Here is a 57,501-nt window from a genome sequence, read left to right as displayed (position 1 = left end):
TGCCTGAAGCTTCAGCGTCTTGGCCAGGTCGGCCTGCCGGAAGCGTCGATCCCATGACGTGCGGACGGCTTCCTCGATCTCACGCAGGACCTGGTGCAGGACAAGGCGTTGCTCGCTGGCGCGGCGGACTTGTTCCTGCTCGTTGGCCTTGTCGATGCCGCCGCGATAAAGGTTCCAGCGCAGCACGACCCTTGCCTGAAGGTCGTTCGTGTCGCCATCACTGCCATCGATGTCGGATCCTGCCCGGGCGACACCTTCGGCGGTGATCGAGGGCCCGAATTTTGCCCGTGCGGCATCCACGAGGGAAGCCGCGGCGTCGATATCGCTGTTGGCCATATGCACGCGCGGATTGTTCTGTCGTGCCAGCCCGATTGCTTCGTCAAGCGATCTCGGCAGCGCGGCGGACACATCGCCCGGCCTCGAGGCGCTGGTCAGCGGCTTTCCGACAGTCTTGAAGAACCGGATCTTTGCTGCCTCGAGTTCCTCGGTGGCTTCCTGCATACGGGCCTTGGCGGCGAACAGCCGTTCCTCAGCCTGCTGCCGATCGGCCTCGTTCAGCGCGCCGCCGGCAATGCCTTGCCGGATGTCGCCGAGAATTCCCTGATGGAATCCGAGGTTCTTCTTTGCTTCGACAACGATCGAGGCCTGCAACATGGCTTCGAGGTAATCCTGGACAACCGAGAGCCCGATGAATTCAGACCGTTCCAGAACCCGGAACGAGGCGCCGTCGACGCGCGAGGCCTGGCGGTTCAGTTCGGCGCGCCTTGCACCGCTGTCGTAGAGCGTCTGCGTAACCGTGAGGTCGGTTTCAGCTGGATAGAGCGTGTCGTTCTCGATGGAAAGCGAGCGCCTGTCCGGATTGTCGAGGCGGCGAGCCCCCGCTGACGCTTCCAGGTCGACGCTGGGAAGATAAAGCCCCTTTGCCTGGCGCAGCTCGAATTCGATTGCTTCGCGGTTTTCGATAGCCTGGCCAATCTCGGGATTGGACTCCACGGCGACCGCCATCGCCTCTTTGAGAGTGAGCGCGTGAGCATTCCCACAGCTCAATATGGCAACCGTCGTCAGCAGGCCAAGCCGCTTGCATATGGCCGACATAGTTGTCGAATTCATTTTACCCCGCCCCAACGTTTCCCCCTGCACCTTATCTCAAGCGCTACAACCCAAGCATGATTATCTACAACTTTACAATTTAGTGACCTCTAAAACGCTGGATTCAAGCCATTAAGTTACGCAATGTAACAAAAATAGCACAAAAAATGCCCAGCCGGGTTTTTACGCGCGACCTGCTCACGCTCGCACATGGCAAACGGGAAGGTCCACGAAAAGGGGTTGTGACGCTCTCTTACAAGCAATCTTACAAGCAATTTTCCCCAAACAGACCGACTATTTCTGGGTGCATGTTTCTCCGCGGGTACCGGCAACGCCTGGTTGGCAGCTGCTGTTGGCACACGAGCTTAAGCCTGGTTCCGATGACCTTCAAGCAGGACCGACACTCCGGTTAAGCGCCGCCTACCACGTACGGGTGTTTCATCGGTCTGCGGCCCTTGGAACTGACGGCGCCCGGGCGGAATGCCGCGCTGTGACCGGCAGGTGTCACCGCTTTCCTATTCCGTTGTGCCGGCTTTTTTCCTGCGCCGATTGGTGTGCGACTGCGCGACGGCCATTTGCAGCTCGGGTGTGACCTCTAGAGGCGCATTCTCTGCCTCATGTGGGTTCTGCAGCCCCTGGACGTGGACGGTCGGGAATGGCAGTTCGATGCCCTGCTCCTTGAAGACTTGGCGCAGCCGCACATAGAATTTGCGTTTCATACCGAAGGCGCCTCCCGGTCTGGTCATGGCCTTGACCCTCAATACGATGCCGTACTCGCCGAATTCCTGTACGCCCTGCATCTTGATCGGGTCGAGCACCCAGTTCTTGAACTCGGGATCTTCCGCCAGTTCGAGGCCGATTCGCTTGATCAGCTTGCGGGCGAAGTCGATATCGGTGTCATAGCCGACGGTGATGTTGAATTTGTCGATAACCCAGTCACGGCTCTGGTTCTGGACTGCCCCGAGTTCACCGAATGGTATCGTGAACAACGGACCACGATGGTGGCGCAGCTTCACCGAGCGCAGCGAAAAGCTTTCCACGGTACCCTTGTAATTGCCCGAGGAAATATATTCGCCGACACGAAACGCATCATCGAGCAGAAAAAATACGCCCGAAATGATGTCCTTGACGATCGTTTGTGCGCCAAAACCTACGGCGACGCCGACGACGCCAGCACCGGCGATCAGCGGGCCGATCTGGATACCCAGCGACGCCAGCATCATCAGCACCGCCATCACGATGATCGATGCGAGCAGAATGTTCTGGAGGATCGGCAAGAGCGTGTGCAGCCGAGCCTGCTGCGGATCGAGGATCGGGACCTCCTCTTCGCTGATCACAGGGTGCGGCATCTCAATGCCCAGTTTTCGTTCGATCAAAGCCTTGATGATCGACCAGCCGAAATCGGCTGCGAGGGCAATGACCACGACATTGATCAGGCCGCGCAATATGAACATCGTCGTCGTATCGCTGTCGTGCATGGATTGCATGTTCAGACCCCAGACACGCGCGAGAAAGTAAGCCGCCGCCAGGATGAAAATCATCCGGATTGCGCGATCGACGACGGCGATCGTCACCGCCGGGATCGTAGGCCGGCCGGCATCTTCCGAACCCGGCCGCAGGACGAAATTAACCCCGCGCTGCGTCAGCACGATCGCCAAAGGCAGGAAGAATGCGGCGAAGGTAAACCAGAAATAGGTATAAAGGCCTGCGATGCGCTGCAGGAACAGAACGACGAAGTAAGCAGTCAACAGCCATGTCGTTTCCGCGTGACCGCTGTGGCGTGCACCGTCTCGCAGCGTTCTTGGCCGGCGCCAGATGGCAAGCAGCAAGAGCACCAGCAGCACGAAATCGGCGCCCAGTGACAAGACCATCATTCCGTCCTGATCGATGCCGAGACCCGGCAAGAGGATGAACGCGGCGCCGAAGAAGGCGAAGACGCCGACGATCCGGGGTAGCCAATAGGCCCAATGGTCAGCCGTCTCGTTGGTGATCGGCAAAGCGCGAACCTCCACGGCGTTCTCGACGTTCATGAAGGAAGGGACGAGCGTGGCCATCACGTACAGGCGCACACCCCATGTAAGGACTGCCGCCATCAGAAATGTCAGCACAATCTCGCGGATAAGCATTGGCCAGTCGAACAACATGAACGCGCCGGCGCTGCCCAGTGCGAACGAGACGATCAGCATGCTGGAATAAAGCGCGCGACCACCGATCTTCTTGGTTCGCCCGATGGGCGTATCCTTCGGTTGCGCAATGACCCAAAGACGAAATGGGCGAGTGACTTTGTACGTTGCCCAAGTGAGCGCCAGGCCGGCAGCGATGAACATCGCAATCAGAATAAGGACGCTGACGGGCCCCTTGCTGGACATATCCTGCATGGTCTCTGCGCGAACGCGCGCGAACTGGCCTGGCAGCAGCGGCAAAGTCCGCACGATCCTTTCGATATGATGCCTGATCCGATCGAGCGTCGAGGATGCCATCGTATTCATCTGGCCGGGTGGGGTCACGGCGTCGGACGATGCGTCGGTCGGCGAAGCTCCCGTCTCGGCAGGTGTTGATCCGGCGTCCTGATTTCGTTGTTCGGCCACCCAGGCCTTCACCGACGGATCGTCGAGAAGCTCGAACAGCTGTTTGACCCTTTCCGGCGGGACGGTCGCCGGCGCCTGCGCCTGCGCCTGACCAGCCAACAGGGCGATCCCAAAGACGAGCGGCCTGGCAATCAGGACAAACATCGCCGTCAGATCTCCGAGGCGTCGTGCCGGGCGCGCCAGAGTTCTGGCTCCCAATCGTTGATTCATGAGTGGCATAGTGCTGTAACCTTCCGGTCAAATCGGCGAGCAAAGACAGCTAGGTCCGTCGTTGCTCCTACCTTGGACAAGCCGATGTTGTGGTGCAAGTCTCATCGTTCCTGGCTAGTCGTTGGGCAGGGCGCCTGGCGACCGGCAAGGCTGTCGTCATGGCCATTGTTTTCATGCATTGGCGACAGGGGACGCGCTGCCGCGTCTTGCGGGGCCACAATAGTAATTGATTTTATTGATAAAAGTGGCCTCAGCCACTTTGGGATGTCCATCGCCATCCCTGTCATTTTCGACATAAGCCTTATGTCTGTCCCTTATGTCGGAAGGGCTTTACAGCTCGTTAATTAACGATAGTTTATATCCATAAGGATATGCAATATCCTTAATAACGGACCGGCTATGGCATCATCATCATCGGTCGAGCCGACCTAATTGGTCCAAAGCCGCAGGCAGCAGAGATAAACATGAGCCCAAACAACCCCGCACATGTCGAAAGAGCGAGGCCCGACGAATTGGTTCCATCGCGCTACGCGCTGCGGATCGGCGACATTGACGTGATGATCATCAGCGATGGTGTGCTGCCTCTGCCGACCGAGACAATGTCCACCAACGTCGACCCGGTCGTTCGGGCAGCATGGTTCAAGGACATATTCCTGGGGCCGGATGCGTTCGACTGGGCGCTGAACGTCGTCGTGGTGCGTAGCGGCGGCCGGACCATCCTCGTCGACGCCGGGCTAGGGACGGAATTTCCGGGCTTTCCGCGGGCCGGGCAGTTGGTCCATCGACTGGAAGCCGCCGGTATCGATCTTGGGTCCGTGACTGACGTGGTGCTTACCCACATGCACATGGACCACGTTGGCGGGCTACTCGTCGACGGGGTAAAAGACCGGCTGCGTCCGGACCTGCAAATCCACGTGGCCGCCGCCGAGGTCAAGTTCTGGGCAGCGCCTGATTTCTCCCACACCGCCATGCCGTCGCCGGTGCCGGATGTGCTTCGATCGGCCGCCAAGCAGTTCTTGAACGACTACCGCAGCCATTTGCGTCCGTTCGAGGAAGAGCATGAGGTGACGCCGGGCGTGATCGTCCGTCGCACTGGAGGCCACACCCCCGGGCACAGCGTGGTTCGCGTATCATCCGGCGATGAGCGGCTGACGTTCGCTGGCGACATAGTGTTCCCGGTCGGGTTCGACCATCCCGACTGGCACAATGGCTTCGAACACGACCCCGAGGAGGCGGTCCGCGTCCGGATCCGACTTTTGCGGGAAATGGCGGCGACTGGTGAACTGCTGGTAGCCACTCATATGCCATTCCCGTCCATTGGCCGGGTGGCGATCGCCGGCGAAGCCTTTCGCTGGGTGCCGGCCTTCTGGGACTATTAATGGCTAAGCCTTCGTCCTGACGACCTATCGACGGGCCGGCTTCTCATCGAGAGGGCCGGCTTTCTTCGCAGATTCTGCGGAAGCGCGGCCGATCGCGCCAAGTCGCAAATCACAGAGGTCGCTGCCAGCCATGCGGTCTACATATCGCAGCCCAAGGCTGTGGCAAAGACTATCGAGAAGGCGGCCGAAGCCCTATCGGCTCAATAAGCCAACGCGGCGGGGGAGTGCTCTCCCGCCGTCGCTCTCATCAGCCAGTGAACCGCTGGCGCCGCTCCGTGATCAATCCGTCCAGTTCGCAAGCAGCGTGGCGGTGCTGGCAAGGGCGATCTGCTGCGGCATGCGCGGCAACAGAACGTCTATGGTCGCCTTGTGGGATTCCAGCGACCCACTGGTCACGGCATCCTTCACCACGATTATCCTGTATCCTCTGTCGATGGCGTCGAAGACCGTCGCGAGCACGCAGACATCTGTCTCCACGCCGGTGATTACCAGCGTATCGACGTTGCGGGCGGCAAGCCGGTCCGCCAGCCCACTGACGCCGAACATTGAATAGGTCGGCTTGTCCAGGGTTTCTGCCTGGCGCGCCAACGCGGTAAGTGGCTCGATCACGTCGACCAGGCCGGGGTCGCTCGACGATGCTTGCACTATTCCCGACCAGTGTTGGTAGTAGCTCCGCCAGTTGCCTTCGGCCGCGTCGGGCGTTTCAGGCACGGTAAAGCGCGCGAAGATCGTGCGGCCGGGCTTGGCCTCGATGATCCTGGCGATGTTGGGCACGATGTCGGCCAGCGTCGGTGTATGCCATTCCGTTTTTTCAGCGAACAGGCGCTGCATGTCGATGCACAGATGAACGGCATTGGGGCCGATGCGTACGGCTGTTTCGGTCATGCCGCGGCCTCCAGCGGAACAGTGTGCAGGGGCGACCATGTCAGTTCCACAACGTCACCAACCGAGTGCGGCCTTGCATCGCTGTTCTGGGCGAAGATCTTGAAGCTGAGCCCGTCGAAGGCCGCCTCGTAGGTCAGTGCCGTTCCCGCATAGACCGATGACGATATCGTTGCACTGACGCGGTTGCTGCGGTCGGTGTCTTTTCCACCACGCGCAACGTCTCTGATGACAATCTTTTCCGGCCGCACCGCGACGGTCGCCTCGCTTCCCGTGGCGGGCAGCGGTGCGTCGACGGCCACCGTCGATCCGTTGGCAAGCCTGATGCCGCCTGCAACGACCGTGCCGGTGAGGAAATTCGTGTCGCCCAGAAATTCCGCCGCGAAACGGGTCTTGGGGCGCTCGTAGACCTCTGTCGGAGCGCCGATCTGCACGATGCGGCCCCGGTCGAGGATCGCCACCTTGTCCGACAGTGTCAGCGCCTCTTCCTGATCGTGGGTGACGAAGATGGTTGTCAGGCCGCTTTCCTTCTGGATGCGGATCAGTTCCACCTGCATCTCCTGGCGCAACCGGCGGTCGAGCGCGGAAAGCGGCTCATCCAGCAGAAGCACGCTCGGCTTGGTGACGATCGCCCTGGCCAGCGCGACACGCTGCTGCTGGCCGCCGGACAATTGCTTGGGTTTGCGGTCGCCGAAACCGGGCAGGCGCACAAGCTCGAGCGCGCGCTCGACCTGCTTGCGCGACTCCTCGCCCTTGATGCCGCGGCGGGCCAGTCCGAACGCGACGTTTTCGTTCACCGTCATATGCGGGAACAGCGCGTAGGACTGGAACACCATGCCGATGTTGCGCGCCCAGACCGGCATCCGCGTGACATCGTTTCCGCCGATCGCGACATTGCCCTGGTCCGGGATGATGAAGCCGGCGATGATGCGCAGCAGTGTGGTTTTCCCCGACCCGGACGGTCCGAGCAGGCTGGTGAAGGACCCTTGCGTGAAATCCGTGGAAATGTCCGTTAGGACGGGAACCGAGCCATAGTTCTTGGCGATCGAACGGACTTCAACGTTTGTCACTGACGCCTCCCGGCTTTGCGAACAGGGCGAAGATCACGATGACCGCCATCGAGCCGACCAAAAGGATGGTCGAGATGGCGTTGATCTCCGGGGTGAAACCCTTGCGAATTGCCGAATAGATCTGCACCGGCAGGGTCGAGAATCCGGGCGTGGCAAGGAAGTACGAGATGACGAACTGGTCGAGCGAGACGGCGAAAGCAAACAGTGCCGCGCCCAGAATGCTTGGATAGAGCAGCGGCAAGGTGATCGAAAAAAAGGCGTGTACCGGCGTCGAGCCGAGGCTCATCGCCGCCTCCTCGAGATCGGCGCGCACGGTCTGGAAACCCGTGCCGACGACCAGCACCACATAAGGGATGGCAAGCGCCACATGGCCGATCAGCAGCGCGTGCAGGCCGCGGCCGATGCCGCTGTAGAAGAAGAACACCAGCATCGCCGTGCCGGTGATCAGCCAGGGAATGGCGATCGGCGGCAAGAGCATGAGCTGAAGCAGCGTCTTGCCGCGAAAGGTTCTCCGCGACAGCGCGACGGAAGCCATGGTGCCGAGCACCGTGGCGATGATCGAAGTGGCAACCGCGATCCAGATGCTGTTGATGCCGGAATTGACGAGCGGAGCGTTGCCGGCAAGCGCCTGATACCAGCGGGTCGAGAAGCTGAACGGCAGTTCGTAGAGCGGGGATTCGTTGAACCCCATCGCCATCATCACCAGGATCGGCAGATAGAGGAAGGCGAGGATGGCGGCGATGTAAAAGCGGGCGGCGATCTTCATCTTGGCATCCTCACAAGGCCGTGCCGCGGCGCAGCACGCCGGAGAAGGTGGCGAAGATGCCGAGGACGACGGCGAGCATGGTGAAGGACAGGGCGGCGCCGAGCGGCCAGTTGAAGGCCTGCGTGAACTGATCCTCGATCACCGTGCCCATGGTTACGCCGACACGGCCACCGAGGATCCTCGGTTCCATGAACGAGCCGATTACCGGCACGAAGATCAGGACCGATCCGGAGATCAGGCCGGGCGCGGCCATCGGCAACAGAATCTTCCAGAGGATCGTCCACCAGCGCGCGCCAAGGCTGCTGGCGGCTTCGACGATGGTGTTGTCGATCGTGACCAGCGCGATGTAACAGGTCAGGATCATGTAGGGCAGGTAGCCATGCACCAGGCCGACCACCACAGCTTGCCGCGTGTAGAGGAACCCGACCGACCCGGCGCCGGGCCAGACCGAATGGATCGCATAGTCGAGAAAGCCGCCTTCGCGCAGCACCATGGTCCAGGAGAACACGCGCACGAGACCGTTCGTCCAGAACGGCAGCAGCACCAGGATCAGCAGCGTCTCGCGCACCTTGCCCTCGGTGGCGCGGACCAGCGCCAGGGCAGCAAAGAAGCCAAGCACCGCGCAGAAAAACGTCGTCCAGAAGCCCATCAGCAGGGATTGCCAGGCAACGCCGAGCAGATAGGGTTGATCGATAAAGGCCCGGTATTGCTTGAATGTGAAGACGATCGGGGCTTTGCCCATCGGCGTTGCGGTCAGGAAACTGAACGCAAACATGGTGCAGAGCGGCAGGAACACCGCCAGCGTCAGCCAGCCATAGGTCGGCACCAGCAGCGCAGCCGTCGACGCCCATGGCGGCAACGGCTTGCGCGAGCCGCCAGGCTCGCGCAACTGGGTGGAATTGGCCGGATCAAGCGGCATAGAATGCCTTGACCTCTTGCCAGAGATTGTTGAACGCCTCGCGCTGCTCATCGGTCAGGGCTGCCTGGATTGTCGACGTCTTCAGGTACTTGGGATCGTGGATCAGGCGGGTCAGGTCGTCAGCCGGCAGCTTGTCCATGGCGGTGGAGTTCGCCGAAGCCGGAGCACCCACCTTGGTCGCCCATTCCACATAGAACTCAGGATCAATCATGTAGTTGATGAAGGCCAGGGCCGCATCCGGATTTGCGCTGCCGGACACGACGTTCAGCGTGTCCATCCAGACAAGCGCCCCCTCCTTCGGAACGACGAACTGGACAGGAAGCTTGGAAATGTGCTTCGACCGCGCCGAGGAACCCGACCAGTAGACGGATAGGTCGAACTCTTTGGCGGCAAACGATTTGTTCCACTGATCTTCGCTCGACCACATCAATTTGATGTTGGGTTTGAAGCTCTTGAGCTTGTCGGTAATGGCGGCCAGATCGGTAGGCTTGTTCATGTCCTGGCCGGTCAGCAGCGCGACAAGCGCCACCATGGTAACGGCATCGTCAGACAACGCCACGCGCCCGACATTGGCCGGGTCGCCCAATGCCGCGTAGCTGTCCGGGATCGTTCCACCTTCGCGAGCAGCCAAGGCCGTCATGCCCCAGACCCACGGAACGCCGTAGCCTGTGCCGTCGATGTTGCGGTTGGCGCTGTTGACCAGATCCGGCGACAGCCCGGCGGCGTTCGGCACTTTGCTGAAGTCGGCCGCAACGACCAGACTGTCGGCGACGGCTTGCGACACGCGGGCGCTGTTGATCAGCACAACGTCGTAGACGCCAGGGTTGGTCCGCAGCTTGGTCAGCATTTCCGGTTCCGAGCTGAAATAGTCGTGCACCACCTGGATTCCGGTCTTTTCGGTGAAGGCCTTCACCGCCCAGGCCTCGTCGGTGCCGTAGCCCTGCCAGTTCAGAACCGTTATGCTGGTCGCGGCCCGTGCCAGCCTCGGCCTAGCCAAACCGGCCGCTGCGGCAGCACCCATGATTGTCAGAAAACTGCGTCGTGTCTGTTGCATGTTCTTCTCCCATTTTTGTTAGTGTACAAACAAACTTCGAGATGGCTTAATTGTCAAGTGATCTCTAATTCGACCGCCGCCGCCCGCTCCGCCCATCATCGATCCAACGGAAATATCCCATGCTCAAAAACGCGAATTTGCCCGCCGAAAGCGCTTGGAACACATGGTCGGAACGGCCGGGCGAGATGGTGTTTCTGCCGCTCGGCGCACGCGTCACGCCAGTGCTGTTCTCGTCCGGCGCGCGCAAGGCGACAACCATCCGCCCGCCCGCCGAAATTCGCTTCGGGCGGCACGGCCTGCATGGCGAGGTCATCGATTTCGAGACTAATCATGGCGGCACGCGGCTCGAGTTCTCCTACGCAAAACGCGATCCCTTCTGCATCGAAGGCCGCTGGTCGGTGCGTAAAAAGCATGAGTGGGGTCTGCGCTACTGGGTTGTGCTTTGCCTGTCGGCGGAGGGTGGGGAAGAGGTCACCTACAGCCATGACGATGGCGCCGCGACCCTGGCCGTCGGACAGCGATACGTGTCGCTGGTTTCGCGCGACGCACCGGTACAGGTGACCGGTCACGACAGCATCGAAGCCCTGGTCGCCGACATGGACGCCAACGGTTATTTCGATCTCTCGAGCCGTTCGAATTCCGCAAAGGTCATAGCGCTGCGCTTCAATCTCGAAATGATGCCGGAGGCCCGGTTTGCCGCGGCGGTGGCTGACAGCCGCGCCCTTGCGGTGAAGACAGCGAAGCGAGCGCTGGTGGCAGACACGGCACCCGCCACGCCGCTTCACACCGGGCGCAACGAGGGCGCGCTCGACGCGGTGCGCGACGTGATCGGCTGGAACACGCTTTACGACCGCATCAACGCCCGCCCCTATACCGCGATCAGCCGTATCTGGAATCTCGGCGGCTTCGCCGTCTGGTTCAACGACCAGACGTTCGCGGCGCTGATGGCCGGTCTTTTCGATCCATCGCTTGCGCGCGAAAATTTCGATGTCGCTATGGCCAGCGCGACCCCGCAAGGCAATTTCGCTTGTCTGCTGACCTCGCGCGATTCCTGGGTCGACCGTAGCCAGGCGCCGCATGGCGCCTTTATCGCGTGGACGATGTATCTGCGCAGCCGCGACCGGTCGTTGCTCGAAAACGCCTATGGCCCATTGCTGCGGAACAACCGGTGGTGGCGAACCAGCCGCGATCCGGACGGGCGCGGGCTGGTTTCCTGCGGCACCTCGGACGTTGGCGACGCCCTCTACAAGGGCACAGCTTTCGGCGCGCGCAACGAAACCGGCATGGACAATTCCGCAACGCATGATGAGGCGGTCTACGATCCAGCCACACGCTCGCTGTCGACGTTTGACGTCGGGCTCAACTGCGCGCTGGCGCTCGACACCGAAATGCTGGGAAAGATCGCCCGTGAACTCGGCCACATCGACGATGCCGCGGGCTTCGAGGCTCTCGCGCAGGATACGCGCGACAAAATCCGGACCGAGCTGTGGGACGAGGCGCGCGGGCAGTTCGCCAACCGGCAGCGCCATGGCGGCTTCGTTTCCAGCGTCGGCCCGACAAGCTTCTATCCGCTGTTGTGCGGCGCAGCCAGCGAGGCGCAGGCAGCCCGGCTTCTTGAGCATCTCGCCGATCCCGCGACATTCGGCGGGCAGTTCGTGCTGCCCAATGCGTCGCGCAACGATCCCGCCTACAAGGAAAACGTTTATTGGCGCGGGCGCATCTGGGCGAACGTCAACTATTTCGTCTGGCAAGGTCTGCGCCGTTATGGATTCGAGCTGGAGGCGGCCGAACTTGCTCGCAAAAGCCTTGCCATGTTTGAGCAGTCCTGGACGGCCGCGCGGCTTTGCGGTGAGAACTACAATGCCGAGACCGGCGAGATCGTCGACCAAGGCGATGCCGATCCCTTCTACACCTGGGGCGCCATGCTGCCGCTGCTCGGCGTCTGCCAGGTCATGGACATCGGCCCGTGGCACGGATGGGAATTGGCAAACACCGGCGAAGCCGTGCGGCTAGGTCCGCTGTCGAGCCCCGCCGGTGATGTCGTGGTCACTGTCGAAGCGGGGACACTCACTCTCTCGGCCAGAGGCGCCGTGCTGTTTTCCACCGATCATAGGGGTCGCATCAGCCACATCGTCGTGGAAAGAGGGCTGCTGTCGGTCCGTTTCCGGGAGGGCTGTTCGGGCATTGCGAGCTTCCGGCTTGGGCCGGACATGGCCGCGCGCCTCGTGTCGGCGCGTCTCGGTGAGCAGGAGGTCGCGACGGTGCTCGAAGACGGATGCCGCATCGTGGATCTGTCCGGGGCAGGGACCGGCGCGCGGCTCGACTGCTACCTGACGCCGTGAGCGGCAAATTGCTTGACGGGCTCGACTGGTTCCGCAAGCCGGGGCCGGATTTTCGGCCGGCGGTCTTCTGGTTCTGGCACCGCATTCCGAGCGCATCAGAAATTCGGCTGCAACTGGCGGATATCAGCGAAAAGGGCGTCGGCACGGTGATGATCCAGGCGCGTCGCGCGCTTGCGCTCGAATCCTATCTGTCGCCTGCATATCTGGACGCATATCGGCGCGCGGCCGCCGAGGCGCAGCGGCTGGGCCTCAGGGTCACCATCTACGACGAGTATGGCTGGATGTCGGGTCATGGCGGAGGGCGTACCGTCAACGGCGCGGATCATCTGCGCGAGCGCCACCTGTTCTGGACGAGTGGGGTGGTAAAGGGGGCGCGTACCGAACTTACGATTTCCAACATCCACTCGCCGTTCCTCGATTTCCTCGGCGAGGCAGGCCGCACCTGGTGCTACGAAGACGGCGTGCCGCGCTGGGGTGACTGGCAGGTGGTGCTCGCCGTCTCGCACCCGGACGACCAGACGGCTATTGCGGCCGAAAGCGCCGTCCGGCCGGTGACAGGCACTATCAACATCGAGCAAACCGGTGATGCCGCGTGCCGCATTGTGATCGAGAATGGTAGCGCCGTTCCGACGGGCAGCGCGGTCACCCTCTTTGCATCGGCGCGGTGCCTGACCTCCCGGCTCATCAACTATCTCCTGCCGGAAGCGGCGCAACGGTTCGCCGACACCGTCTATGCCCCGCTGCTGGACGCCGCCGGTGGCGCAGCGGACGGCTTTTTCTTCGACCACCCCTATGCCGGTTTCCACGTCTGGGACGAGCATCGCAGCAATCTCGGCAACAGCCTGCTCTGGGACGCCGCCGACCCGGCCGACGCCATGCAAATGCTGTCGCTGCTGCGCGACGTCGGTCCGCGCACGGCCGAGCTGCGGGCCGGCTTTTTCGAAGCCTATGGCCGACGCATGCATGAGGCCTTCTTCGGAACGCTGTCTCGCTGGACCGCCGAGCGCGGCGTCGGTTTTACCGGACACGAACTTCTGACCCATGTCGGCGCCTGGCGGTTGCACGCCGGCCTCACCGGCTTCGATCCGCGCAGCATGCCGGGTGTCGACTATTTCGGCGTCGACGCCTATCGCAGCGTGACGGCGGTCGACGCCGCCGACTATGCGCCGCAGCTTTCCGCCAAGCTCGGCGACAGCGTGGCGCGGGCGCATTGCCGCCGGCGCTGCATGATCGAGCAATATTCGACCGGGCGGGAGACCGGCGCGCCAGGCCTTGCCGGCCAATGGGGGCTGACGGCCGAGCGCTTCCGCGCGCAAGCGATCCGCCATCTCCTGTTCGGCGCGCGGCAGATCCTGCTGCACGCCTACAACGTCACCAATGGCGCCAAGGGCGACGGGCTGCTCAGCGCCAGGTTCGATTTTCCGCCGGCCTTCAACTTCGAGCCGTGGTGGGAGGATTGCCCGGCGATCTTCTCGGAACTGGCGCGGCTCTCGGCCTTTCTGGAGGATGGCGAACCGCTGCGGCCGGTGGCGCTTCTTTATCCGCTCGAGACGATCCGTGCAGAGGCAATGGCGCCTGCCTGCGGGGACCATTTCGGCTGGTGGGCGGAAGCACTGGCACGCGCGGGCCTCGGCTATGACGTTGTGGACGAGCGCATGCTTGACACGGTGCTGGGTGCAGAGCCGCGCTACGAGACGCTGGTGCTGCCCGCGGTGACGACGCTTGCTTCGGTTGATACGGCTGAGATCATCGCTGCTTTCGTGCGAAACGGCGGCAGGCTGCTGGCGACCGGCCCGTTGCCGCACAAGACCAGAATGAAAGGCGAGGAGCAGTCCTGCGTTGCGTTATTGAGCAGCCTTGCTGCGGTGTGCGGGCGTGTGGTGCATCTGCCGGATGCGGTACAGCAAGACATCGCGCGCCTTGTCGCGGCCGAACCGCGTCCGCTGCCCGACATTCAGTTCGAAGATGGCCCTTCCTGGAGTTCGGTTTCGCGGTGCGGCGACAGCTGGCGGCTGGCAGCGTTCAACGATCAGGCGACGACGCGGCGTCTGAAAATCCAGCTCGCCGAGCCGGCGCCGGAAATCTCGTTCTGGAGTCCCGAGAGCGGCGAAGTGGCTGTCTTGCCACATAGGGTGGTCGACGGAACGCTGACCCTTGATGTTGGTGCCCAGCGTCTGGTGTGCCTGTCGATCCGCAATGGCGAGAAGGCACTATACAGCTCGGTCGATACCGGCCGAGGTCACGCCACCACGCTTGCCGGTGCGCCGGCATCGATCGTCCTTGCCGACGGCTGGACGCTGGAGATCGACGGCGGCGAACCGATTTCGATTGCCGTCGATCGCGGATGGGAGGCGCAAGGCCATGCCACTTTCGCCGGCACCGGAGTCTACCGCCGGCGCGCAAACCTGCCTGACCTGACCGACGGTCTCGTCTGGCATCTGCTGCTGCCAGGCCTGCATGAAACGGCGGAGCTTTGGCTCGATGGCGCGTTCATAGGCCGGCATATCGCAGGAGAAGCGCGCTTCGCTCTGCCTGTCTCGCAGGGCGAGGTTGCAATCGAGCTTCGCGTCAGGAACACGGCGGCAAATCGTTATTATGCAGGCACGCCTTTTTGGGGTGGCACGCCGCTGCCCTCGGGACTGACTGCGGCACCATGTCTCTGTGCTGGTCGCCAGAGCTTGGTTGCCAATCCAAGGGCCGCCACTGAAACTGCATCGTGTTGAGGAACTCGTACCGAATGAGAATTCGCGCATGAACATAGATGGTATCTGCGATCCACGCTTTGCCGGCGTGCGCGAGGCGTTTGGCAGGTCTTTCGACCAAGGGCTCGAGCATGGCGGCGGCGTGTCGGTCGTGGTGCATGGCAGGACCGTCGTTGATCTGTGGGGCGGCCACGCCGATGCCGCGCGCAGCCGCCCGTGGCGGCAAGACACGCTGATCAATGTCTGGTCCTGCACCAAGGGCGTTGTGGCCTTGGCCATCGCCATGTTGGTGGAGCGCGGCAAGCTCGATTACGCCGCACCCGTTGCGCGCTACTGGCCGGAATTCGCGGCTGGCGGCAAGGAGCGCATCACGCTCGATCAGGTGATGTCGCATCAGGCCGGGCTGAACGGTCTCGCAGTGCCGATGGACGAGGCAGGGCTTCTGGCGTGGACGCCCTTTGTCGACGCGCTTGCCGCCATGTCACCCCTATGGGAGCCGGGCAGCCGCTGCATCTATCATGCTCTTACCTACGGCCACCTTGCTGGCGAAGTGCTGCGCCGCGTCGACGGACGCAGCATGGGCCGCTTCATTGCGGAAGAGATCGCAGGCCCGCTTGGCGCCGACTTTCATGTCGGTCTGCCGGCCAGCGAGGATCTCAGGGTCGCCGAGATGATTGAAGGTCCAAAAACTTCAGACTGGGTCGAGTTTGTCCGCGCCTCGCCATTTCCCCACGCTGGCGACAATCCCACACCCCGGGCATCGGCGCCCAACGACCGCGCATGGCGCGCCGCCGAGGTGCCGGGCGGCAATGGCCAGTCGACGGCGCACGCACTGGCACGCATCTACGGCATGATGGCGGCCGGCGGCGTTTGGGAGGGCAAGCCTCTGATCGGTCGGACGGCAATCGAAGAAGCAGCAAGACCTCGCATTCGCGGCATGGACGACAGCTTCGCGTTGCCGACAGCCTTCGCCGCCGGCTATCAGATGGAGGATCCCACCTATGCCGGGCGCGCGTCGCCGCAAACGTTCGGTCACAGCGGCTGGGGCGGCGCCATTGGCTTTGCCGATCCCGCCGCCGGTGTCGGGTTTGGCTATGTCACCAACCGTATGCTCGGTTTCGACGACCTCGATCCACGCCGCAAGGTTTTAATCGACGCCGTTTATGACGCGCTTTGAAGCATGCACACACGCTGGCCATTGATTTCGGTGACTCCGAACATCACGACACCAGAGCGCCAACCACCGCGGCACAGTCACCGGCTTTGACCAGACCTGGAAAATGTCGCGCCGCCAGCATGCCGGACATTTTTGCCCTGATCTCCTGCGGAGCGATGCCGGTGCGGCCGGTGGAATGGATGCGCGCCAGTACCGCCCCTTCTTTCACGGGCTCGCCGAGATCGACCATGGTTTCGATCATGCCGTCCTCCTCGGCGAAGGAGAAGCAATCGCCGGACGGCATGTCGAGCCATTGCGTCGGGCTCTTCTCGAGTGCACCCTCAACGATGCCGGCATGACGCAGCACATTGCTGATGCCGCGCCGCGCAATCCGCACGGTCTGGGCACGCGAGGTGCCGCCACCGCCAAGCTCGGTGCTGACGAAGACCTTGCCCATTTCCTCCGCAGCCGTGTCGTACATGCCGACGGAGTCGATCTCGATCATGCGCATCGAGAACGGTGCGGAGAACGCCGCGACCGCATCAAAGGCTTTCTGCTCCTGTGCCTTGTCGGGCACAGTGTGCGCGGCGCAGAACGGCACGAAATCGAGCGTCTTCCCGCCGGAGTGGAAGTCGAAAACGAGGTCGGCGCGCGGCAGCAATTCGCGCTGGAAATAGTCGGCGATCTTTTCCGTCACCGTGCCGTCGGGGCGACCGGGAAAACTGCGGTTCATGTTCCCCTTGTCGATTGGCGACGTCCGGGTGCCGGCGCGAAATGCCGGATAGTTCATCGCCGGCACCATGATCACCGTGCCGCTGACTTGCTTCGGATCGAGGGTGCGGGCGAGTTCGTAGAGCGCCAACGGCCCCTCATACTCATCGCCATGATTGCCGCCCGAGAGCAGCGCCGTCGGCCCCGCGCCATTGCGGATGACGCAGATCGGGATCATCACCGAGCCCCAGGCCGAGTCGTCGCGGCTGTAGGGCAGGCGAAGGAAACCATGTTGCACGCCATCCTTGTCGAAATCGACGGTCGGGGCGATCGGCGATGGGCGGAGCATGGACGTCATTTTCAATTCTTCACCACAAGTTTGCGCGGCACATTTGCCAGGCACTCTACACCGGTTTCGGTGATCAGGATGGATTCGGTGATCTCCAGCCCCATCGTCTCCAGCCACAGACCGGTCATGAAATGGAAGGTCATGCCGGGCTTGAGTTCGGTGCGGTCGCCGGGGCGCAGGCTCATCGTGCGCTCGCCCCAGTCCGGCGGATAGGACAGACCGATCGGATAGCCGGTGCGGTTGTCCTTGACGATGCCGTATTTTTTCAACACGGCGAAGAAGGCGTTGGCGATGTCCTCGCAGGTGTTGCCGGGTTTCGCCGCTGCAAGCCCCGCCTCCATGCCTTCCAGCGTCGCCTTCTCCGCATCGAGAAATTCCTGCGTCGGCTTGCCCAGAAAGACGGTTCGCGACAGCGGGCAGTGGTAGCGGTTGTAGCAGCCGGCGATCTCGAAGAAGGTCCCTTCGCCCGACCTCATCGGCTGGTCGTCCCAGGTCAAATGCGGTGCAGAAGCGTCGGCGCCCGACGGCAGCAGCGGCACGATCGCCGGATAGTCGCCGCCGATCCCGTCGACGCCGCGCGTGCCGGCATCGTAGATTTCGGCGACAAGATCGCATTTGCGCATGCCGACTTCCATCTTGTCGACGATGCGCTGGTGCATGGCTTCAACGATACGCGCGGCCTTGCGCATGTAATCGATCTCGGTCGCGCTCTTCACCGCGCGCTGCCAGTTGACCAGCGCGGTGGCATCGACAAAGCGGGCATTGGGCAAATGCTTTTGCAGTGACGCGAAGGCGGCCGCCGAGAACCAGTAATTGTCCATCTCGACGCCGATGCTGAGCTTCCCCCAGCCACGATCGGCCAGCACGCTGGCCAAAAAATCCATGGGGTGGCGCTCGGTCGACTGCACATAGTGGTCGGCATAGCCGACGATGTTGTCATGGGCGAGATAGGCCGTGCGCTTGGCGCCGTTGGCATCCTGGCCGCGGCCATACCAGACCGGCTCACCCGATGGCGGCACGATGACTGCCTGGTGGACATAGAACGACCAGCCGTCATAGCCGGTCAGCCAGGCCATGTTGGAAGGATCGCTGACAACCAGGAGATCGACCCCTTTCACCTCCATGGCTTTCCGCGTCTTGGCGAGGCGTTCCGCAAATTCGCCACGCGAGAATTTCAGGTTTGGTTGCATTGTTCTTGGATCCTCGTTTGTTGGGCCTAGAGCCTGTTTTCAACTGTGTTGAAACCGGCTCGTCGTTCTTGTTTGAGCGTGATCTTTTCGGAAAACCGGTTCCCACTTTTCCGGATCACGCTTTGGCCAGCATCAGCTTTCGAGAATGGTTCCCGACTTGGCTGCCCGCGCGCGGTCTCGAGCGAGCGTCGCGATCGCGGTGTCCTGCACGCCGGTGCCGGTGAGGTCGGCGATGGTGATGTCGCTTGCTGAACGCCTTCCGTGCTTTTCACCGGCGATGATCTGGCCGAGCTCGGTGACCGCCATATCGGCGCCCATCACTCCCGAAGCGATGGCGTGGTGAAGTTCGCCGAGACGCCGCGTTTGCTTCGCGCTGTCGGCGACATAGAGATCGGCCATGCGCAGGATCGCCGGCGCGATCTCGTTCTTATGCTCGGCGTCGGATCCCATGGCGGTGATGTGCTGGCCGGCAACGACAAAGCCAGCCTTGATCAGCGGCTCGGTCGACGGCGTGGTGGTGACGATGATGTCGGCGCCACCAATCGCCGTTGCCGCGTCCGGTTCGGCGCGCACGAGGATGCCAAGTTTTTCGCGCAGGGCGCTTGCTGTCGCCTCCGCCTTGACGGCATCGCGCGCCCAGATGCGTGCCTCGGCAATTGGCCGCACCAGCATGAGCGCTTCGAGCTGCAGCCCGGCTTGCACGCCGGCGCCGAAGATTGCGGCAACGGAGGAATCCGGCCGCGACAGATGCTTCGCCGCGACGGCGCCCGCGGCGGCCGTGCGGACATCGGTGAGGTAGCCATTGTCGAGCAGCAGCGCCTCGACCACACCGGTTCTTGCCGATAGCAGCACCATCATGCCGCCTCCGCTGGGCAGACCGAGTTTCGGATTATCGAAGAAGCCGGAACTTATCTTGACGGCGAAACCATCTATGCCAGGCACATAGGCCGACTTCACATCCACTTCGCCGCGATGCTCGTGAATGTCCAACCGCAGGATCGGCGGCATCGCCACCGGCAATGTGGCGAGCGCACGGAAAGCGTTTTCGACACAGGCGACAGCGTCGAGATCGAGGGTCACGATTGTGCGCAGTTCTTTCTCGGTAAGGACCATCATCCGGCTCATGCGTCGCGCTCCGCGATTGCCTTACCGCAGACGATCCTGCGGTGCGTGTTCATATCGATGTTGCGACCGGACAGCAGTACCACCACCGGTCCGTTCGCCTTGACCTTGCCGGCGAGCAGCGCAGCGACGCCGACCGCGCCGGCGCCTTCGACGATCTCGCGCTCCTGTTCATAGGCGTGGCGGATGCCGGTGGCGATCTCGTCCTCGCTGAGCAGGATGACATCGTCGAGCAGATCGCGGCACATGGCAAAGGTCAGCCGGTTGTCGAGACCGATGCCGCCGCCGAGCGAATCCGCCAGCGTCGGCAACTCCTCGACCTCGACCGGCCGGCCGGCATCGAGGCTCACCTTCATCGCCGCGCCGCGCGCCATCGAAACGCCGATCACTTTTGTCCCGGGGCTGACGCCCTTGACGGCTCCGGCGATGCCCGAGGCGAGCCCGCCGCCGGAGAGCTGCACCAGGACGAGAACGGCATCCGGAACCTGCTCGATCATCTCCAGCCCGAGCGTCCCTTGCCCTGCTATGATGTCGGGATGGTCGAAAGGCGGCAGCATCATCAGCCCCTCTTGCGCCACCAGCCGTTCGACCTCCTTTTGCGCCTCATCCTGGCTGTCGCCGATGATGCGGACGTCCGCGCCAAGCCGACGGATCTCGTCCAGCTTGTTCCGTGGCACCATCCGCGACATGCAGATCACCGCGCGCATGCCTTCGAGCTTCGCGGCATGGGCAAGCGCACGGCCATGATTGCCGGTCGATGACGCGATCACGCCGCGCGCCTTCTCCTCGGCGCTCAGTGAAGCGACGGCATTCGAGGCGCCGCGCAGCTTGAAGCTGCCGGTTGTCTGGCGATGCTCAAGTTTGAGGTGGACGGGGACGCCGCAGCGTTCCGACAGGCTCTGGGACAGCTCAATGGGGGTGCGCTCGACTTTGCCGGTGATACGTTCACGAGCGGCGCGGATGTCTTGGAGGGTGATGGCGCGCGTCATGGTCTTACTGTTCAAGCGGCAACGTCATTAGCCGGCCGAACTCCGGACGCGGCGTGTCGTCGCCACAAAGCCGCAGGCAGTTCCAGGCACTGGCCTGATTGCTGGTGACAACGGGGATACCGACCGCCTGTTCCATGCCGGGAACGGCAAGGGCTGCCCGCAGCGCCGTACAGGAGACAAACAAGGCATCAGCCTCGGCATGCGTTGCGTCCCGGGCCAGATCGACCAGCGAGGCGGGCGCAATACGGGCCATCTCGCGGTCGTCCTCGAAGCCAAGACAAGTGAAGCTCAATATGTCGAAGCCGCGCTCGGCGAAATAGGTTGCCATCGGCCGGCTGGTCTCAACCGTGTAAGGCGTGAGGATGCTGATCCTTTTCGCGCCCAGCGCCTTCAGCCCACGCACCCCAGCCATGGGCGGCGTCACCACTCGTACGCCCGGCTTGGCGGCTTGGATTGCTGCCTCGATCTCTGCATCGCCGATAACCACCGAGGCCGACGTGCAGGAGTAGCAGACGGCGTCGAGCTTTTCGTCGGGCAGGATCAGTGCCGCGCCCGCCGCCAGCTCCGGCTGCATCTTGCGAAGGTTCTCGGGTGTCGTCGGGTTCTTGTAGGGGATGCGCGCGACATAGACGCCGACCCGTTCGCTCGCCACCATGCGGCGGAAATCCGGTTCGCTGGTGTGGTCGGTGGCAAGGATGATCAGGCCGACGCGCTTTTCCAGCGGGCGCGCATCGAGTGCCGGCCTTGTCGGCGTCAGCCTGATTTCGGGCAGCGGTTTCATGGAAAAATTACCTTTCGATCTTGCCGTAGCGATGTTCCAGCCAGCGCAGCAGCACGACCGAGAAGAGGCTGATGACGAGGAAGAAAGCACCGACCAGCGTAATCGGCTCGATGTAGCGATAATAGGTGTTGGCCACACTCTTGGCCTGGTTCATCAGCTCCAGCACGGTGATCGCCGATAGCAGCGGCGTCTCCTTGAACATGGCGATGAAATAGTTGGCCAAAGCCGGGATCATCGGCGGGATCGCCTGCGGAATGATGATGTTGGTCCAGGTCTGCGTGGCGCTCAGATTGCATGCCTTGGCCGCTTCCCACTGGCCGCGCGGCACATTGTCGATGCCGGCGCGGTAAACCTCCGCCGTGTAGGTGCCGTAGTGCAGGCCAAGCCCGATGACACCGGCGACCAGCGGCGGCAACAGGATGCCGAAATCGGGCAGCACGTAGAAGATGAAATAGAGCTGCACCAGAAGCGGCGTGCCGCGGATGAATTCGGCAAGGAAGCCGACGGTGCGTGACAGCGCCTTGTTGGGCGAGCGGCGCGCCAGCGCGATGCCCAGGCCGACAATCGCCGCCAGCACCGAGCCGAGCAGCGTCGCCAGGATGGTGATCTTCACACCCTGGATCAGCGTCGGCATGATCTCCCAGACGAAGTTCCAATCCCAGTCCATCAGACGCGCACCCCGTCGAGGCCGCGCGCCATACGGCGTTCCAGAGAACGCACGCCCCAGGAGATGATCAGCGCCAGCGCGAAATAGATGATCAGGATGGTGGTGAACGGCACCAGCGTGTTGCCGGTCTGCGAGCGCACGACCTGCGCCTGGAAGGTGAGATCGGCGAGCGAGATCAGCGACACCACGGAGGTCGCCTTGAGCAGCTCGATGGCGTTGTTGCCGAAGGTCGGCAGCATGATCAGCAGCGCCTGCGGCAGGATGACGTGGCGCATGCCTTGCCAGCGGCCGAGGTTGAGCGCGATGCAGGCCTCATATTGTTCGCGGCCGACCGACTGGATGGCGCCGCGCACCACTTCGGCCGCATAGGCGCCGACGTTCAAGCCCAGCGCCAGCACGCCCGCCTGAAGGGGTGTCAGTTCGAGGCCGATCAACGGGAGCACGAAATAGGCAAAGAACAACTGCACGAAGATCGAGGTGCCGCGGAAGAATTCGATATAGACGGTTGCCAGCCAGCGCAGCGCGAAGAAGCGCGACACGCGACCCATGCCGGCGAGGAAGGCCATGATCAACGCGAGCACCGACCCCATCAGCGTCAGCTCGATGGTGACAAGCGCTCCCTGCAATATCAGGCCGAGATAGCCGGACCACTGGGTCATCTGTGCTTACTATTCCACTTCATTTGCGGTTGCGCAGGGCAGCTGCGACAGCTCCTCTCCCCGTTCTACGGGGAGAAGATGCCGGTCCACCCTCTGTAGCTGCAGCGCAGCTGCTGCGGAGGACGGGCAGGCAGATGAGGGGCAGCGCGAACCCACGAAAGTATGCGCCGCCCCTCATCCGTCACTTCGTGACACCTTCTCCCCGTGAACGGGGAGAAGGAAGAAGGCCCTACTTCGCGGCGCAGAGCTTGTCGCGCGTGGTCGACATCGCTGCCGCCGCCGAGAAGCCGTAGGGCTCGATAATCTTGGCGAATTCGCCGGATTTCTTCATCTTGGCGAGTTCGACGTCGAAGGCATCGCGCAAGGCCTCGTCGCCCTTCTTGAAGGCGGCGCCGTCGCAATAGACCGGCGCGCCCTGCACCGGCGCAATCACTTCGAGGTTCGGATCGTTCGCCTTCTTGACCAGGTCATTGATCGACAGGACGGGAAGCGAATAGGCATCGATGCGGCCATCCTGCAGCATCTTCAGGCCGCTCTGGCCGTCCGGAACGACAATGACGCGCTCGCGCGGCACGCCGGCGTTGAGCGCCAGCTTCTCCTCGGTGCCGCCACCGGGGGCGCCGATCGTAGCGCTGGTGTCCTTGGCGACATCCTCATAGCTCTTGAAGCCCTTCGGATTGCCTTTCTTCACCAGCATCGCCTCGGCGTCGCATAGCACCGGTTCCGAATAGACGACCGCCGCGCAGCGCTCCGGCTTCATGAACAGACCGGCGGTGACGACGTCGAAGCGGCCGGCCTGCAGGCCGGGGATCATCGCGCCATACTCCGAGATCGACGCGACGATGTCGCCAACGCCGAGACGCTTGAAGACCTCGCGCGCCACATCAGGCGCCGCACCCGAGACCTTGCCGTCGGCGGCGACCGCCGTATAGGGCGGCTCATTGGCGATGGCGACGCGGGCAAAGCCCTGTGCCTTCAGCTGCTCGAGCTTGTTGTCGTCGGCCGAACCGGTGCTTGAAGCGGCCAGAACCGCCGTCAGTGCGAGACCGGCAACGCCGGCCAGAATGCCAAGTTTCTTCATTGTTCCCAACTCCTTGTTTTCTTGTCTTGGTTTTGTGTGGGGCGGTCTTCCGCCCCGCAAAGCGGTCAGACACGATGTCCGGCCGCGATGATCTTCTTCAGGAAGCCTTGCGTGCGCTCCTGCTTGGGATGGCGGAAAATCTCGTCGGGCTTGCCTTCTTCGACGATCCGGCCGCGGTCGAAGAACAGCACGCGGTCAGCGAAGTCATGGGCAAAGCCCATCTCGTGGGTGACCAGCAGCATGGTCATGTCGGTCTCGGCGGCGAGCTTGCGCATGACGTTGAGCACCTCTTCGACCAGTTCCGGATCGAGCGCCGAGGTCACCTCATCGAACAGCATGATCTTTGGCGACAGCGCCAAGGCGCGAGCAATCGCCACGCGCTGCTTCTGGCCGCCGGACAATTGCGCCGGCATCGACTTCGCCTTGTCGGCCATGCCGACCATGTCGAGCAGTTCCATCGCCCGCTTCTCGGCAGCGGCGCGCGGCGTGCCCTTGGTCAGCATCGGCGCCAGCGTGACATTGTCCATGACGCATTTGTGCGGAAACAGATTGAACAGCTGGAAGACCATGCCGATCTTCTGGCGCATCTTGGTCAAATGCCGCTCGTCGGCGGGCAGCAGCTGGCCATTGCGCTCCATGTGGTAGAGCTGCTCGCCATCGATCTGGATATGGCCGCCGTCGATCTTCTCCAGCGTCATCAGGATGCGCAGGATTGTCGTCTTGCCCGAGCCGGACGGGCCGATCAGCGCCAGCTTCTCGCCGGGCATGACCTGCATCGACAGGCCGTCGAGCACCTTGAACGAGCCGAAGCTCTTCGAAATGGCGTCGACCTTGATGATGGGTGTGGACAAATGAATTTCCCCTGCTGGAGAAGCCTGTGCCCCTTAACGATGCGGAACGCGCCAAATCATGTCAATTGAGAAAATAATATCATGACAATATTTCCGGCGACGCACAATTTCAGGGCAATTTCCGCTCAGATCGCGAGCAGCAGATGCTCCGGATCGCCAAGCAGCAGCTTGGTGACAACGCCGAGGCCGGCGCGCAGTTCCCCCTCGGTGGTCGAGCCGAGCGAAATGCGCACCGCCGGATGCCAGGGCGCGTCGGAGATACGGAAGGAAGTGCCGGGCGCGATTGCCACGCCTTGCAGGCGGGCCTGGGCGACAAAACTCTCCTCGGCGCGGTCTGCGGGCAGTTGCAGCCAGACATGCAGCCCGTCGCGCCGGGCGCGGTAGTCGACACCGGCCAGCACCTCGGCCGCGATGTCCTGCCGGCGCCGCAAGGCCGCGCGCTGCCAGCGGACGAGTTCCATCGCGGTGCCGTCGGTCACCCATTTGGTGGCGATCTCGGCCACCAGCGGTGTCGCCATCCAGTTCGAGACCAGATGCCGGTTGGCAACGGCGGCGACATAGCGGTCGGGCGCGGCGAGGTAGCCGATGCGCAGGCCAGGCACGGTGATCTTGGTGAAGGACGTGACGTAGAGCGTGCGCTCCGGCGCGAAAGCCGCGACCGGCGGCGGCCGGTCCTCGACCAGGGGACCCAGCACATCGTTCTCGATGATGGCGATGTCGTGCTTGCGCGCGACGGCGGCGATCTCTTCGCGCCGCCGCGCATCCATCAGCGTCGCCGTCGGATTGATCACCGAAGGCTGTACGAAGACCGCACGAATGTCGGTGAGCTGGCAGGCCTCGTCGAGCGCTTCCGGGATCAGGCCGTTGCCATCGATCGGCAAGCCTTCGAGGTTGAAGCCGAGATATCGCGCCAACGGTACCAGCGTGTGGTGACCAATGGCCTCGGTGGCGACGGTCGAGCCCGGCGGCGCGACACTCATCAGCGCCACCGTCATCCCGGCGGTGGCGCCGTTGGTCAGGCTGATGTTCTGCGCAGAGACATCCAGCCCGCACAGCTTCAGCCATTCGACCGCCACCGCGCGGTGGCGCGGAAACACCATGTTGGGCCGGAACGACAGCGCCGAACTCGAAGGCAGGTTTTCGGCCAGCCAGCCCAGCGCCTGCTTCAGCCGTTCCAGATGCATCGGCTCGCAGACCGGCTTCAGGATGGAGAGATCGATGACCTCGCCGAGGCGCTCAGGCAGATAGGGTGGCTCCGGTTCGCGGCGCTGCGTCTGGACAAAGCTGCCGCGGCCGATCTCGCCGGAAATCAGGCCACGGCGGATCAATTCCTCATAGGCACGGCTGACCGTCTGCACCGACAGTTTCAAATCGTCGGCCAGCCGGCGATGCGTCGGTAGCCGCGCGCCATTGGCCAGTCGCCCGTCATGGATGGCGCGTGCGAACTGGTCGGCCAGCGATTGATAGGCCGGCCGGCGAAGAAGCGCGGGATCGGGTTGCCACAATGTCATGACTTATTAGGATCGAAATCAGTGCAATTGACAATCGAAATAATGCGCCATCATGGTGATGCCGACAAAAAGTGGACGCCGATGACATCAGCGAAACTCGACGCGATCGACCTGAAAATCCTTGACGCCATCCAGCGCGACGGGCGCATCACCAAGCTGGCGCTGGCCGAACAGGTCGGCCTGTCGCCGACGCCGTGCTGGATGCGGCTGCGCAAGTTGGAGAAGGCCGGCATCGTCTCGGGCTATCACGCCAGGATCGCCATGCGCGTCGTGGCGCCGGTCGCCACCGTGCTGATGGAGGTGACGCTGGCCAGCCACCGCCAGGCCGATTTCGACCGCTTCGAGCGGGTCATCCGCGACATCCCCGAAATCGTCGCTTGCTGGTCGGTCGGTGGCGGCGTCGACTATGTCTTGAAGGTGATGGCGCGCGACATCGACGCCTATCAGCGGCTGGTCGACGGCTTGCTCGAGCGCGAGATCGGCATCGACCGCTACTTCACCTACATCGTCACCAAGACGGTGAAGGAGGAGATTGTACTTCCGATAGCCGAGTTGCTGCCGATGCCGTCGTAGGCCCAGAGAGATTGTCTGTTGGGCCCACGCAATAGAGAGAGTCTCTCTCCTTCAAGGCGTGCAAACAGCCTCTCTGTCTGCTGACGCCAGATAGTCTTCCCGCATCGTCCGAACCGGGAGGCCTCGACCATGTCCGCGCATTTCGCCCGCTCACATCGCCATGAAGCGCTCGACCGTCTCACCGATCGCCGGCTGCTGCGCGAGCTTGCCTATGTCGGCGGCCACTGGACGGCGAGTGAGGCCGCCGAAAGCTTCGAGGTCACCGATCCGGCGACCGGCAGCACAGTTGCTTTCGTCGCTGCACTCGATGCCCGGCAAACGACGAAAGCAATCGATGCCGCCGCGCGCGCCTTCCCGGCATGGCGTTCGCTGTTGCCGCAGGAGCGCTCAAAAATCTTAAGAAAATGGTTCGAGCTGATCATTGCGGCCAAGGATGATCTGGCCCTGCTGATGACGCTGGAGCAGGGGAAGCCGCTGCAGGAGTCACTCGGCGAGATCGACTATGCTGCGTCCTTTGTCGAATGGTATGCCGAAGAAGCAAAGCGCCTGAACGCCGAGAGCGTCACCAGCCATCTGCCGAATGCCGAAATGATGGTGCGGCGCGAACCGCTCGGTGTCGTCGGTGTAGTGACGCCGTGGAATTTCCCGTCGGCGATGCTGACCCGCAAGGCGGCCGCAGCCCTTGCCGCCGGCTGCACCATCGTCGCACATCCCTCTTCGGAGACGCCGCTGTCGGCGCTGGCGCTGGCCGAACTCGGCGAGCGCGCCGGCCTGCCTGCCGGTGTCTTCAACATCGTCACCGGCAAGGCCGCGACGATTGTCGGCCGGATGTGCGAGGATGCGCGGGTTCGCGCCATGAGCTTCACCGGCTCGACCGAGATCGGTCGGTTGATAGCCGCGCAGAGCGCGCCGACGATGAAGCGGCTTGTGATGGAGCTTGGCGGCCATGCGCCGCTGATCGTCTTCGCCGATGCCGATCTCGACAAGTCGGTGGGCATTGCCATCGACGCCAAGTTCGCCACGTCAGGACAGGATTGCCTCGCAGCCAACCGCATCTATGTCCAGCGCCCGATCTACGATCGCTTCTGCGCCGCCTTCGCAAGGCGCATCGAGGCGCTGCGGACCGGCAACGGTCTTGCCGACAAGACCGACATCGGGCCGCTGATGCATGAGCGCGCCGTCACCAAGGTCGAGGAACAGGTCACCGATGCCATCGCTCATGGCGCGCGCTGCCTCGCCGGCGGCAAGCGGCATCAGGCCGGACCGCTGTTCTACCAGCCGACGCTGCTGGCCGATGTCAGCGACGAAGCGTTGATCATGCGCGAAGAGACTTTTGGGCCGGTGGTCGCCGTCACGCCTTTCGACAGCGAGGACGAAGTGATCGCCCGCGCCAACGCCACCGAATATGGTCTGGTCGCCTATGTCGTCACCGAGCACGGCGGCCGTCAGCAGCGCATGGGCCGCGCGCTCGACTACGGTATGGTGGCCATCAACCGCGTCAAGATCACCGGCGCGCCGATCCCGTTCGGTGGCGTCAAGCAGTCCGGCATCGGTCGCGAAGGCTCGCGCCACGGCCTCGAAGCCTTCACCGATCTCAAATATCTCTGCCTGGACGTGGCCTAAGATGTGTCGATATTCAGGTGATGCCGGCCTGCAAATGCCAGGCTTCTGCGCTTCCGGTGCTCACGTACTTGAGTACGCTCCGCTCCGGTTCTCGAAACCTGACATTTTCGGCTCGGCCTGACCTGAATCTCAACACATCTTAAGTCGCGTTCGCTTTCCTCAAGGAGTCCAAAAATGCTCGACCAGTCCAACGAACTCAACGCCTGGGATCGCGACCATTTCTTCCATCCCTCGACCCATATGGGCACGCATGCGCGGGGCGAGAGCCCGACGCGCATCATGGCCGGCGGCGAAGGCGTCACCGTCTGGGACAACAATGGCAAGAAGAGCATCGACGCCTTTGCCGGGCTCTATTGTGTCAATGTCGGCTATGGCCGCCAGAAGATCGCCGACGCCATCGCCACCCAGGCGAAGAACCTCGCCTATTACCACGCCTATGTCGGCCACGGCACAGAGGCCTCGATCACGCTTTCCAAGATGATCATAGACCGCGCGCCGAAAGGCATGTCGAGGGTTTATTTCGGCCTCTCCGGTTCGGACGCCAACGAAACCAACATCAAGCTGATCTGGTACTACAACAACGTGTTGGGCCGGCCGGAAAAGAAGAAGATCATCTCGCGCTGGCGCGGCTATCATGGCTCGGGCGTGATGACGGGATCGCTCACCGGGCTCGACCTGTTCCACAACGCCTTCGACCTGCCGCGCGCGCCGATCCTGCACACCGAGGCGCCTTACTATTTCCGCCGCGCCGACCGATCGATGAGCGAGGAGCAGTTCTCGCAACATTGCGCCGACAAGCTGGAAGAGATGATCCTGGCGGAAGGCCCCGAAACAGTCGCCGCCTTCATCGGCGAGCCGATCCTCGGCACCGGCGGCATCGTGCCGCCACCGACCGGCTACTGGGAAAAGATCCAGGCCGTGCTGAAGAAGTATGACGTGCTGCTGGTCGCCGACGAGGTGGTGACGGGCTTCGGCCGTCTCGGCACCATGTTCGGCTCCGACCATTACGGCATCAAGCCGGACCTGATCACCATCGCCAAGGGCCTGACCTCGGCCTATGCGCCGCTGTCGGGCGTCATCGTTGCCGACAAGATGTGGCAAGTGCTGGTGCAGGGTTCCGACAAGCTCGGCTCGCTCGGCCATGGCTGGACCTATGCGGCGCATCCGATCTGCGTTGCCGCCGGTGTCGCCAATCTCGAACTGATCGACGAGATGGACCTGGTGACAAATGCCCGCGAGACCGGCGCCTATTTCCGCGCGGAACTCGCCAAGGCGGTCGGTGGTCACAAGCATGTCGGCGATGTGCGCGGCGACGGCATGCTGGCGGCAGTCGAGTTCGTCGCCGACAAGGACGACCGCGTGTTCTTCGACGCTTCGCAGAAGATCGGTCCGCAAGTGGCGACGGCCCTTGCCGCCAGCGGTGTCATCGGCCGCGCCATGCCGCAGGGCGACATTCTCGGCTTCGCGCCGCCGCTTTGCCTCACGCGTGAGGAAGCCGACATCGTCGTCTCGAAGACGGCGGATGCCGTCAACAGCGTGTTCGCCAATCTCTGAAATCGATTATGAATGCCATGATCAAAACCGTTCCCGCCACCATGGCTGCCGTGCTGCTGACAGGGCACGGCGGACCGGAGAAACTCGTCTATCGCACCGATGTGAAAGTGCCTACGCCCGGCCCGGGCGAAGTGCTGGTCAAGGTCAGTGCTTGCGGCATGAACAACACCGATGTCTGGGTGCGCCAGGGCGCCTATGGCACGGAGGAGGACGCCGCCGCCGTGTCGACCTGGCGCCGGCAAGGCAACACGCTTACCTTCCCGCGCATCCAGGGCACCGACACGGTCGGCACCATCGCTGCCGTAAGCGAAGGCGTTTCGCCGGACCGCATCGGTGAGCGGGTGATGGTCGATTTTTCGATCTACAACCGCGATGACGATTCGCTCGCCGACATCGACTATATGGGCCATGGCCGCGACGGCGGTTACGCCGAGTACCAGACGGTGCCGGCCGAGAATGCGCATGTCGTCGATACCGAGATGAGCGATGTCGAACTCGCCACCTTCTGCTGTGCGTACCTTACCGGCGAGCAGATGCTGGAGCGCGCCGCACTCAAAGCCGGCGAGCGCGTGCTGGTCACCGGTGCCTCCGGCGGTGTCGGCTCCGGCATCGTGCAATTGGCGCGGGCGCGCGGCGCCATTCCCTACGCCATCGTCGGCAAGGGCAAGGAGCAGACGGTGCGCGACATCGGCGCCGAGGCTGTCATCACCCGCGGCGTCGCCGATCTGCCGCAAGCCGTGAATGAAGCGACTGGCGGCCAGCCGATCGACGTGGTCGCAGACCTCGTCGGCGGCGCGATCTTCAACGACCTGCTGCGCATTCTGCGACCCGAAGGCCGCTACAGCACCGCCGGCGCGATCGCCGGACCGGTCGTGCAGCTCGATCTCCGGACCATGTATCTGAAGCAGCTGCAACTGCACGGCTCCAGCCAGGGCACGCGCGCCGATTTCCGCCGCATTGTTGGATACATCGAGGCCAAGAAAATCCGGCCGCTGGTGGGCGGTGTCTACAAACTGTCCGATTTCCACAAGGCGCAGGCCGATTTCATCGCCAAGGATTTCGTTGGCAAGCTGGTGGTCGTGCCGGACGCCATGTGGATCGATGGCTGACCTGGCAGGACCGCTTTCGTTCGGCCAAGAAAATCACTGCGAACGGTCGGGGTTTGTAGATCTCGCCTGCCCAATCGCGCGGTTTGGACTTATGCAAATTAGTTACGGACTTCGGATTATATATAGTCCGACTTCGGCGAAGTATCCTGGCATCATCCGCAACCAAGGAGATCGCCATGAAGACCGCTTTCATCACTGGAACCTCGTCGGGCTACGGCCTCGAAACCGCAAGGCTTTTCCACGCCAAGGGCTGGAATGTCGTCGCCGCCATGCGCACCCCGCGTGAGGATGTCCTGCCCAAATCCGACCGCATCCATATCGTGCCGCTCGACGTCACCAATGCCGACAGCATTAAGGCCGCGGTCGGAGCGGCCGGCCCGATCGACGTGCTGGTCAACAATGCCGGCATCGGCATGTTCGGTGCTTTCGAGGCGACGTCGATCGACACGGCGCGCCAGATTTTCGAAACCAACACATTCGGTGTCATGGCCATGACCCAGGCGGTGATCCCGCAGTTCCGCGCCCGCCGTTCAGGCACGCTCATCAATGTCACCTCCAGCGCCGTGCTGGCGCCGATGCCGCTGGTTGCCATCTACACCGCCAGCAAGACGGCGATTGACGGCTTCACCGCCTCGCTTGCCAACGAGCTCAATCATTTCGGCATCCGTGTGAAGATGGTCCAGCCGGGCTACGGGCCGACGACCGCTTTCTCGCGCGACGCAGCATCCTACATCGAGCGCTTCATCCCTGAAGCCTATGCCGGCTATGCCAGCGAGATCTTCGCGGAGATGACTCGGCCGACGGCGCACACCGTGCCCGAAGACGTCGCCGAAATGGTCTGGAAGGCCGCGCATGATGACACCGCGACGATCAGTTTCCCCGCAGGACCCGACGCGGTTGCATTGAGCCAGGCGCGCCATGCTGTGGCTGCCTAGTTCCGCCGCCATGTCTGCCGCGCCGGCGAACATTGTCGCCAGGTGCGGCAGGGGCTCATTGCCACCTTCGCCGGGCAGCCGCTCGCTTGGGTTCTCGGCCTGAACGCAGAAGCTTCTCTTCCCTGTCGCTCACCAAGGAGCGAATCCCGGTGAACACCAGGATGATGGCCTCGTCGCGTCCGATATCGTCGGCAACCGCCTTGCGCAGCCAAAGTCCGTCGAGCAGGGCAGCGATGATCAGGCTCGCCTCGTGCAGGCGCGCCGCATCGAACATGCCGCCAAACACCGAAGCCAGGTTGGAGCGCAGCCGCCGGTGGAACAGGCGTTGGAGCCGGGCATATTGCTCGTTTACGCCGGCTTCGGCGCAGACGGATATCCAAGCGCTGGCGATGGGGCGGGTGAAAGCCTGTGCGGGAAAGTTGCCCTCGACGACCGCTTCCAGCCGCGCCCAATTGGTCTGCGCCGCAACGAGCCGCGCGATGACATCTTCCATCAGCAGGCGGTTGTTGTAGCGCACCATGCCGAACAGGACTTCGTCCTTGCCCTTGAAATAGTACGCGAGAATGCCCGGAGACATGCCGGCCTCGCGGCATATGCGGGCCGAGGTCATGCCTTGCAGCCCATGCTCAAGGAATACGCGATGCGCGGCCGCGATCAGCTCGACGCGCCGTATGTCCTCGATTCTGGTTCGCTTGCCCTGAGTCGCCATTTCCCTTTCTAGCAAATAAGATTTTTGTACGCTCATACAAGATTCTATATTGACATACAGCGAAAACGCAATAGCGTTGGCTGGCAGTCGTCTCATCAAGAAAATGGGGAACCAAGAATGCGCACGACAGTCATCTTTGCCTTGCTTTCGGGGTTGATCGCTTCACCCGCCATGGCCGCCGACGCGGCACAGTGCCAGAAGGTCCGCATGGCGGACCTTGGCTGGACCGACATTGCGCTGACCAACACCACCGCCGAGGTCATCCTCGACGCCCTGGGCTACGACGCCTCGCAGACCTTGCTCGGCCTCGGCGTCGCCTATTCGGCGCTGAAGGAGAACGACATGGATGTGTTCCTCGGCAACTGGCGGCCGGTCCAGGACGAGGAATACAAATCCTATTTCGACGAGGGATCGGTCGAAGTGTTGGGCATCAATCTTGAGGGCGCCAAATACACGCTCGCCGTCCCGCAATATGTTGCGGACCAAGGGATCAAGAGCTTCGATGACCTCGCCGCCCACGCCGACAAGTTCGGCAGCAAGATCTATGGCATCGAGGCGGGCTCGAACAAGCCGCTGGTCGACATGGTGGCGGCCAACCGCCATGGGCTCGGCGACTGGCAGATTATCGAGTCCAGCGAGGCGGCAATGCTGACGCAGGTCGCAAACTCGGTGGCGGACAAGGGCTGGGTTGTGTTCCTCGGCTGGGAGCCGCATCCCATGAACCTCGACTACAAGATCACCTATTTGTCGGGCGGGGACATCGAGTTCGGGCCGAATTTCGGTGGCGCTACGGTCCGCACCATCGCCCGCAAGGGCTTTTCGACGGAATGCCCCAACGCGGCCAAGCTGTTCGCCAACCTGGCCTTCGATCTTACCTATGAAAATTACGGCATGCGCATGATCCTGGGGGAGGGAAAGTCCGCCGACGAAGCCGCCCGCGAGATGATCAAGCGCAATCCCGACAAGCTGGCGAAATGGCTGGACGGCGTCTCGACCCTTGACGGTCAGCCAGGCCTGCCGGTCGTGAAAAGCGCGCTGGGTCTCTAGATGAGTGAGAGCATGCTCGCGGCCGTGCTGGAGAGCGCGGGTCAGCCGCTGCGCATCATGGCTGTGCCCCGGCCGGAGCCGGGTCCAGGAGAAATACTGGTTCGCCTGGAAGCCAGCGGCATATGCCATACCGATGTGCATGTCTGGCAAGGCCACGTGCGGCCGGCATCGGGGCAGTCGACTTCTATCCTCGGCCACGAGGGCGTCGGCAGGGTGGTACAGCTCGGCGCCGGCGTCACGAATTGGCGGCTGGGCGAGCGTGCGGGCGTCGCCTGGCTGCACGACACATGCGGCGACTGCGACGAGTGCCACGCCGAAATGGAGTCTTTCTGCCAGCACCAGCGCGCGCATGGCTTCAATGTTGCAGGCACCTTTGCCGAATATGTCGTTGCCGATGCACGCTTTGCCGCGCGGCTGCCGGAGGAAGGCGATGCAGCTGAGCTGGCGCCGCTGATGTGCGCTGGCCTGACCGCTTTCGGCGCGGTGCAAAGGGCAGGGATAAAAGCTGGAGAGATCTGCGCCATCTTCGGTTGTGGTGGGCTCGGCCTCTATGCGATCCAGATAGCTCAACGCCTTGGCGCTGTGGTCGTCGCTATCGATACGGATGCAGCCAAGCTTCGCGTTGCAGCTTCCCTCGGCGCCGAGCACACTTTGCTTGCCTCGCCCGGGCTGGCCAACAACTGGCCGGCAAATTTGCGTGCGCATGTCTGCATCAATTTTGCGCCGACGCCAGCAAGCTGGGATGCGATGGTCGCGGCAATTCGTCCGCGCGGCCGGATCATCGCGGCGGCGATGGTCTCGCAGCCGGTGCCGCTCAGCCAGGAATGGCTGACCGCAAGTGGTGTCTGGATAACCGGGACCAGCGTCGGCACACGCGCGCAGATGCGCGAACTGATCCAGTTGCATGAGGCGCGACCCTTCGAGGCCCAGGTTCAGCGCGTCACGCTCGCCGAGGCAACCAGCGCATTGGAGCGGCTGAAAGCGGGAAGCGCCGAGGGGCGGCAAGCGATCGTCTTTGGTGTCGACAACCGGCGCTGATACCGGAGCGCTGCGGCGAGTACCTTGGCGCAAGGACTATCGGCAATTGACCTCTTGTCATTTGTTTGGAAAAGTCCATTCAATGGTCGACCCGCTCTCCGAAATCATTGAACTGCTCCGGCCCCGGGGCGTGTTCACCAAGGGCATTAGCGGCGCCGGCCGCTGGGGCGTTCGCTATGGTGATTTTGGCCATCCGAGCTTCGCCATCGTGATCGAGGGCGCGTGCCGGTTGGCCGTCGACGGTCAGCAGCCGCTCACGCTGGAGGCCGGCGATTTCATCCTGCTGCCGAAGACACCGGGTTTCACCATGACTGGGTTTGAGCCCGTCATTCCAGAAGTCATCGATCCGCATGTCGCGGCCTTGACGGCGGATGGCGAAGTTCGCCATGGCGACCAGGATGGTCCGCCAAGCGTGCGTATCCTCGGCGGCTACTTCATCTTCGACAGCGAGGATTCCGGACTACTGGTTTCGCTGCTGCCGGATCAGGTCCATGTCCGCGGCGTCGAACGCCTGTCGATCCTGGTGAAACTGTTGATCGAGGAGGCCGCCCGACGCCAGTCGGGACGCGAGCTGGTGCTGACCCGGCTGATCGAGATCCTGTTGGTCGAATCCTTGCGGCTGACGCAGACGCCGGATGCACCCGCCGGACTGCCGCGCGGCCTGGGGGATGTCCGGCTGGCCGAAGCCATCCGGCAGATGCATGCCGATCCGGCTCGTCCCTGGACGATGGCGGAGCTCGCAAGGGAGGCGGCGCTCTCCCGGTCGGCATTTTTCGGCCGCTTCAGCCGCTATGTCGGCGTGCCGCCGATGGAATATCTTCTGGCCTGGCGCATGGCGCTCGCCAAAGACATGCTGCGTCGGCAGGAGATCGACATCGCCGATGTCGCCGAGCGCGTCGGCTACGGCTCAGCCAGCACCTTCAGCACCGCCTTCAGCCGCCATGTCGGCCAGCCGCCCGGCCGCTACGCAAAGGCGACGGCGCGGTAGGCGACAGGTCGCCGCCGGTCCATCACTCCGGCAGGCCGGCCTTGCGGAAGCCATCGACGAAATGTTCGAGCGTGGCAGTGTCGCGGAATGGCTCGGTCTCGACCCAGTGGCGGGTTGTGAAATGCGGATTGGCGACGAGGAACATTTCGACTTCCGCTCGTGCCTCGTCGAGCCGGCCGAGCTGGGCAAGGCCTGCCGCCAGGAAACGGCGTGAGCTTGTCCGATAAGTCTCTTCCCTGCGCAGTGTCTCGACAGCGGCTTCGTACTCGCGTGCCGCATATTGCGCCTGGCCGAGCATCAGATAGTACCAACTTGGCGGAAACGGGTTCAGCCGGAACGCCTTGCGAATGTGCTCAAGGCCGTCCTCTACTCGTCCGGCCAGGACCGTAATGTCCGACAATGTCGCCCAAGCGTCGGCCTCGTTCGGGTCGAGCTCGAACGTCTTGGCGAATTCGGCATCCGCCTCGATGAAGCTGCGCTCATAGGCAAGCAGGTTGGCAAGCACCCAGTGGCAGCCGGCATCGTTGGGGTCGATCGCCACGGCCTTGTGCGCCAGTTGCAAGGCAACGCCACGGTTGGGTTCGATGGGCTCGCCCCAATGCACCCATCCCATCCAGTGGTTCATGGCAAGCCAGCGATGCGCCTCGGCGTATTGCGGATCGAGCGCAACCGCGCGCGTAAGCATCAGATGCGCTTCCCGCGCCGTCTGCGGCGAACCTTCGATCAGCTTGCGCGCCCGCACGCAGAGATCATAAGCCTCGAGATTCTGGGGTCGGTTGCGCGGCAGCGGCGCTCGCAGCCGGCCGAGCAGCGCCTCGACGATCTTGGCCGTCACCTCGTCCTGGACGGCAAAGATATCTTCCAGGCCGCGATCGAAGCGGTCCGCCCACAAATGCTCGCCGCTCAGCGCGTCGACCAGCTGCGCGTTGATGCGGACGCGCCCGGCGGCACGTCTGGCGCTGCCCTCCAGCAGATAACGCACGCCAAGTTCCCTGGCGATCGCGCGAACATCCACCGCCTTGCCCTTGTAGGCAAAGGTCGAGTTGCGCGCGATGACGAACAGGCCGCCGATCCGGGACAGGTCGGTGATCAGGTCTTCGGTCAACCCGTCGGCGAAGGCTTCCTGCTCGGGGTCGTTGCTGAAATTGGCGAAGGGCAGCACGGCTATCGACGGCTTGGCGGGCAGCGGCAAAGCCTGTCGCTTCGCATCACCGAGCTCTTCGATGGCGCCGGTGAAACGATAGCCGACGCGCGGAACCGTCGATATCCATTCACCGCCGTTCGCGGCCGGACCCAACAACTTGCGCAATTGCGCGATCTGCACCGTGAGATTGCCTTCCTCGACTGCGGTGCCTGGCCATGCCGCGTCCATCAACTCGGCCTTGGCCAGGATCTCGCCGGGCCGGGCAACGAGCGCTGCCAGCAGCTGCAGTCCGCGGTGGCCGGCGGCGACGGGAACATCGTCCCGAAGGAGCGTTCCCGCACCGGGATCAAGCACGAACGGACCAAAGGCAAAGCGCGATCCCTGCATAGCGCGCATCTATAACCGGTTTGGAAGTTTTGAGAACTATTTGGGAAGGCTTAATTACGGCGCCGTCCGCATGCTGCAGAGTTCAGCCTCCTACCGAGGGTTCTTGCCCCCTCAAACCGAATGGAGGTTGCCATGAACGATACTCTTGCTTCTGCTCCGGCAGCCTGGCCGGAAAAACCCGTGGCGTCATCTCGCCGGAGCCTGCCGAGCCCGCGAGGCATGATTGCCGCCTGGCGCGAGCGGATACGCTTTCGCTGGGACCTGAAGCAGATGGCGGAGGCCAATCCGCATCTGATCGATGATATCGGCCTGACCGGACGCCAGGTCGAGGCAGAGATCGTAAAACGCTTCTGGCAGGTGTAAGCCGAATGCCGGGCGCCACGACGCCCCGCCGGCATTTACACTTGCCTGAATTTGCCGATCCTGCTTCGAAGGCTGCATGAGCGCCGAAGACGCGACGTCACCGCGAGAGAACCGCATCCCGTGGGCCGCGATGGCCGCCATCATCGCGACCGTCACGGTGTTCGCCGTGGCGCAGGGGCTGACCTATCCGCTGCTCAGCTTCATCCTCGAACGGCAGGGGACGACACCGGGCTTGATCGGCTTCTCGGCGGCGATGACGCCGCTGGGTTTCATTGTCTCGTCGCTCTTCACGCCGGCGCTTGTCCGGCGCGTGGGTGCGGCGCGCTTCGCGGTCCTGTGTTCGATCCTGGCGGCAGCCGCCCTGATCGCGATTGCCTGGACGCAGGACGTCTGGGCCTGGATGCCGCTGCGCTTCCTGCTCGGCTTCTTTGCCAATCCGCTCTATGTGATCAGTGAAACCTGGCTGGTCTCGATCACGCCCGCCACGCGCCGGGGCCGCATCATGGGCCTCTACTCCTCGATCGTTTCGGCAGGCTTCGGCCTCGGCCCACTGTCGCTTAGCCTGGTCGGCACGCAAGGGTGGCCGCCTTTCATCATCGGCAGCGCGGCCTTCCTCGTCTGCGGCCTGATCGTGCTCGCCGTCGCGCCGCGCCTGCCCGACATGCCGCATGAGGGCGAAGCGGTATCGGTCGGCGGCTTCTTCGCGCTGGCGCCGCTGCTTTTGTTTGCGGTTTTCACTGCTGCAGCCTTCGAACAGGTTCTGCTGTCCCTGTTCGCGGTCTATGGCGCCGCGCTCAGCAGCGCCGAGCAGCGCATCGCGTCGCTGATCACCTGTTTCATCGCAGGCAATGCCGTGCTGCAGATTGTGCTCGGGCGCGCGGCCGAACGGTTTGGCTCGAAGCGGATGATGCTGTTCTGTGTCCTGGCTTGCCTTGCCGGTTGCCTGCTGTTGCCCTTGCTCTTCGACACCTGGCTCATCTGGCCGCTTTTCTTCGTCTGGGGCGGGGTCTCGTTCGGCATCTACACGTTGTCGCTGATCCAGCTCGGCGAGCGCTTCACCGGCCAGGCCTTGATCGCCGGCAATGCCGCCTTCGGGTTCGTGTGGGGCATAGGCGGCATCGTCGGCTCACCCGTGGCCGGGCTGGCAATGCAGCTGACCGGACATCAGGGACTGCCATCGTCGCTTGGCCTGCTGTGCTGTGTGCTGGTGGTGTTTCTGATGGTGGAGAGAAAGCGGGTTTGAGAGGCCGGTTCCTGGCGGCGTCTTCCACGCCAGGAACCGCCATGGGCGTTAGCGCACGCATCTACGGACGTGGCCTGGTCCACGGAATGCGCGTCAGTCAAGTTCTTCCATGATGGCCGTCTATCAACGAAGGAACCGGATTTGCTCCATGGCAAGAAGTGGCAATGCCGCGCCGCCTGCAGATACGCTTTCCTCATCGCCGGCCAAAGGATCCACGGCGGCAAGCCTGCCGAAATTAATGCCGCTGCGCGCTTCGATGCTGCGGATGGAAACCTGTGTCGCGGTGCCGAGTTGCGGTGACGTAAATGCCCCGAACACGAATTCCTCTTCCGGCAACAGACTTTGCTGCTGGTCCATCTCGTACCCCGTCGCGCAGAGTTTGCCGGTGTCATCGTGGATGAAGGCGATGACCTTCCAGAAGGCCACCGGAATGCGGACGCCATACATCTCCGGGTCGGCTTTTGCGAAATAGGCGCCGGTGAAGACCGAAATCTTCATCGCATCCTCGCGGGCATGCTGCAGCGCATAGTCCTCGAGCGCCAGCCATATTGGGGCGTTGAAGGCCTGCATCTGCGGCGTCACATTGGTGACGTGCATGGAATCTTCGTTGCCGCGCTTGGCGATTTCCGGCGAACCCCAGCCCGGATCCTCCCGCCGTGTCATATGCCCCCGGCTGAACTTCGGCGGGTTGCCGTAGCATTCCTTCATGATCTGCTGTTCTTTGGGAATGCGCGGATCCCATTTCCAGGCGACGCGGGCGCTCTTCTTGGACTGATTGCCGTCGATGTTGCAGGCGCTCAGAAAGCACATGCGGCGGCTGCGGCTCATGATGACGGAATAGTGTTCGTACCGAAGCTCCGTCTTGGAAACGCCGTCCTCCTGGAACTCAAGAATGTCGTCGGCGCCGCGTATCACCGTCGGCATGTCGACGCTGAATACGTCGCCGAGGAAAGCAGGGTCGTAGCCGCCGCGGTCGCGATAGTCTTCGGCGACGGACTCTGTGTCGTCGATCATGTCCGAGTCGTCTGCACCGCTGTCCGTCACCCTGCTTCGCGCCAACACTGGCGCCAGCGGACCGCCGCGATCGAGCTCCACCGATATGCGCAACGTCAACGGGATCGTCAGGCTGTTGCCGCTGACGCTCTGGCGCACGACGGTCGAGGGGCGGCGCTGCGGCGTCGGGGCCGGGGGCGCATCGCGAGACGGCGTCTCCGTGCGGCGCGGCACGCGGCCAGCCCGTACGTCGTCGAGCAGTTTCTTGACCACGTCGGCGCGCACAGCGTAGTTCGTCGAAAGGAAGCTGCCGCTGAAATGCAGCCCAATCGCATTTCCCCTGTCGAGATCGAAGACCACCGACCCCGAATTGCCGCCGAGTGTCGTGCAATTGTGCAAGATGCGCGTCGGCTCCACCCGAGTCACGCCGCCAGGCGCAAGCCGCTTCTTGTTGTAGATCTTGCCGAAGATGCGCTCCATCAGCTCCGGTTCGGGAATGCGGCTGTCATAGGCGGGATAGCCAATAGTCGCGACGTTTTCGGTCTGCCTGATGTCCGTGGCCAGATCGATAGGGCTTGCAAGCTTGGCCTTTCCGGAGACTATCTCGATCTCGAAGAAGGCAACGTCATAGCCCGCTGCATCCTCGATGTGCAGCGGCTTGACCAGCTTGAAAAGGAGTTGGTCGGGATTGTCGATCTCCTCCAGAAAATCGGTGCTCGCTTCCATGGGTGCGCTCACCCCTGGCTTGAATGTAAAGCCAGCGCCCTTCCGCGCTGCGAATTCCCGGGCGACATGGCGATTGGTGACGAGCACGTTCTCGGCGACCAGCCATCCTGTGCCCACCCACTCGAACGGCGCGCCAAGAAGATTGATCCGCCCAACGGCGCGAATTGCCTTGTCGAGCAGCGGCCTGGCCTTCTTCAGCCGCGCCTCCCAGATTGCGCTATCGGCTCTGTCGATGAAGACAAGCTTGGTCACGTTGTTCAGGATGGCCAGCACCGGCCGCTCGCGCCGCATGGCGATGCTTTCCAACTCTACGGCCTCATCAAGCGCCTCGGGGGATCGCGCGATCTCTATCGCCTCGTTCTCGGCTCCGAGATCGGCGCTCTCTTCGGCAAGCTGCGGGTCGCCCGCCCTGACCGACGCGTTGAAGCGGCGCAACCGCGCCAGTTGGTCCTCAAGCTTGCCCACGGCATCCTCGCTTTCTCGATTTTGGTTGGAACTTATTTCGGCATTGCTGCCTTCCTGCTTGCCCAGGCGTCGGCCGGTTCGCGGAAATTCAGCACCGGTCGGTCGAAATTGGCGTTGCTTGCGGTGCGGTAGAGCCGATCGAGAAGCGCGCCTATTTTTTCGCCGTCAGCCTGGTTGAAATATCTTCCCGAGGCGTTGCGGTAGCCGCTCAGGCGATCGAGAGCAAAACGCAAGCCTGGCGTGAACATCGGCAGGCCGCGCGACGGCAATTCGTAGAGAAGGTCCAGCGCTTCGCGGTGCTCGCCGCGCCGCGCGCGCACCTCGGCCCTGATACACAGCCCGTCCGCCAGCCAGGGCGTGTCGCGACACAGCATTTCAGTCCAGCGGTCCAGCCAGTTGCCGCTGGACGTGCTCTCGCTTTCGCGCCCGTCGGGCGGTCCCACCAGCATCATGACGTAGGCGCCGACGGCAGCGGCGATCGGAAATTCATGCTTGTCGGCGAGCAGATCTCTCGCCTTGCGCCAATAGTCCGAAATCAGCGAAAGCTGCTCGAGCTGACGGCCTTCGAGATAGCGGATAAACAGATCGGCGTCCGGGTCCTGCAGCTTCACCGCAAAATTGCCCGACGCTGTGGCAGGGATAGAAATCTGCGCCCCTTCGGTTCCGGAAACGGGAGCCGCCACATAGAAATAACGGCCATCGTCGTCCGCCGTCCGCACAAAGCCGGGCAGGAAACTGCCGGGGATCGCGATCCAACCGGAGGGATCGGTCGAAAGTTTCTGCCCTTCCGACAAAGTCCGCCCCTCGAAGTCGACCGATATCAGCGCGAATTCGCGTGGGGCGGATTCCTGCACGCTTTCGAGGCTTTCGAGCCCCATGCTTTCCAGCCCAACGCCTTCCAGCACGTTTGCGTCGGATTCGTAGCCCGGCACATTCAGGCGCTCGAAAGCGCTGTTGCTCGTGGCGGGTAGGGACGAGCCCACCCTGGCCTGCGTAAGCATGACCTCGGCATTCTCGCCTGAGGTCGGCATTTGGAACGCCGTTTCCAGGAACGTGCCATTGGGCAGCAGTGCGCGGGCTGCATAAAAACCCGGGGCGAGGTCGATGCCCTCGGCGGGCTGGGCGAGCGTGGTCTCGCCGACAATCTTCAGATCGTGGTCCAGGATCGAGACTCGGGCATCGGAGATGCCGAGGCTCGCAGGTATGGACAGGGTCAACTTGCCGCTCATCTTACCCTCCTATCCCCCACCCGCCGGTGGGGCCGCCGGTGGACCTGCAGGTGGCGCAGCGGGCGGCCCCGCCATGGGAGCCGCGGGCAGGGCTGCCGGCGGAGGCGCGGGCACGATTGCAGCCATGCTTATCGGCCAGTTCGGCGTCTGCTGGTTGATGAGTTGGATATCGGTGACCTCGGAAAATCCGGCCGCGGCCTTGGCCGTCAGCTGAAATATTCCCGCCCGCGAGGTCACAGCGTAGGGGTGATCCGCCTCCGAAGGTGGAATATCCTTGTGGAAGCCGCCGCCCACACGCTCCAATGCGAGCCCGGTAACGCCGATCGCCGCGTCGGGGCGAATGACCAGCCGGAACTCGACCTCCGGCGGCGATGTTAGCCACCGCAGCGTCACGTTCTTGAAACTCGTGCCTGCCGCCGTTGAATACTGGCCGGTTTTCTTCAGCTGGAAATGGTTGCTGAGCGCCGTATTGAGGGTGAAGCTGCTGACCGGCCAGCGCTGTTGCGGGTCGTTCAAATCCCGGTTCTCCGCTCCATTGTCCAGACACTTGATCAGCGCCTCGCAGAAGTCAGTCCTCTTGCCTGCGATCGTCATCGCGATGGCGCCAGGATAGGAAGCCATGAACATCGGCGTTGCGCGGTCGTCGATGCCCGGCAGTGTATCCCACACGGTGCCGGGCGGGTTCGCCAGGCCGGGGTAGTCCATGACGGTCTCGCGGCAGGAATCCACAAAATAGAACTGGGTCCTGGCCATCTCCGGCCGGTTCGCTGAGGGCGCCATGCCAAGCACGAAATTGGCGGCCACCTCGCATGAGCGCTGCAGCACGCCGCCGGCTGCCGGATCGGTGAAATCGGCCAGCGTGATCAAAGGCGTGCCGAGGCGCTCCAGGCCATGCCCGGAATAATAGAAAAAGGTCATGGAGTTGCGGTCGGCGGAGGCTTCCTTGCGCCACTCGATGGCCTCCGGAACGAAATGTTTCCAGTCGGCCGGATCGATCTTGGTCTTTTTCAATTGTTTGCCTTGGCCGAGATCGATCGGGGTAAGTTTCGGCTTTTCCTTCGCCGAAGGCGACATCACCAGGCGGATGGTTGCGAGCGGACAGGTGAGCGTGTCCGCATTGGCGATCAGCCAGCGGCAGATCTCCCAGACGCTGAGCGCCGGCGAGGCCAGCCGCTGCAGGTTGAATTTCTCGGCGTCGGGCGGCTCGTTCGGTTTGGGCAGATGCGTATACTCGCTCACCCCCACCAGGAAGGCATGCGTCTGGGGTTGGCCTGCAAACTTGGCCCGGCGATCGAATACGAGGGTCATCTTAGCCGTACATCTTCTTGATCGTGGCCCGGTCTCCAGGGCTCAACCCCTGGCGCTGACCAACGGTACCGGCGTGGCCGGTGAGAAGCTCAATGGTGGGCTTGCCGTCCTTGGAGAAGGCGACGAGTGGATAATGCATGATGGAGTCGAGATCGTAGTCCTCGACGTCGATGCCATCGTGAATGTGCTGCGTGAAATTGTGCTCCATGCCGGCCTGTATCCGGTCAAACCGGATGCGGATATGCGCGTCGCGATCGATCCGGCTCTGCTCATGCCAGAGGCCGAGCGCATGCCCGATCTCATGGATGGCGTTGCCTGCGCTGCATTCCGGCCCGAGCACCAGTTCCTGGCGCCCGCCCCGCATGCCCACCGCCGAGCGGCAGCCGGAGCCGGGAACGAACGCTACAAAGTTCTTGTGCTTGGGGTTGCTGGGATCGCGCTGCTGGAATTTGATCGAGGTCTTGGCAGACCAGTGGGCCATTGCGTCATGGACGCGCTCTGGTTTCGGCAGCGTCGCTGCCATTTCGAAGATCAGGACGCCCCCCGGCCAGCGAAACTTCTTGCCCAGGATGGCCGATCCAAGTCCTACCGCCCCCTTGCGTAGCATTCCTGGCGATTGTTGCACGGCTGCAAGAGTGTCTGCCGCTTCCTTGGCGCTGCCCAAGACAATGCAACCCTCGACCACCGCCTGGCCGTCGACGACTGTGTATTGAACCGGGCGTACTGTCTTGCCGATCCGCGCAAATGTGGTTTGCACGGCTGGTCCCGCTTTGAGTTCTCCGTCTTCCGCCATTTTCCCCTCCCTCTCAGTCTCGATCGAAAGAATGAAGTCGCAGCCGCTGCGGCGTCTTTGACCCAAGCCGCCACGGGTAACTCAACACTGTGCCGAATGATGCGTCATCCGCTCCGGCCGGAAGGTACCCGGCGCGGGCAGACAGCGTGTATTGCCGCCGCTCTTCGACTGCTTCGTCAGGAACCGAGAGCACAAACGCGACGGGCTGCGTCGAACCGGGCTCAAGCCGGTAGTGCGTCTCGGCCATCACGATCGATGGCGCGTCGAGCATGGTCGTGTCCTCGAGCCGGACGCTGATATCCACGGGGCGGCTGGGTGGACCGTCGACGAAATCAATTGAGCCGTTGATGTCGGGGCTGCTCACCGGGCTGCTCCATCATCTCCGGGAACGCTTCGGTGCGGAGCAAAGCCCGCGACAAGTTCGGCAAAATTTCTGAGGTGACGGCAAACGAACGCAACGCGCCCCGATATCGACAGCACAGTATTCGTGACAATGAACGAGCCCACCGCCATGTCGTCGAGAACCGCTCTTATTGGCCATAATTGGATGACAAGAACGTGGTGATTAAGTGCTGAATTTACTGTGTTGTCAAGTAAACAGGTCGACCTATTGGATTCGACCGAAGTCAACGAAGGCCATGTTATTGACAAAACGTCCACGCGCGCCGCACATGGTCCATGTGACGTCGTCTGGCCTGTCAGATCTCAACGACGAGCAAATATCTTTGTCGATCGTTCACGATGTGAACTGACGCCGCGACAGTCTATGAAATACGTCACGTCCATTCCCTTCGGTACAAAATTGCGAATGGGCCGCAGGGCTGGATCGCGCGTAGGGCGGAAGCGGGCGATTGCTCAGGCGTAAGGCGTACCTGCCATTGCGGCTTTGAGGCCGATGCTGCCCTTGTCGACGAGAGCGAGAAAGGCCGCGCTCGCTTGGCCGCTGTCGCGGGTTTCTCGAAACGTCCGGTGCGCCTGGATGAAGGCCACACTCCATGTCATCAGGAGCAGCGCCGCACCCAGCCGGGCGTCGGGGTCGGCGGCATCACGCCCCGCGCCTTCAGTCAGCGCTACCGTCAGCACGTCCGCCAGCTCATCCCGTATCGCTCTCGCCCGCGCCTTGAGCGTCTCGCTGCCCTCGACCGTCCTGATCAGGCCCTGGCTCCTGGCGGAGAATTCGACGACGGGGCTACGTTCGGCAACCAGGCGATGCGCGAACAGCCGCAACGCCTCGATCGGCGCGATGCCTGGATCGCGCTGCCGCAGAGCCTCGCGCAGCATCTCGCGGCCTTCCTCGTCGCGGTCGAAGAGCATGTCCTCCTTGCGCGGGAAGTGATTGAACACCGTCATCCGCCCGACATCGGCGGCCGCCGCTATCTCATCCACCGTCACTTGATCGAAACCCCGCTCGAAGAACAGGCGCGTGGCGGCATCGGAGATGCCTTGCCGCGTGGCGAGGCGCTTGCGGGATCGGCGGTCGGGCGGGGTTGACATGGTGCTCCTGACAAAATATGTACTAAGTATAGATTGGTATCAAGTATAGAAACAGGTAAGCCGGAAAACAAGCCTTTTCGCTCGACCCCGCCGCAGAAACCCAGCAGGTCCGCGCCCACAGGGCACGTCACGGGCAAGCTCCTCACCGCGCTGCCCCACTATGAACAACTCCTCGTCATGAACAGAACCTTCGCCATGAACAAATCCCTTACCGTCATCTTCGCCGCAATCGGGCTCGACGCCGTCGGCATAGGTCTCATCTTCCCCATCCTCCCGCGCCTCCTCCAAGAGGTGACGCACAGCCCTGACATCGTACCCTACATCGGCATCATGACCGCGCTCTATGCGCTCATGCAATTCGTCTTCGCGCCCATGCTCGGCGCCTTGAGCGATAATATCGGCAGGCGTCCCGTGCTGCTCATTTCGCTCGCCGGTGCGGCCATCAACTACATCGTCATGGCCTTCGCGCCGCAGCTCTGGATGCTGTTCCTCGGCCGCGCCATTGCCGGCCTGACCAGCGCCAACGTCTCCGTCGCCATGGCCTACATCACCGATGTGTCGCCGCAGGATAAGCGAGCCCGCCGCTTCGGCCTGTTCAACGCCGTGTTCGGCGCTGGCTTCATCATCGGGCCGGTGCTCGGCGGTCTGCTCGGCGAATACTGGTTGCGTCTGCCTTTCATCGCCGCCGCCGTGCTCAACGCCTGCAATCTTCTACTCGCCTTCTTCGTCCTGCCGGAGTCGCGCACACCGGCCCGCCAGAAGCTCGATCTGGTCGCGCTCAACCCGCTTGCGCCGCTGCGCTGGGTGTTCTCGATGAGAGGGCTGCTGCCCATCATCCTGGTGTTCTTCATCATGAGCGCCACCGGAGAGGCCTACGGCACCTGCTGGGCGCTCTGGGGCTTCGACACGTTCCAGTGGAACGGCGTCTGGATCGGCCTTTCGCTGGGTGCGTTCGGCGTCTGCCAGACGCTGGTGCAGGCATTCCTGCCCGGCCCAGCGGCGAGGCTGCTCGGCGAGCGCTGGGCCGTCGTCACCGGCATCGGTTTCGCCTGCATTGCCCTTCTCGCCATGGCTTTCGCCAATCACGGCTGGATGGTGTTCGCCATCATGCCGGTCTTCGCGCTGGCCGGCATCGGCGCCCCGGCGTTCCAGGCCTTTGCCACGAGGCAGGTCGACCCCGCCCGCCAGGGCCAGCTCCAGGGCGTGCTGGCATCGGCCGTCAGCCTCGCCTCCGTCATTGCCCCGCTTGGCTTCTCGACCTTCTACTTTGTTGTCCAGAAGCAGTGGCCCGGAGCCATCTGGCTCTCGGTGCTGGTCGTCTATGCCATAGCCATTCCGCTGGTTCTTCTCGGCACCCGGAGCGCCCGCTCCGTAGAGCCTGCGATCGCGTAGATCTCCGTCAGTAAAGCCGCTCACACACCAGACCTTGCAAATATGCTATACTCACCGGACGTAACCGGGAGAGGTATCGATGAAGAAGGCTTTCCTGATTTCTGCCATTGTCGAGATGACATTTCTAGGCGCGGCGACGACGGCGTCATTGGCGGATGATCTTCCCGCCTTGAACTCGAAGTGGCGCGAACAGCAACGCGGAACCTGCCTGGAGATTACTCGAATCTCGGACGCACTTCCTGGACCGGCAGGCTGCGCTCAGATTGCCGGTCGGATGAAAGACGATCTGATGATCGGTTGTGCCTGCAAAAGCGGATCGGAAATCAGCTTTTTCACCGGGCTGCAGACCGACAATTCCATAAAGCCTGATATCTTCATTGGCCGGTACAGCGCGGAAGCCATAATCGCCCAATTTTGCACCAGAAGTAGCAACGACTGGCCTCCGGAATATGATTGCAAAAATGAAATGACGTTCAAAAGCGTCAGCAGTTGCAAACCCTAAACCGCGCCGTTGAAAGACCGAAGCTTCATTAGCCGTGCTGTAGAGATTACTGCTTGGGCGACGGCGTGGCGGGCGAAGAGGGCGAAGCGGCCGATCAGGACCGGCTGAATGAGAAGAGCTTCGCATCGGAGTCTTCGATGCCGCCGATCGCCGAGGCAACGATCTCCGAAGCGATCTGCGAGAAGGTGATACCGTTGCCGCCATAACCCATCACGGCGTGGATGCGTGGGTGGCACGGCAGTGCGCCAATATAGGGCATGCCTGTGCTCGTGGTGCCGAATGAGCCGGTCCAGGCGAATTCGGGGCGGACGTCGAGCCGCGGCAGCAGGCGATGCAGTTTCTTCGCCAGACGTTTCGCCTTGTCGGCGATCAGCGGGTCACGACGCGCCTCGTCGGTGAACCCCTCATCCTCGCCGCCGCAGACGACGCGGCCGTCTGCTGTCGCGCGCAGGTACAGATATGGCTCCGACGCTTCCCAGATCAGCACGGCGCGCGGCCAAATGTTTTTCGGCTGCGGCGCCGTGGCGATCGCCCAGGTCGAGACGACGCTGTGCGCGGTCTTCGGGATGATATCGGTCAGTTCGTAGCCGGTGGCCAGCACCAGATGCCGCGCAGTGATCGTCGGACCGAGGCTGGTAGCGACGGCGACCTGGTCACGGCTGTCCTCGATCGCCGTCGCCTGCACCGGCGCGTAGAAACGCGCCTTGCGCTGCAGCGATTTCAGCAGCAGGCCGGCGGTGAGTTTGCGCGGGTCGAGCGCAAGATTGCCGTGGCTCAGGATGGCGCCGGCGCGATCGATACCAAACTCGTCGGCGAGGACCTTGCGGGTCAGGTAGCTTGCGCCGATGCCGACCTGCCGGCGCGCTTCTGCCTCGTCGCGCAGCGCGGAGGGGTCGAGTACATCGCCGGCCAGATAGAGCGAAGGGGATGATGTAAGGCGACAGTCGATGCCGAGTTCGGCGATCCTTCCGCCAAGGTTGGACACCGCAAGCCGCGACCGACGCCATGCCTGTCCGGCATCGGCCTTCCCGACCATCGGCGAAAGTTTCGTCAGCGGCTGGTCAAGTTCGAACTGCACCAGCGCCGTCGTCGCCGCAGTCGATCCCAGCAAGGGTCCACGACGGTCGATGCAGATCACCGAATGGCCAGCGCCGGCCAGCGTTTCTGTGGCCATGGCGCCGCTGATCCCCATGCCGACGATCAGCACGTCGGTCTTGACGTCGCGGGTCAGTTTTTCCGTCGGCACCGATGGCGCCCGATAGGCAAACCAGACCGGCCGGCCACTGCGCAGGTCGAGTTTGCGTGCCACCAATGTCTCCAGACGCCAGCAATGTCTTCAACTGCCAACCAATGTCGTCAAACCGAGAGCGGCCGCCGTAGCTGCGAGCTTCGGCGGCCGATGGCGACGCTATATGCGTCCGAGAACAACCAGAATGATCACGATGATCAGCACCAGCCCGAGGCCGCCGCCGCCATAGTAACCCGTGCCGTAAAATGGTCCGCCGCCGAGGCCGCTGAAGCCGCCAAGCAACGCGATGATAAGGATGATAATAAGAATGGTACCCAGGCCCATATGCCGTCTCCTCCTTGCGCTGCCGCGCCATTCACGCCGCGCGGCTCGAAGACAGAAACTCGCGGCAAGCCGTCCTGTTCCCCAGCCATTTTCATGCGACGGCTAAGGAACGAAACCCATCATGACGGCGTTTGTTGAGGTTAAGGCGCACGCCGCAGCGTGCCATCGCGCGCTAGGGGGCGCGGTAGAATTCAGTGCGGAATCGCCCTTAAGACACAGCTGCAGTTCATCGACCTGAACGCGCCGGTAGGCGGCGGGCGTCACATCGAGCTATTCCCGAATAGGATGCGCCTGCCCTCAAGGAGGATATCATCGAGGCCTTTTACGACGGTATCAAGCACAAGCCCGAGACCACCTTCGGCAACGTCAAGGCCGATGTGATCGCCGACAAGGAGCCGCATTTCCATCGCGGCAATTTCTGCTCGGTGATCCGCAACTCCGCGTGGCGTTAGAGCAGCATCATTCTCGACGCGTATGGTCAAGATCGGCGGCGGGCTGCTGCTGTTCTACGTATGGCTGCTATGGGGATCGAAGCCGCTGTTGCAGATTGAATTGCGGCCTAGGAAATGATCGCATGCGACCCGCGATGCAAGGACCTTGACCGGATCATGCAAGGTCGGGATGTAACGAGGCGCAGGAGGATCAATGGCTGACGCGTCGTCCGGAAATTTCGGCTGCCAGCGCTGCTGGCCGGTGTCGCCGGACGACGCCTGGGAGGCGCGCGCCGGCCTGTCTCACCAGGCCACGCTCATCGACGAGTCGCATCTGATCGCCTCGGTGCTCGGCTGCCCCGTCTGTTCGCAGCGCTTCGTTTCCGTCTTCATCGAGACCGTTGACTGGGTCGGCGGCGACGATCCGCAATGCTGGGTCCAACTGCCGCTGACGCCTGATGAAGCCGAGCGGCTGACGCGCGAGCCTGTCACGGAAGCCGATCTTCACGGCCTCGGTGGCGGCAGGCGCTCTCTCCTGAAAGGCTTCCTTAGGGGAGGTGTCGAAAAATGCATGTGGACCAAGGGCCTGTCCATCGGCTGGCACGACTAAGCATGATCCCAAAAAGTGGGTTCCGGTTTTTGGAAAAGATCATGCTCCAACAAAAAGTTAGATCATGATGAGATTTCAACCAAATCTCATCATGATTTAGCCGCGAAGGCGACCATCGGCTGAGCGCAGCGTCCGTCTCCTCACGTCGCCTTGCCGGCCGGCGCGCCTGTGTCTTCCTCCGACATGTCGTCGAACGAGGCGTAGTTCATGTTGTAGAGCCGCGCGTAGAGCCCTTTGGCCGCCATCAGCTGCTCGTGGTTGCCGCTTTCGACGATCTCACCGTTCTGCAGCACGATGATGCGATCGGCGCCGCGGATGGTGGCGAGCCGGTGGGCGATGACCAGGCCGGTGCGGCCTTCCAGCAGCGTGACCAGCGCCTTCTGGATCAGCATCTCGGTGTAGGAATCGATGCTGGCCGTAGCTTCGTCGAGCACCAGGATTTTTGCATCCGCCACCAGCGCGCGCGCAAAACTGATCAGCTGGCGCTGGCCGAGCGAGAGATTGCCGCCGCGCTGCTCGAGCTCGGTGTCGTAGCCGTCGGGCAAATGCTCGATGAAGTCGTGTGCGCCGACGGCCTGTGCGGCGCGCATCACTTCCTCGCGTGTTGCGCCGGTTTTGTGGTAGCGGATGTTTTCCAGCACCGTGCCCGAAAACAGGAACGGCTCCTGCAGCACCATGGCGACCTGGTCGCCGAGCGAATCCTGCGTTACGTCGCGCACATCGTGGCCGCCGACCCGCACCTCGCCCGACCAGACATCGTAGAAGCGGTGCACCAGCGCCATGCAGCTCGACTTGCCCGAACCGGTCGGGCCGACCAGCGCTACCGTCTCGCTGGGATTGACGCGGAAGGAGACATTTTTGAGCACCGGCTGGTTCTGCCGGTAGCCGAAGGTGACGTTCCTGAACTCGACCGAGCCGTCCATGTCGCGCGTCAGCTTCACCGCGCCTCGCCTGTCGCTGACGTCGACCGGCACGTCCAGCACTTCGGAGATGCGCTGGCCCGACGCCATGGCCCGCTGCATCACGCTGTACTGCATGGTGAGCGAGCGGATCGGGTCGAAGAAGCGTTGGATGTAGAACAGGAACGCCACCATGACGCCGATGTCGAGGCTGTGCGACAGCACCATCGAACCGCCGACGACGATGACCGTCGCCATGGCGATGCCGGTCAGCGTGTCGACGATCGGCACCATCACCTGCGCATATTTGGCCGAGGTCAGGTGCGTCTTCAAGTTGGCCAGCACCTTCTCGTCATAAAGGTCGAAATTGACGTGCTGGCGTTCGAGACTCTGCACCGTGCGCACGCCATGGATGCCTTCGGCAAGCGCGCCGTTGGCGATCGAATTGGTCTCGTGCGCGGCCATGAAGGCGACCTTGGCCCGCGGCAGCCAGAACAGGCGCACGATGAACAGCGCCGGCATGGTCGACAGCGTCAGCAGGCCGAGCCGGAAATCGAGCCAGAGCAGAACGGTGACGATGCCGAACAGAAGCACGATGTCGCCGACCGACATGACGGATGTTTCAAGGAACTCCTGCATCGAATTGACGTCGCCCTGCAGGCGCGACATCAACCGGCCCACCTCGGTCTTGTCCATGAAGCTCAGCGAGACCCTCTGCAGATGGCTGAACATGGCGCGGCGCAGGTCCGACAGCACATTTTCGGCCACCTTGCCGACCACGCTTTCCTGGACATAGCTGGCGGCGTAGTTGATCAGGATGATCAGTGCGAAAGCGCCGATCGCCCAGTTCATTACAGAGCGGTCGGGCCGGCCGGCCGCCATGCCATGGTCGATGGCGTAGCGGATGACCAGCGGGATCGCCAGCTGCGTCAGCGTGAACACCAGCACGGCAGTGACCGAGATGAAGATCCGGCCCTGATACGGTTTTACAAAGCTCCAGATGCGGCTGATGATGCGCGGATCGTAGGCCTTGCCGAAAACCTCTTCCTCGTCGCGATGCGAGCCGACGACGGCCTTGGTCGGCCGCCCGCTGGTGTCTTCCTTCTCGTCGTCATTCTGTGTCGACATCACGCGGCTCCCACTGCCACCGGCAAATCGTCTTCCGGCCGCAACTGAAGGTCGTAGAGCGCGCGGTAGCGTCCGCCGAGCGCCAGCAGTTCCTGGTGCGTGCCGCGCTCGGCGATGCGGCCGTTCTCGATGAACAGGATCTGGTCGGCATGCATCAGCGAGCTCAGCCGGTGCGAGATGATCAGCGTCACGCGGTCCTTGGCGAAGCGCTTCATCGCGGTGCGAATCCGCTGCTCGGTGCCGGCGTCGACGGCCGCAGTGGAATCGTCGAAGACCAGAACCGAAGGTCGCAGCATCAGGGTGCGGGCAATCGTCAGGCGCTGCCGCTGGCCGCCGGAAAGCGACGCGCCGCGTTCACCGACGACCGTGGTGTAGCCCGCCGGGAGCCCGATAATGTAGTTGTGCAGCTGGGCGTACTCGGCTGCCTGCCCGATGCGGGTCTCGCGCGCCCACGGATTGCCATAGGCGATGTTGTTCTCGATCGAGGTGGTGAACAGGAACGCGTCCTGCTGCACGACGCCGACCGCCTTGCGCAGCGACTGCAGTGTGACCGCACGAATGTCCTGCCCGTCGATAGTGATAGCGCCCGACGTGACGTCGTAGAAGCGCGGGATCAGATGCGCAATGGTCGACTTGCCGCTGCCCGGCGGGCCGACAACGCCGACGGTCTCGCCGGACCTCGCCTCGAAGGAAATGCCCAACAGCGCCGGCCGGCCGCCCGCGCCGGCATAGCGGAAACCGACATTGTCGAAGCGCAGCACGCCTTCGCTGACCACGAGATCCTTGGCGCCAGGCGCATCCTCGATGTCGAGTTCGGCGTCGAGCAGTTCGAACAGCCTGGTGCCACAGGTCGAGGCGCGGGCAAACGAGTTGACCATCAGGCCGAGCTGGCGCACCGGCATCTGCAGAATGGTCATGAAGGTCAGGAACTGGGCCAGGGTGCCGACGCTGATCTCGCCCGCAATCACCTTCTGGCCGCCGAACCACAACACCAGTCCCATGGCCGCCAGGAAGGAAAAATTCATGGCGCTGGTGTTGGAGACACGGATGTCGACGCGTTGGTCGGCGAGCTCCAGCGCCGACAGCTTGGCGCGGTCGAATTTCTCCAGCTCGTGTTGCTGCGCGGCGAAGGCGCGCACGACGCGGATGCCGCCGAGATTCTCGTCCATCACCCGGCTCAGCACCGAGAGGCGCTCCTGCAACGTCAGCCAGGTGCTGCGCAATCTGAGCTGCGTGACCGAGGAGCGCCAGGCGACGAACGGCACAAAACTCAGGCTGAGCAGCCCGAGCTCGATATCGGTGCTGATCAGGAGGTAGGAGCCGACGCCGATCAGCACACCGAGCAGCACGACGCGCAATATGCCGGTGGAAAAGAACATGCGCACGCCGTCGAGGTCGAGCAGGCCGAGCGTGATGAGGTCGCCGGTGTGGACCCTGTCATGGAAGGAGAAGCTCAGCCGCTGAATCTTCTCGTAGAAAGCCAGGCGCAATTCATAGCCGGTGCGGTGGCCGACGGCCTCGCCGTAATAGTTCTGCGCCATGGTGAAGAGGCCGCGCAGGATCGAGACGACGAGCAGCGTCAGCGCCGTCGTCCACAGCGCCTGCTCCGCCGCCGCCCCGCCGCCCGCGGTCATTACCCCTTGCGCCTGGTCGATGGCGTGCCCCAGCAGGCGCGGGATGAACAGCTGTAGCGTCGCGGCGACGAAGGTCGAGACGATGGTGATCGCCACCTGCCAGGGATGGCGCAGCGTCATGCGCACGATGCGCAGCAGCGTGCTGAGGCCCTTGCCCCAGGAGGCCTCCGCCACATGGGCAAACGATTTGCCGCGCTTGGCCGCGCCGCTTGTTGCATCCGTATTCAAGGAAAATATCCAGCCCGATCCGGACATTAGCCCGGACGAATGAAAGCAGACTCAGTTTCAGATGCTGCAATGGTACGCCTCCATTTTGGCCGTTCAAGGGCCAATGGCGGCATCGCACTGTGCCTGAGGGCGGCGCATAACATATGAGTTGAGGCTAAGATTGCAGGTTTGGCTTATGGCGCATTGCGAGGCATTGTCCCGCACGATCAGCCCGCCATCCAGCCGCCATCCACCATCAGATTGATGCCGGTGACATAGCTTGCCATGTCGCTGGCAAGAAACAGCGCCGCGCCTGCCACATCGTTCGGGGTGCCGAGCCGCGGCCAAGGCGTGCGGCCGTGTGAATACGCAAGCGCGTCGGGATCATTGGCGACGCCCGGCTTGCCGGTGATGATCTTGCCGGGCGCAATCGCATTGCAGACAATCAGATCGTCGGCATGGTCGACGGCGATCTGCCGCGTCATCTGCACGATACCGCCCTTGCTCGCCGAATAGGGAAAATCGCCGGGGCAGGCGACCATGCCGTGCTGAGAGGAGATGTTGATGATACGGCCGCGAACCTCGTGCACCGGCGCCTGGCCGAGCATCTGTATGACGGCGCGTTTTGAGCCGTAGAAAAAGCCTGTCAAATTGATGCCGATGACGCGGTTCCATTGCTCAGGTGTGGTCTCGACCAAATTGGTGCTGGTGTAGACGGCCGCATTGTTGACCATCACGTCGAGCCGGCCGAAGCGCGCGGCCGTCGCGCCGACCAGCGCATCGACCGCGTTCCAGTCCGAAATGTCGGTTGCGACATGCATCGCCGTCCCGCCGGTCGACTGGATCAGATCGACGGTGCTCTGGCCGCCTTCGATAGGCACTTCGACCGTGTCGGCAATGACGACGGCGCCGCCTTCGGCCGCGAATTTGAGCGCGATCGCGCGGCCGATGCCGGAACTTCCTCCGGTGACGATCGCGACCTTGTCTTTGAGCAGGGGCATTTTCTCTCCTCAGTGTTCCCGGCGCACGACCTTGCCTTGCCCCGAACCGATCAGCGCCTGATCGCGTACGATCTCTCGCCCGCGCAGAAACACATTGGTCAGCCGGGCCTTGACGCTCCAGCCATCGAACGGCGTGTAAGCCGCGCGGGAAACCTGCTCGACGTCGGAGATGGAGCTGGATACGCGCGGATCGACGATCAGCAGGTCGGCGTCATAGCCGGTGGCGATGCGTCCCTTGTGCTTGCCAAGCCCGAAACGCTCGGCCGGATTGCGTGCGCACATCCGCACCACATCGGCATGAGTGATCAGCCCCTCGTCGACGAGCTTCAGCATCGCCTGCAGCAGCGTCTGCAATCCCGGCATGCCGCCGGGAATATCGGCGAAAGCGGCGTAGGCGGCCGCCTTCTCGGCCGGCGCATGCGGCGCGTGGTCGGTGGCGACGATGTCGATCAGTTCACCCTTCAGCGCCGCGCGCAAGGCCTCGACATCCTGCCGCGACCGCAACGGTGGCGAGCCTTTCAGCCTGGCGCCTTGCGTCTCGTAATCGTCGGCGGTGAAGAACAGGTTTTGCGGCGTCGTCTCGACGCTGGCGTCCGCCCGGTCGCGCAGCCGGCTCCAAGCCCCGACGCCCGGCTCCGAGTTGATCTGCCGGACATGGATGCGCGCGCCTGTCGCGGCGGCGGCAAGCACGGCGCGCGCAACGCCGCCGGCTTCGGCCAGCGGTGGCCGGCTGTCGAGAAAGGCGGCGATGGTGCCTGTCTTGTTGCGCTCATTGGCGCCGGTCAGCATCGATTGATCGCCCGGCGAAATGCCGATCAGCGTATCGGCATGGCCAAAATGTCTGAGCGCCTCGGCAACCGTGTCGAAATTCCGAAACAGGAAGGCCTCCGGAACATCGGCGGTGAACAATTCGAACGACACGGGCGAGAGATCGAGCAGGCCGGGAAGCAGCGACAAATCGCGGCTGACCACGGCCTGGAAGCCGACATCGACATGGAGCCGGCCTGCCGCCATGGCCATCTTGTCGGCGAGCTCTGCGGCGCTGGCCGTCCATGGCTCGTCGGTCGGCATGTCGAGCACCGTCGTTACCCCGCCAAGGGCTGCGGCATGGGTGCCCGAGAGAAAATCCTCCTTGTGCGTCAGGCCCGGCTCGCGCAGATGCGCATGCGCGTCGACCAGGCCGGGCAGCAACAGGCAGCCGGAAGCATCGAGAACCGTCGCGGCTTCAGCCGTTCCGCCGGGCGCCATCAGCGCCGCGATGCGGCCGCCGGCGATGCCGACATCGCGCCGCTCTTGCCTGTCGGCATTGACGACGGTCGCGCCTCTGATCAGCGTCTCGAACATCTCAGCTTCGCCGCTCGAAGCCGGCATGGTTCTCCAGCCAGAAGCGAGCGATGTCCTCGCGCCGCATGAAGGCGGCGGCCGGTTTCGACTTCACATGCTCGATCACCTCGCGCAGTCCCAATGCTCGGTTAGGCTGCCCCATCCAGCGCGCGTGAATGCCGATGGTCAGCATGCGCCCGCCGATTTCGTCGGCTTCGTCGAGCATGTAGTCGATGGCCGAGCGGCAGTCCTCGGCGAAGTCGCGCGGATTGCTGTAGCCCGGCGCGACGAGGTAGCGGCTGTCGTTGAGTGTCTTGGAATAGGGCACGACCAGGATCTCGGTGCCCTGGTGGTCGAGGAAATACGGCAGGTCGTCATTGCAGGGATCGGAGTGGTAGAGAAACCCGCCTTCGCGCACCAGCAGATCGCGCGTGTTGACGCTCGGCAATGAGCGGCAATTCCAGCCCAAAGGACGCCTGCCCATCAGTTTCTCGTAGAGCGCGATCGCTTCATGCAGCTGGCGCTCTTCCTCGTCGCGCTCCATCGTCGTGTAGTCGATCCAGCGCAAGCCATGGCCGAGCAGATCGTGCCCGCGCGCGTTCATCCATTCGGCCACCGCCGGGTTGCGCTCCAGCGCGACGGCGCAAGCGGAGACTGTGATCGGTATCTGGTAGCGGTCGAACAGCCGCGCCAGGCGCCACACGCCGGCGCGGCTGCCATATTCGAAATGCGTCTCGGTGCCGAGATCACGCACGGGCGGGCTGGACGTGAGATTGTACTCGCCCCAATTGTCGTTGCGGCCGTCCTCGAGCCAGGAGTACTCCGAGCCCTCTTCGTAATTGAGCACCAGATTGATGGCGAGCTTGACGCCGCCCGGCCAGGTCATAAAGGGCGGGTTCGGTCCATAGCCGACGAAGTCGCGCGGTTGCTGGAAATCGGTCGGCATCGGCTCTCCTCCTCAGGTCTCGTTGGCGGCGATCCAGTCGATATAGTCGTGGAAGGCCTGCCTCGC

General features: G+C 63.0%; 50 protein-coding genes and 1 pseudogene (2 of these 51 only partly in view). 18 read left to right on the top strand and 33 right to left on the bottom strand.

Annotated features, from left to right (window positions below):
• A protein-coding gene (locus H0241_RS28370; RefSeq protein ID WP_181061079.1) for a TolC family protein crosses the window boundary here: on the bottom strand, positions 1–1,110 show its 5' portion. The gene continues 339 nt to the left of window position 1, outside the view; 1,110 of the gene's 1,449 nt are visible here — the first part of the coding sequence; its start codon is at positions 1,108–1,110; the stop codon falls past the left edge of the window.
• Positions 1,111–1,604: 494 nt separating this feature from the next.
• Complete coding sequence (locus tag H0241_RS28365) at positions 1,605–3,821, bottom strand: mechanosensitive ion channel family protein (RefSeq protein ID WP_181061078.1); 2,217 nt, start codon at positions 3,819–3,821, stop codon at positions 1,605–1,607.
• 530 nt (positions 3,822–4,351) lie between these two features.
• Between H0241_RS28365 and H0241_RS28360 the strand changes: the two genes are divergently transcribed.
• On the top strand, positions 4,352–5,266 hold the full coding sequence (locus tag H0241_RS28360; RefSeq protein ID WP_181061077.1) for an MBL fold metallo-hydrolase: 915 nt from the start codon (positions 4,352–4,354) through the stop codon (positions 5,264–5,266).
• Between the two features lie 279 nt (positions 5,267–5,545).
• On the opposite strand, the gene H0241_RS28355 is transcribed toward H0241_RS28360, so the two are convergent.
• Genes H0241_RS28355 through H0241_RS28335 form a run of 5 tightly spaced genes read right to left on the bottom strand, consistent with a single transcriptional unit; the run spans position 5,546 to position 9,924 of the window.
• On the bottom strand, positions 5,546–6,151 hold the full coding sequence (locus H0241_RS28355; RefSeq protein WP_181061076.1) for a cysteine hydrolase family protein: 606 nt from the start codon (positions 6,149–6,151) through the stop codon (positions 5,546–5,548).
• The gene (locus tag H0241_RS28350; protein ID WP_181061075.1) at positions 6,148–7,218 is read right to left on the bottom strand and encodes an ABC transporter ATP-binding protein; all 1,071 of its coding nucleotides are present in this window, start codon (positions 7,216–7,218) and stop codon (positions 6,148–6,150) included. Before H0241_RS28350 ends, H0241_RS28355 begins: the two co-directional genes overlap by 4 nt.
• Complete coding sequence (locus H0241_RS28345; RefSeq protein ID WP_181061074.1) at positions 7,205–7,984, bottom strand: ABC transporter permease; 780 nt, start codon at positions 7,982–7,984, stop codon at positions 7,205–7,207. The genes H0241_RS28350 and H0241_RS28345 overlap by 14 nt, the downstream gene beginning before the upstream one ends.
• A gap of 10 nt (positions 7,985–7,994) precedes the next feature.
• Positions 7,995–8,903, bottom strand: coding sequence for an ABC transporter permease (locus tag H0241_RS28340; RefSeq protein ID WP_181061073.1), 909 nt, complete (start codon positions 8,901–8,903; stop codon positions 7,995–7,997).
• Positions 8,893–9,924 carry an ABC transporter substrate-binding protein gene (locus H0241_RS28335; RefSeq protein WP_181061091.1) on the bottom strand — a complete coding sequence of 344 codons (1,032 nt, stop codon included), beginning with the start codon at positions 9,922–9,924 and terminating at the stop codon, positions 8,893–8,895. Before H0241_RS28335 ends, H0241_RS28340 begins: the two co-directional genes overlap by 11 nt.
• Positions 9,925–10,076: 152 nt before the next feature.
• On the opposite strand from H0241_RS28335, the gene H0241_RS28330 reads away from it, so the two are divergent.
• Genes H0241_RS28330 through H0241_RS28320 form a run of 3 tightly spaced genes read left to right on the top strand, consistent with a single transcriptional unit; the run spans position 10,077 to position 16,178 of the window.
• The gene (locus H0241_RS28330) at positions 10,077–12,299 is read left to right on the top strand and encodes an MGH1-like glycoside hydrolase domain-containing protein (RefSeq protein WP_181061072.1); all 2,223 of its coding nucleotides are present in this window, start codon (positions 10,077–10,079) and stop codon (positions 12,297–12,299) included.
• 8 nt (positions 12,300–12,307) lie between these two features.
• Positions 12,308–15,022, top strand: coding sequence for a carbohydrate-binding protein (locus H0241_RS28325; RefSeq protein WP_181061071.1), 2,715 nt, complete (start codon positions 12,308–12,310; stop codon positions 15,020–15,022).
• Between the two features lie 28 nt (positions 15,023–15,050).
• Positions 15,051–16,178 (top strand): serine hydrolase domain-containing protein, encoded by a 1,128-nt coding sequence (locus H0241_RS28320; protein ID WP_181061070.1) that lies wholly within the window; start codon positions 15,051–15,053, stop codon positions 16,176–16,178.
• Between the two features lie 43 nt (positions 16,179–16,221).
• Here the strand turns inward: H0241_RS28320 and doeB are convergent, their stop codons facing one another.
• From doeB to ehuR, 10 genes are all read right to left on the bottom strand, one after another.
• On the bottom strand, positions 16,222–17,226 hold the full coding sequence (doeB, locus tag H0241_RS28315) for a N(2)-acetyl-L-2,4-diaminobutanoate deacetylase DoeB (RefSeq protein ID WP_181061069.1): 1,005 nt from the start codon (positions 17,224–17,226) through the stop codon (positions 16,222–16,224).
• Positions 17,227–17,228: 2 nt separating this feature from the next.
• Positions 17,229–18,407: an ectoine hydrolase DoeA gene (gene doeA / locus H0241_RS28310; RefSeq protein WP_181061068.1), complete on the bottom strand. Its 1,179-nt coding sequence runs from the start codon at positions 18,405–18,407 to the stop codon at positions 17,229–17,231.
• 132 nt (positions 18,408–18,539) lie between these two features.
• On the bottom strand, positions 18,540–19,532 hold the full coding sequence (locus H0241_RS28305; protein WP_181061067.1) for a cyclodeaminase: 993 nt from the start codon (positions 19,530–19,532) through the stop codon (positions 18,540–18,542).
• Positions 19,529–20,518 carry a hydroxyectoine utilization dehydratase EutB gene (gene eutB, locus H0241_RS28300; protein WP_181061090.1) on the bottom strand — a complete coding sequence of 330 codons (990 nt, stop codon included), beginning with the start codon at positions 20,516–20,518 and terminating at the stop codon, positions 19,529–19,531. Before eutB ends, H0241_RS28305 begins: the two co-directional genes overlap by 4 nt.
• A gap of 4 nt (positions 20,519–20,522) precedes the next feature.
• Positions 20,523–21,299: an ectoine utilization protein EutA gene (eutA, locus tag H0241_RS28295; RefSeq protein WP_181061066.1), complete on the bottom strand. Its 777-nt coding sequence runs from the start codon at positions 21,297–21,299 to the stop codon at positions 20,523–20,525.
• Between the two features lie 7 nt (positions 21,300–21,306).
• A complete protein-coding gene (ehuD, locus tag H0241_RS28290; RefSeq protein ID WP_181061065.1) occupies positions 21,307–21,966 on the bottom strand; it encodes an ectoine/hydroxyectoine ABC transporter permease subunit EhuD in 660 nt (219 codons plus the stop codon).
• Entirely contained in the window at positions 21,966–22,625 is a 660-nt protein-coding gene (gene ehuC / locus H0241_RS28285; RefSeq protein WP_181061064.1) for an ectoine/hydroxyectoine ABC transporter permease subunit EhuC, read from the bottom strand. Before ehuC ends, ehuD begins: the two co-directional genes overlap by 1 nt.
• 229 nt (positions 22,626–22,854) lie before the next feature.
• Positions 22,855–23,706, bottom strand: coding sequence for an ectoine/hydroxyectoine ABC transporter substrate-binding protein EhuB (ehuB, locus tag H0241_RS28280; RefSeq protein ID WP_181061063.1), 852 nt, complete (start codon positions 23,704–23,706; stop codon positions 22,855–22,857).
• 65 nt (positions 23,707–23,771) lie between these two features.
• Entirely contained in the window at positions 23,772–24,557 is a 786-nt protein-coding gene (gene ehuA / locus H0241_RS28275; protein ID WP_210285109.1) for an ectoine/hydroxyectoine ABC transporter ATP-binding protein EhuA, read from the bottom strand.
• 125 nt (positions 24,558–24,682) lie between these two features.
• Entirely contained in the window at positions 24,683–26,068 is a 1,386-nt protein-coding gene (ehuR, locus tag H0241_RS28270) for a MocR-like ectoine utilization transcription factor EhuR (protein ID WP_181061062.1), read from the bottom strand.
• An 81-nt stretch (positions 26,069–26,149) separates the two neighbouring features.
• Between ehuR and H0241_RS28265 the strand changes: the two genes are divergently transcribed.
• From H0241_RS28265 to H0241_RS28245, 5 genes are all read left to right on the top strand, one after another.
• Positions 26,150–26,641, top strand: coding sequence for an Lrp/AsnC family transcriptional regulator (locus H0241_RS28265; protein ID WP_181061061.1), 492 nt, complete (start codon positions 26,150–26,152; stop codon positions 26,639–26,641).
• Between the two features lie 129 nt (positions 26,642–26,770).
• Entirely contained in the window at positions 26,771–28,264 is a 1,494-nt protein-coding gene (locus H0241_RS28260) for an NAD-dependent succinate-semialdehyde dehydrogenase (RefSeq protein WP_181061060.1), read from the top strand.
• A gap of 174 nt (positions 28,265–28,438) precedes the next feature.
• Positions 28,439–29,818: an aspartate aminotransferase family protein gene (locus tag H0241_RS28255; protein WP_181061059.1), complete on the top strand. Its 1,380-nt coding sequence runs from the start codon at positions 28,439–28,441 to the stop codon at positions 29,816–29,818.
• A gap of 8 nt (positions 29,819–29,826) precedes the next feature.
• Positions 29,827–30,927 (top strand): alcohol dehydrogenase family protein, encoded by a 1,101-nt coding sequence (locus tag H0241_RS28250; protein ID WP_181061058.1) that lies wholly within the window; start codon positions 29,827–29,829, stop codon positions 30,925–30,927.
• A gap of 176 nt (positions 30,928–31,103) precedes the next feature.
• The gene (locus H0241_RS28245) at positions 31,104–31,862 is read left to right on the top strand and encodes an SDR family oxidoreductase (protein WP_181061057.1); all 759 of its coding nucleotides are present in this window, start codon (positions 31,104–31,106) and stop codon (positions 31,860–31,862) included.
• A gap of 55 nt (positions 31,863–31,917) precedes the next feature.
• On the opposite strand, the gene betI is transcribed toward H0241_RS28245, so the two are convergent.
• Positions 31,918–32,667, bottom strand: a complete 750-nt coding sequence (gene betI / locus H0241_RS28240; RefSeq protein ID WP_235984530.1) for a transcriptional regulator BetI — start codon at positions 32,665–32,667, stop codon at positions 31,918–31,920.
• A 21-nt stretch (positions 32,668–32,688) separates the two neighbouring features.
• Here betI and choX point away from each other — a divergent pair, with 21 nt between their 5' ends.
• The 3 genes from choX to H0241_RS28225 all read left to right on the top strand — a co-directional run bounded on the left by choX (position 32,689) and on the right by H0241_RS28225 (position 35,644).
• The gene (choX, locus tag H0241_RS28235) at positions 32,689–33,618 is read left to right on the top strand and encodes a choline ABC transporter substrate-binding protein (protein ID WP_181061055.1); all 930 of its coding nucleotides are present in this window, start codon (positions 32,689–32,691) and stop codon (positions 33,616–33,618) included.
• The gene (locus H0241_RS28230) at positions 33,619–34,656 is read left to right on the top strand and encodes an alcohol dehydrogenase catalytic domain-containing protein (RefSeq protein ID WP_181061054.1); all 1,038 of its coding nucleotides are present in this window, start codon (positions 33,619–33,621) and stop codon (positions 34,654–34,656) included.
• 82 nt (positions 34,657–34,738) lie between these two features.
• A complete protein-coding gene (locus tag H0241_RS28225) occupies positions 34,739–35,644 on the top strand; it encodes an AraC family transcriptional regulator (RefSeq protein ID WP_181061053.1) in 906 nt (301 codons plus the stop codon).
• 22 nt (positions 35,645–35,666) lie between these two features.
• On the opposite strand, the gene H0241_RS28220 is transcribed toward H0241_RS28225, so the two are convergent.
• Positions 35,667–37,184 carry a winged helix-turn-helix domain-containing tetratricopeptide repeat protein gene (locus H0241_RS28220; RefSeq protein WP_235984525.1) on the bottom strand — a complete coding sequence of 506 codons (1,518 nt, stop codon included), beginning with the start codon at positions 37,182–37,184 and terminating at the stop codon, positions 35,667–35,669.
• Positions 37,185–37,307: 123 nt separating this feature from the next.
• Here H0241_RS28220 and H0241_RS28215 point away from each other — a divergent pair, with 123 nt between their 5' ends.
• Both H0241_RS28215 and H0241_RS28210 read left to right on the top strand, forming a co-directional pair.
• Positions 37,308–37,538 carry a DUF1127 domain-containing protein gene (locus tag H0241_RS28215; RefSeq protein WP_181061051.1) on the top strand — a complete coding sequence of 77 codons (231 nt, stop codon included), beginning with the start codon at positions 37,308–37,310 and terminating at the stop codon, positions 37,536–37,538.
• A gap of 76 nt (positions 37,539–37,614) precedes the next feature.
• Positions 37,615–38,781: an MFS transporter gene (locus tag H0241_RS28210; protein WP_181061050.1), complete on the top strand. Its 1,167-nt coding sequence runs from the start codon at positions 37,615–37,617 to the stop codon at positions 38,779–38,781.
• A 123-nt stretch (positions 38,782–38,904) separates the two neighbouring features.
• Here H0241_RS28210 and H0241_RS28205 read toward each other — a convergent pair whose 3' ends face one another.
• The 6 genes from H0241_RS28205 to H0241_RS28180 form a co-directional block, all read right to left on the bottom strand.
• Positions 38,905–40,965 (bottom strand): DNA/RNA non-specific endonuclease, encoded by a 2,061-nt coding sequence (locus H0241_RS28205; RefSeq protein WP_181061049.1) that lies wholly within the window; start codon positions 40,963–40,965, stop codon positions 38,905–38,907.
• Between the two features lie 32 nt (positions 40,966–40,997).
• Complete coding sequence (locus H0241_RS28200) at positions 40,998–42,194, bottom strand: hypothetical protein (RefSeq protein ID WP_181061048.1); 1,197 nt, start codon at positions 42,192–42,194, stop codon at positions 40,998–41,000.
• Between the two features lie 9 nt (positions 42,195–42,203).
• Positions 42,204–43,502, bottom strand: a complete 1,299-nt coding sequence (locus H0241_RS28195) for a caspase family protein (RefSeq protein ID WP_181061047.1) — start codon at positions 43,500–43,502, stop codon at positions 42,204–42,206.
• A gap of 1 nt (position 43,503) precedes the next feature.
• Positions 43,504–44,295 (bottom strand): M12 family metallopeptidase, encoded by a 792-nt coding sequence (locus tag H0241_RS28190; RefSeq protein WP_181061046.1) that lies wholly within the window; start codon positions 44,293–44,295, stop codon positions 43,504–43,506.
• A gap of 13 nt (positions 44,296–44,308) precedes the next feature.
• Positions 44,309–44,659: a YbaY family lipoprotein gene (locus H0241_RS28185; protein WP_181061045.1), complete on the bottom strand. Its 351-nt coding sequence runs from the start codon at positions 44,657–44,659 to the stop codon at positions 44,309–44,311.
• Between the two features lie 491 nt (positions 44,660–45,150).
• Positions 45,151–45,789 (bottom strand): TetR/AcrR family transcriptional regulator, encoded by a 639-nt coding sequence (locus tag H0241_RS28180; RefSeq protein ID WP_181061044.1) that lies wholly within the window; start codon positions 45,787–45,789, stop codon positions 45,151–45,153.
• A gap of 195 nt (positions 45,790–45,984) precedes the next feature.
• Between H0241_RS28180 and H0241_RS28175 the strand changes: the two genes are divergently transcribed.
• Both H0241_RS28175 and H0241_RS28170 read left to right on the top strand, forming a co-directional pair.
• Complete coding sequence (locus H0241_RS28175) at positions 45,985–47,181, top strand: TCR/Tet family MFS transporter (protein ID WP_181061043.1); 1,197 nt, start codon at positions 45,985–45,987, stop codon at positions 47,179–47,181.
• A gap of 79 nt (positions 47,182–47,260) precedes the next feature.
• Complete coding sequence (locus tag H0241_RS28170; protein ID WP_181061042.1) at positions 47,261–47,683, top strand: hypothetical protein; 423 nt, start codon at positions 47,261–47,263, stop codon at positions 47,681–47,683.
• Positions 47,684–47,777: 94 nt separating this feature from the next.
• Here the strand turns inward: H0241_RS28170 and H0241_RS28165 are convergent, their stop codons facing one another.
• Both H0241_RS28165 and H0241_RS28160 read right to left on the bottom strand, forming a co-directional pair.
• Positions 47,778–48,992, bottom strand: coding sequence for an NAD(P)/FAD-dependent oxidoreductase (locus tag H0241_RS28165; protein WP_181061041.1), 1,215 nt, complete (start codon positions 48,990–48,992; stop codon positions 47,778–47,780).
• 99 nt (positions 48,993–49,091) lie between these two features.
• Positions 49,092–49,256, bottom strand: a complete 165-nt coding sequence (locus H0241_RS28160; protein ID WP_023667887.1) for a DUF3309 family protein — start codon at positions 49,254–49,256, stop codon at positions 49,092–49,094.
• 290 nt (positions 49,257–49,546) lie between these two features.
• Here H0241_RS28160 and H0241_RS35845 point away from each other — a divergent pair.
• Both H0241_RS35845 and H0241_RS28155 read left to right on the top strand, forming a co-directional pair.
• A pseudogene (locus H0241_RS35845) lies at positions 49,547–49,708 on the top strand (phosphohydrolase); the annotation flags it as partial.
• A 193-nt stretch (positions 49,709–49,901) separates the two neighbouring features.
• Complete coding sequence (locus tag H0241_RS28155) at positions 49,902–50,297, top strand: hypothetical protein (protein WP_181061040.1); 396 nt, start codon at positions 49,902–49,904, stop codon at positions 50,295–50,297.
• Between the two features lie 140 nt (positions 50,298–50,437).
• Here the strand turns inward: H0241_RS28155 and H0241_RS28150 are convergent, their stop codons facing one another.
• The 6 genes from H0241_RS28150 to H0241_RS28125 all read right to left on the bottom strand — a co-directional run.
• A complete protein-coding gene (locus H0241_RS28150; protein WP_181061039.1) occupies positions 50,438–52,324 on the bottom strand; it encodes an ABC transporter ATP-binding protein in 1,887 nt (628 codons plus the stop codon).
• The gene (locus H0241_RS28145; protein WP_407941780.1) at positions 52,324–54,213 is read right to left on the bottom strand and encodes an ABC transporter ATP-binding protein; all 1,890 of its coding nucleotides are present in this window, start codon (positions 54,211–54,213) and stop codon (positions 52,324–52,326) included. The genes H0241_RS28150 and H0241_RS28145 overlap by 1 nt, the downstream gene beginning before the upstream one ends.
• 179 nt (positions 54,214–54,392) lie before the next feature.
• Positions 54,393–55,166 carry an SDR family NAD(P)-dependent oxidoreductase gene (locus tag H0241_RS28140; RefSeq protein ID WP_181061037.1) on the bottom strand — a complete coding sequence of 258 codons (774 nt, stop codon included), beginning with the start codon at positions 55,164–55,166 and terminating at the stop codon, positions 54,393–54,395.
• 9 nt (positions 55,167–55,175) lie between these two features.
• On the bottom strand, positions 55,176–56,537 hold the full coding sequence (locus H0241_RS28135; protein ID WP_235984524.1) for a dihydroorotase: 1,362 nt from the start codon (positions 56,535–56,537) through the stop codon (positions 55,176–55,178).
• Positions 56,512–57,435, bottom strand: coding sequence for an allantoinase PuuE (locus tag H0241_RS28130; protein ID WP_181061036.1), 924 nt, complete (start codon positions 57,433–57,435; stop codon positions 56,512–56,514). Before H0241_RS28130 ends, H0241_RS28135 begins: the two co-directional genes overlap by 26 nt.
• A gap of 12 nt (positions 57,436–57,447) precedes the next feature.
• Positions 57,448–57,501, bottom strand: partial view of an NAD-dependent epimerase/dehydratase family protein gene (locus H0241_RS28125; RefSeq protein ID WP_181061035.1) — the end only. The gene runs 963 nt beyond the window's last position; only the last 54 of its 1,017 coding nucleotides appear in the window; its start codon lies beyond the right edge, outside the window; the stop codon is at positions 57,448–57,450.

Source organism: Mesorhizobium neociceri (assembly GCF_013520985.1).
GTDB lineage: Bacteria > Pseudomonadota > Alphaproteobacteria > Rhizobiales > Rhizobiaceae > Mesorhizobium > Mesorhizobium neociceri.
This window is presented reverse-complemented; position numbering and strand designations above follow the sequence as displayed.

Excerpts from the sequence above, each read along its gene's own strand:
- H0241_RS28215 (WP_181061051.1), top strand. The coding sequence starts at position 37,308 with ATGAACGATACTCTTGCTTCTGCTCCGGCAGCCTGGCCGGAAAAACCC.
- ehuD (WP_181061065.1), bottom strand. The coding sequence starts at position 21,966 with ATGGACTGGGATTGGAACTTCGTCTGGGAGATCATGCCGACGCTGATC.
- H0241_RS28250 (WP_181061058.1), top strand. The coding sequence starts at position 29,827 with ATGAATGCCATGATCAAAACCGTTCCCGCCACCATGGCTGCCGTGCTG.
- H0241_RS28220 (WP_235984525.1), bottom strand. The coding sequence starts at position 37,184 with ATGCGCGCTATGCAGGGATCGCGCTTTGCCTTTGGTCCGTTCGTGCTT.
- H0241_RS28365 (WP_181061078.1), bottom strand. The coding sequence starts at position 3,821 with ATGTTTGTCCTGATTGCCAGGCCGCTCGTCTTTGGGATCGCCCTGTTG.
- H0241_RS28335 (WP_181061091.1), bottom strand. The coding sequence starts at position 9,924 with ATGGGTGCTGCCGCAGCGGCCGGTTTGGCTAGGCCGAGGCTGGCACGG.
- H0241_RS28330 (WP_181061072.1), top strand. The coding sequence starts at position 10,077 with ATGCTCAAAAACGCGAATTTGCCCGCCGAAAGCGCTTGGAACACATGG.
- ehuR (WP_181061062.1), bottom strand. The coding sequence starts at position 26,068 with ATGACATTGTGGCAACCCGATCCCGCGCTTCTTCGCCGGCCGGCCTAT.
- H0241_RS28140 (WP_181061037.1), bottom strand. The coding sequence starts at position 55,166 with ATGCCCCTGCTCAAAGACAAGGTCGCGATCGTCACCGGAGGAAGTTCC.
- H0241_RS28200 (WP_181061048.1), bottom strand. The coding sequence starts at position 42,194 with ATGAGCGGCAAGTTGACCCTGTCCATACCTGCGAGCCTCGGCATCTCC.
- H0241_RS28360 (WP_181061077.1), top strand. The coding sequence starts at position 4,352 with ATGAGCCCAAACAACCCCGCACATGTCGAAAGAGCGAGGCCCGACGAA.
- choX (WP_181061055.1), top strand. The coding sequence starts at position 32,689 with ATGCGCACGACAGTCATCTTTGCCTTGCTTTCGGGGTTGATCGCTTCA.
- H0241_RS28130 (WP_181061036.1), bottom strand. The coding sequence starts at position 57,435 with ATGCCGACCGATTTCCAGCAACCGCGCGACTTCGTCGGCTATGGACCG.
- H0241_RS28145 (WP_407941780.1), bottom strand. The coding sequence starts at position 54,213 with ATGTCCGGATCGGGCTGGATATTTTCCTTGAATACGGATGCAACAAGC.
- H0241_RS28175 (WP_181061043.1), top strand. The coding sequence starts at position 45,985 with ATGAACAAATCCCTTACCGTCATCTTCGCCGCAATCGGGCTCGACGCC.
- H0241_RS28195 (WP_181061047.1), bottom strand. The coding sequence starts at position 43,502 with ATGACCCTCGTATTCGATCGCCGGGCCAAGTTTGCAGGCCAACCCCAG.
- ehuC (WP_181061064.1), bottom strand. The coding sequence starts at position 22,625 with ATGACCCAGTGGTCCGGCTATCTCGGCCTGATATTGCAGGGAGCGCTT.
- H0241_RS28135 (WP_235984524.1), bottom strand. The coding sequence starts at position 56,537 with ATGCCGGCTTCGAGCGGCGAAGCTGAGATGTTCGAGACGCTGATCAGA.
- H0241_RS28230 (WP_181061054.1), top strand. The coding sequence starts at position 33,619 with ATGAGTGAGAGCATGCTCGCGGCCGTGCTGGAGAGCGCGGGTCAGCCG.
- eutA (WP_181061066.1), bottom strand. The coding sequence starts at position 21,299 with ATGAAACCGCTGCCCGAAATCAGGCTGACGCCGACAAGGCCGGCACTC.
- H0241_RS28320 (WP_181061070.1), top strand. The coding sequence starts at position 15,051 with ATGAACATAGATGGTATCTGCGATCCACGCTTTGCCGGCGTGCGCGAG.
- H0241_RS28340 (WP_181061073.1), bottom strand. The coding sequence starts at position 8,903 with ATGCCGCTTGATCCGGCCAATTCCACCCAGTTGCGCGAGCCTGGCGGC.
- doeB (WP_181061069.1), bottom strand. The coding sequence starts at position 17,226 with ATGACGTCCATGCTCCGCCCATCGCCGATCGCCCCGACCGTCGATTTC.
- H0241_RS28160 (WP_023667887.1), bottom strand. The coding sequence starts at position 49,256 with ATGGGCCTGGGTACCATTCTTATTATCATCCTTATCATCGCGTTGCTT.
- H0241_RS28210 (WP_181061050.1), top strand. The coding sequence starts at position 37,615 with ATGAGCGCCGAAGACGCGACGTCACCGCGAGAGAACCGCATCCCGTGG.
- H0241_RS28245 (WP_181061057.1), top strand. The coding sequence starts at position 31,104 with ATGAAGACCGCTTTCATCACTGGAACCTCGTCGGGCTACGGCCTCGAA.
- H0241_RS28155 (WP_181061040.1), top strand. The coding sequence starts at position 49,902 with ATGGCTGACGCGTCGTCCGGAAATTTCGGCTGCCAGCGCTGCTGGCCG.
- doeA (WP_181061068.1), bottom strand. The coding sequence starts at position 18,407 with ATGCAACCAAACCTGAAATTCTCGCGTGGCGAATTTGCGGAACGCCTC.
- H0241_RS28345 (WP_181061074.1), bottom strand. The coding sequence starts at position 7,984 with ATGAAGATCGCCGCCCGCTTTTACATCGCCGCCATCCTCGCCTTCCTC.
- H0241_RS28225 (WP_181061053.1), top strand. The coding sequence starts at position 34,739 with ATGGTCGACCCGCTCTCCGAAATCATTGAACTGCTCCGGCCCCGGGGC.
- betI (WP_235984530.1), bottom strand. The coding sequence starts at position 32,667 with ATGAGACGACTGCCAGCCAACGCTATTGCGTTTTCGCTGTATGTCAAT.
- H0241_RS28170 (WP_181061042.1), top strand. The coding sequence starts at position 47,261 with ATGAAGAAGGCTTTCCTGATTTCTGCCATTGTCGAGATGACATTTCTA.
- H0241_RS28180 (WP_181061044.1), bottom strand. The coding sequence starts at position 45,789 with ATGTCAACCCCGCCCGACCGCCGATCCCGCAAGCGCCTCGCCACGCGG.
- ehuB (WP_181061063.1), bottom strand. The coding sequence starts at position 23,706 with ATGAAGAAACTTGGCATTCTGGCCGGCGTTGCCGGTCTCGCACTGACG.
- H0241_RS28265 (WP_181061061.1), top strand. The coding sequence starts at position 26,150 with ATGACATCAGCGAAACTCGACGCGATCGACCTGAAAATCCTTGACGCC.
- H0241_RS28260 (WP_181061060.1), top strand. The coding sequence starts at position 26,771 with ATGTCCGCGCATTTCGCCCGCTCACATCGCCATGAAGCGCTCGACCGT.
- H0241_RS28255 (WP_181061059.1), top strand. The coding sequence starts at position 28,439 with ATGCTCGACCAGTCCAACGAACTCAACGCCTGGGATCGCGACCATTTC.
- eutB (WP_181061090.1), bottom strand. The coding sequence starts at position 20,518 with ATGACGCGCGCCATCACCCTCCAAGACATCCGCGCCGCTCGTGAACGT.
- H0241_RS28355 (WP_181061076.1), bottom strand. The coding sequence starts at position 6,151 with ATGACCGAAACAGCCGTACGCATCGGCCCCAATGCCGTTCATCTGTGC.
- H0241_RS28150 (WP_181061039.1), bottom strand. The coding sequence starts at position 52,324 with ATGTCGACACAGAATGACGACGAGAAGGAAGACACCAGCGGGCGGCCG.
- H0241_RS28190 (WP_181061046.1), bottom strand. The coding sequence starts at position 44,295 with ATGGCGGAAGACGGAGAACTCAAAGCGGGACCAGCCGTGCAAACCACA.
- H0241_RS28305 (WP_181061067.1), bottom strand. The coding sequence starts at position 19,532 with ATGAGCCGGATGATGGTCCTTACCGAGAAAGAACTGCGCACAATCGTG.